Annotated in this window: 36 protein-coding genes, 1 pseudogene and 1 riboswitch (1 of these 38 running past the window's edge); of the genes and pseudogenes, 23 read left to right on the top strand and 14 right to left on the bottom strand. The window is 61.7% G+C overall.

Going from position 1 to position 44,438, the window contains the following annotated elements:
• The 12 genes from atpB to glmS form a co-directional block, all read left to right on the top strand.
• A protein-coding gene (gene atpB, locus EA796_RS17935; RefSeq protein WP_122109589.1) for a F0F1 ATP synthase subunit A crosses the window boundary here: on the top strand, window positions 1-198 show its 3' portion. 669 nt of this gene lie to the left of the window's left edge; only the last 198 of its 867 coding nucleotides appear in the window; the start codon falls outside the window, past its left edge; the stop codon is at window positions 196-198.
• Between the two features lie 148 nt (window positions 199-346).
• On the top strand, window positions 347-604 hold the full coding sequence (gene atpE, locus EA796_RS17940; RefSeq protein ID WP_003097235.1) for a F0F1 ATP synthase subunit C: 258 nt from the start codon (window positions 347-349) through the stop codon (window positions 602-604).
• Between the two features lie 56 nt (window positions 605-660).
• Window positions 661-1,131: a F0F1 ATP synthase subunit B gene (locus EA796_RS17945; protein WP_021442428.1), complete on the top strand. Its 471-nt coding sequence runs from the start codon at window positions 661-663 to the stop codon at window positions 1,129-1,131.
• A gap of 14 nt (window positions 1,132-1,145) precedes the next feature.
• Window positions 1,146-1,682, top strand: a complete 537-nt coding sequence (locus EA796_RS17950; RefSeq protein ID WP_021442427.1) for a F0F1 ATP synthase subunit delta — start codon at window positions 1,146-1,148, stop codon at window positions 1,680-1,682.
• 21 nt (window positions 1,683-1,703) lie between these two features.
• Window positions 1,704-3,248 (top strand): F0F1 ATP synthase subunit alpha, encoded by a 1,545-nt coding sequence (gene atpA, locus EA796_RS17955; protein WP_021442426.1) that lies wholly within the window; start codon window positions 1,704-1,706, stop codon window positions 3,246-3,248.
• 50 nt (window positions 3,249-3,298) lie between these two features.
• Window positions 3,299-4,159 (top strand): F0F1 ATP synthase subunit gamma, encoded by an 861-nt coding sequence (gene atpG, locus EA796_RS17960; protein ID WP_021442425.1) that lies wholly within the window; start codon window positions 3,299-3,301, stop codon window positions 4,157-4,159.
• Between the two features lie 30 nt (window positions 4,160-4,189).
• Window positions 4,190-5,566 carry a F0F1 ATP synthase subunit beta gene (gene atpD / locus EA796_RS17965; RefSeq protein WP_021442424.1) on the top strand — a complete coding sequence of 459 codons (1,377 nt, stop codon included), beginning with the start codon at window positions 4,190-4,192 and terminating at the stop codon, window positions 5,564-5,566.
• A gap of 76 nt (window positions 5,567-5,642) precedes the next feature.
• Window positions 5,643-6,068 (top strand): F0F1 ATP synthase subunit epsilon, encoded by a 426-nt coding sequence (locus EA796_RS17970; protein ID WP_031302723.1) that lies wholly within the window; start codon window positions 5,643-5,645, stop codon window positions 6,066-6,068.
• 152 nt (window positions 6,069-6,220) lie between these two features.
• Complete coding sequence (glmU, locus tag EA796_RS17975) at window positions 6,221-7,582, top strand: bifunctional UDP-N-acetylglucosamine diphosphorylase/glucosamine-1-phosphate N-acetyltransferase GlmU (protein ID WP_122109590.1); 1,362 nt, start codon at window positions 6,221-6,223, stop codon at window positions 7,580-7,582.
• A 14-nt stretch (window positions 7,583-7,596) separates the two neighbouring features.
• Window positions 7,597-8,106, top strand: coding sequence for a M23 family metallopeptidase (locus tag EA796_RS17980; protein WP_122109591.1), 510 nt, complete (start codon window positions 7,597-7,599; stop codon window positions 8,104-8,106).
• Window positions 8,107-8,251: 145 nt separating this feature from the next.
• Entirely contained in the window at window positions 8,252-9,022 is a 771-nt protein-coding gene (locus tag EA796_RS17985) for a DeoR/GlpR family DNA-binding transcription regulator (protein ID WP_122109592.1), read from the top strand.
• A gap of 10 nt (window positions 9,023-9,032) precedes the next feature.
• Window positions 9,033-10,883 carry a glutamine--fructose-6-phosphate transaminase (isomerizing) gene (gene glmS / locus EA796_RS17990; protein WP_122109593.1) on the top strand — a complete coding sequence of 617 codons (1,851 nt, stop codon included), beginning with the start codon at window positions 9,033-9,035 and terminating at the stop codon, window positions 10,881-10,883.
• Between the two features lie 51 nt (window positions 10,884-10,934).
• Here the strand turns inward: glmS and map are convergent, their stop codons facing one another.
• Complete coding sequence (map, locus tag EA796_RS17995; protein WP_122109594.1) at window positions 10,935-11,714, bottom strand: type I methionyl aminopeptidase; 780 nt, start codon at window positions 11,712-11,714, stop codon at window positions 10,935-10,937.
• The gene (locus EA796_RS18000; RefSeq protein ID WP_090431653.1) at window positions 11,711-11,923 is read right to left on the bottom strand and encodes a ParD-like family protein; all 213 of its coding nucleotides are present in this window, start codon (window positions 11,921-11,923) and stop codon (window positions 11,711-11,713) included. Before EA796_RS18000 ends, map begins: the two co-directional genes overlap by 4 nt.
• 164 nt (window positions 11,924-12,087) lie before the next feature.
• Between EA796_RS18000 and EA796_RS18005 the strand changes: the two genes are divergently transcribed.
• Complete coding sequence (locus EA796_RS18005; protein WP_122109595.1) at window positions 12,088-12,318, top strand: hypothetical protein; 231 nt, start codon at window positions 12,088-12,090, stop codon at window positions 12,316-12,318.
• A gap of 221 nt (window positions 12,319-12,539) precedes the next feature.
• Here the strand turns inward: EA796_RS18005 and cobM are convergent, their stop codons facing one another.
• A complete protein-coding gene (cobM, locus tag EA796_RS18010; RefSeq protein ID WP_122109596.1) occupies window positions 12,540-13,295 on the bottom strand; it encodes a precorrin-4 C(11)-methyltransferase in 756 nt (251 codons plus the stop codon).
• A complete protein-coding gene (locus EA796_RS18015) occupies window positions 13,292-13,684 on the bottom strand; it encodes a cobalamin biosynthesis protein (RefSeq protein WP_256679223.1) in 393 nt (130 codons plus the stop codon). Before EA796_RS18015 ends, cobM begins: the two co-directional genes overlap by 4 nt.
• Before the next feature lie 134 nt (window positions 13,685-13,818).
• Window positions 13,819-14,015: riboswitch (cobalamin riboswitch) on the top strand.
• A 94-nt stretch (window positions 14,016-14,109) separates the two neighbouring features.
• Between EA796_RS18015 and cobW the strand changes: the two genes are divergently transcribed.
• The 5 genes from cobW to cobF all read left to right on the top strand — a co-directional run bounded on the left by cobW (window position 14,110) and on the right by cobF (window position 21,711).
• On the top strand, window positions 14,110-15,159 hold the full coding sequence (gene cobW / locus EA796_RS18020; RefSeq protein WP_021442413.1) for a cobalamin biosynthesis protein CobW: 1,050 nt from the start codon (window positions 14,110-14,112) through the stop codon (window positions 15,157-15,159).
• Between the two features lie 73 nt (window positions 15,160-15,232).
• The gene (cobN, locus tag EA796_RS18025; protein WP_122109598.1) at window positions 15,233-18,979 is read left to right on the top strand and encodes a cobaltochelatase subunit CobN; all 3,747 of its coding nucleotides are present in this window, start codon (window positions 15,233-15,235) and stop codon (window positions 18,977-18,979) included.
• A 277-nt stretch (window positions 18,980-19,256) separates the two neighbouring features.
• Complete coding sequence (locus EA796_RS18030) at window positions 19,257-20,258, top strand: ATP-binding protein (protein WP_122109599.1); 1,002 nt, start codon at window positions 19,257-19,259, stop codon at window positions 20,256-20,258.
• The gene (locus tag EA796_RS18035; protein ID WP_122109600.1) at window positions 20,240-20,950 is read left to right on the top strand and encodes a VWA domain-containing protein; all 711 of its coding nucleotides are present in this window, start codon (window positions 20,240-20,242) and stop codon (window positions 20,948-20,950) included. Before EA796_RS18030 ends, EA796_RS18035 begins: the two co-directional genes overlap by 19 nt.
• The gene (gene cobF / locus EA796_RS18040) at window positions 20,947-21,711 is read left to right on the top strand and encodes a precorrin-6A synthase (deacetylating) (protein WP_122109601.1); all 765 of its coding nucleotides are present in this window, start codon (window positions 20,947-20,949) and stop codon (window positions 21,709-21,711) included. The genes EA796_RS18035 and cobF overlap by 4 nt, the downstream gene beginning before the upstream one ends.
• Window positions 21,712-21,879: 168 nt before the next feature.
• On the opposite strand, the gene EA796_RS18045 is transcribed toward cobF, so the two are convergent.
• Entirely contained in the window at window positions 21,880-22,800 is a 921-nt protein-coding gene (locus EA796_RS18045; protein ID WP_122109602.1) for a LysR family transcriptional regulator, read from the bottom strand.
• 140 nt (window positions 22,801-22,940) lie between these two features.
• Between EA796_RS18045 and EA796_RS18050 the strand changes: the two are divergent.
• Window positions 22,941-23,216, top strand: a pseudogene (locus EA796_RS18050) (SDR family oxidoreductase); the annotation flags it as partial.
• A gap of 351 nt (window positions 23,217-23,567) precedes the next feature.
• On the opposite strand, the gene EA796_RS18055 reads toward EA796_RS18050, so the two are convergent.
• From EA796_RS18055 to EA796_RS18090, 7 genes are read right to left on the bottom strand one after another with little or no spacing between them, the layout of a single operon-like run.
• Window positions 23,568-26,807: an SNF2-related protein gene (locus EA796_RS18055; protein ID WP_256679224.1), complete on the bottom strand. Its 3,240-nt coding sequence runs from the start codon at window positions 26,805-26,807 to the stop codon at window positions 23,568-23,570.
• Window positions 26,808-26,818: 11 nt separating this feature from the next.
• Window positions 26,819-29,935 (bottom strand): type I restriction endonuclease subunit R, encoded by a 3,117-nt coding sequence (locus tag EA796_RS18060; RefSeq protein WP_122109603.1) that lies wholly within the window; start codon window positions 29,933-29,935, stop codon window positions 26,819-26,821.
• 25 nt (window positions 29,936-29,960) lie between these two features.
• Entirely contained in the window at window positions 29,961-30,950 is a 990-nt protein-coding gene (locus tag EA796_RS18065; RefSeq protein ID WP_122109604.1) for a Fic family protein, read from the bottom strand.
• Window positions 30,947-32,260, bottom strand: a complete 1,314-nt coding sequence (locus EA796_RS18070; protein ID WP_122109605.1) for an McrC family protein — start codon at window positions 32,258-32,260, stop codon at window positions 30,947-30,949. The genes EA796_RS18065 and EA796_RS18070 overlap by 4 nt, the downstream gene beginning before the upstream one ends.
• Window positions 32,257-34,794 (bottom strand): AAA family ATPase, encoded by a 2,538-nt coding sequence (locus EA796_RS18075; protein ID WP_371921477.1) that lies wholly within the window; start codon window positions 34,792-34,794, stop codon window positions 32,257-32,259. The genes EA796_RS18070 and EA796_RS18075 overlap by 4 nt, the downstream gene beginning before the upstream one ends.
• Window positions 34,794-36,122: a restriction endonuclease subunit S gene (locus EA796_RS18085; protein WP_218567640.1), complete on the bottom strand. Its 1,329-nt coding sequence runs from the start codon at window positions 36,120-36,122 to the stop codon at window positions 34,794-34,796. The genes EA796_RS18075 and EA796_RS18085 overlap by 1 nt, the downstream gene beginning before the upstream one ends.
• A complete protein-coding gene (locus EA796_RS18090) occupies window positions 36,112-38,058 on the bottom strand; it encodes a class I SAM-dependent DNA methyltransferase (RefSeq protein ID WP_122109608.1) in 1,947 nt (648 codons plus the stop codon). The genes EA796_RS18085 and EA796_RS18090 overlap by 11 nt, the downstream gene beginning before the upstream one ends.
• A gap of 707 nt (window positions 38,059-38,765) precedes the next feature.
• Here EA796_RS18090 and EA796_RS18095 point away from each other — a divergent pair.
• From EA796_RS18095 to EA796_RS18105, 3 genes are all read left to right on the top strand, one after another.
• Entirely contained in the window at window positions 38,766-39,035 is a 270-nt protein-coding gene (locus tag EA796_RS18095) for a hypothetical protein (protein ID WP_122109609.1), read from the top strand.
• The gene (locus EA796_RS18100) at window positions 39,032-39,328 is read left to right on the top strand and encodes a LasR-specific antiactivator QslA (RefSeq protein ID WP_122109610.1); all 297 of its coding nucleotides are present in this window, start codon (window positions 39,032-39,034) and stop codon (window positions 39,326-39,328) included. The genes EA796_RS18095 and EA796_RS18100 overlap by 4 nt, the downstream gene beginning before the upstream one ends.
• A gap of 277 nt (window positions 39,329-39,605) precedes the next feature.
• Window positions 39,606-41,156 (top strand): TIGR04141 family sporadically distributed protein, encoded by a 1,551-nt coding sequence (locus EA796_RS18105; protein ID WP_122109611.1) that lies wholly within the window; start codon window positions 39,606-39,608, stop codon window positions 41,154-41,156.
• Between the two features lie 93 nt (window positions 41,157-41,249).
• Here the strand turns inward: EA796_RS18105 and EA796_RS18110 are convergent, their stop codons facing one another.
• Entirely contained in the window at window positions 41,250-42,587 is a 1,338-nt protein-coding gene (locus EA796_RS18110; protein ID WP_122109612.1) for an AAA family ATPase, read from the bottom strand.
• On the bottom strand, window positions 42,584-43,540 hold the full coding sequence (locus EA796_RS18115) for a reverse transcriptase domain-containing protein (RefSeq protein ID WP_122109613.1): 957 nt from the start codon (window positions 43,538-43,540) through the stop codon (window positions 42,584-42,586). Before EA796_RS18115 ends, EA796_RS18110 begins: the two co-directional genes overlap by 4 nt.
• Window positions 43,541-44,244: 704 nt before the next feature.
• On the opposite strand from EA796_RS18115, the gene EA796_RS18120 reads away from it, so the two are divergent.
• Window positions 44,245-44,438 (top strand): antirestriction protein ArdA (locus EA796_RS18120; RefSeq protein ID WP_147459060.1); only part of this gene is annotated, 194 nt, incomplete at its 3' end.

Consider the following 44,438-nt stretch of genomic DNA (forward strand, 5'->3'; position numbering starts at 1 on the left):
GGCAACCTGTATGCCGGCGAACTGATCTTCATCCTGATCGCCATCATGTACAGCGGCGGCCTGCTGCTCGGCGGTCTGGGCGGTGTGCTGCAGCTGGCCTGGGCCATCTTCCACATCCTGATCATCGTGCTGCAAGCGTTCATCTTCATGATGCTGACCATCGTCTACCTGTCGATGGCGCACGAAGATAACCACTAAGCCGTAACAAGTTCCGCGGCGTCGCCCCAGGCGGCGCCTGCCAGGACAAACCCCGCGGCCACGGCCTCGGGGCAGCTGTAAACAAACGATTTCGCTTTACCGCTTCAACAAAAACCTTAACCAATACGACTGTAAGTCGGGAGGAAAAATGGAAACTGTAGTTGGTTTGACCGCTATCGCCGTTGCACTGCTGATCGGCCTGGGTGCCCTGGGTACCGCCATCGGTTTCGGTCTGCTGGGTGGCAAGTTCCTGGAAGGCGCTGCGCGTCAGCCGGAAATGGTTCCGATGCTGCAAGTGAAAATGTTCATCGTCGCCGGTCTGCTCGACGCCGTGACCATGATCGGTGTTGGTATCGCACTGTTCTTCACCTTCGCGAACCCCTTCGTTGGTCAAATCGCAGGCTGATTCACTCGCTTCCGAGTGAATTGGTGTGACGGACAACGAACGAGCGAGGTGTTGGCGTGAACATTAATGCAACCCTGATTGGCCAGTCCGTTGCCTTCTTCATCTTCGTGCTGTTCTGCATGAAGTTCGTATGGCCTCCGGTCATTACGGCTCTGCAGGAACGCCAGAAGAAGATCGCAGACGGCTTGGACGCTGCCAACCGCGCGGCTCGTGATCTGGAGCTGGCCCACGAGAAAGTGGCCCAGCAACTGCGCGACGCCAAAGGTCAGGCTGCCGAAATCATCGAGCAGGCCAAGAAGCGCGCGGCGCAGATCGTCGACGAAGCCCGTGATCAGGCCCGTGGCGAAGCTGACCGTGTGAAGGCTCAGGCTCAGGCCGAGATCGAACAGGAAATCAACGGCATCAAAGACGCCCTGCGCGCCCAAGTGGGCAGCCTGGCGGTCAGCGGTGCAGAGAAGATCCTGGGCGCATCCATCGACCAAAGCGCGCATGCGGAGCTGGTTAACAAACTGGCAGCCGAAATTTAAGCGAGGGCGCGATCATGGCAGAACTGACCACGCTGGCCCGACCTTACGCTAAGGCTGCCTTCGAGCACGCCCAGGCCCACCAGCAACTGGCCAATTGGTCAGCCATGCTCGGCCTGGCTGCAGCGGTGTCGCTCGACGACACCATGCAGCGCGTGCTCAAGGCCCCGCGTCTGACGAGTACAGAAAAGGCCACCGCCTTCATCGAGGTGTGTGGCGACAAGTTCGACGCCCAGGCACAGAACTTCATCCATGTCGTCGCCGAGAACGACCGTCTGGCCCTGTTGCCGGACATCTTCGCCCAGTTCGAGCTGTACAAGGCCGAGCAGGAGAAGTCGATCGACGTGGATGTCACCAGTGCCTTCGCATTGAGCGATGAACAGCAAGACAAACTCGCCAAGGTTCTCAGTGCACGGCTCGGCCGAGAAGTGCGTCTGCACGCCGCGGAAGATGCCACCTTGATCGGTGGTGTACTGATCCGCGCCGGCGACCTGGTTATCGATGGCTCAGTTCGCGGCAAACTCGCGAAGCTGGCCGAAGCATTGAAATCTTGAGTTTGAAGGGGCAGCAGAGCTATGCAGCAACTCAATCCTTCCGAAATTAGTGAAATCATCAAGGGGCGCATCGAGAAACTCGACGTCGCCTCCCAAGCCCGCAACGAAGGCACCATCGTTTCCGTCTCCGACGGCATCGTGCGCATTCACGGTCTCGCCGACGTCATGTACGGCGAAATGATCGAGTTCCCGGGCGGCGTCTACGGTATGGCGCTGAACCTGGAGCAAGACTCCGTCGGCGCCGTCGTGCTGGGTGCTTACACCAGCCTGGCCGAAGGCATGAGCGCCAAGTGCACCGGCCGCATCCTGGAAGTCCCGGTTGGTCCGGAGCTGCTGGGCCGCGTGGTCGATGCCCTGGGCAACCCGATCGACGGCAAAGGCCCGATCAACGCTCAAGCCACCGACGCCGTCGAGAAAGTCGCTCCGGGCGTGATCTGGCGTAAGTCGGTCGACCAGCCGGTGCAGACCGGCTACAAGTCGGTCGACGCCATGATCCCGGTCGGCCGTGGCCAGCGCGAGCTGATCATCGGCGACCGTCAGATCGGCAAGACCGCCCTGGCCGTCGACGCCATCATCAACCAGAAGAACAGCGGCATCCGCTGCGTCTACGTGGCCATCGGTCAGAAGCAATCGACCATCGCCAACGTGGTGCGCAAGCTGGAAGAAGCCGGCGCCCTGGCCAACACCATCGTGGTGGCGGCTTCGGCTTCGGAATCGGCGGCCCTGCAGTTCCTCGCGCCGTACGCCGGCTGCACCATGGGCGAATACTTCCGCGACCGCGGTGAAGACGCCCTGATCGTGTACGACGACCTGTCCAAGCAGGCCGTGGCCTACCGTCAGATCTCCCTGCTGCTGCGCCGTCCGCCGGGCCGCGAAGCCTACCCGGGCGACGTGTTCTATCTCCACAGCCGTCTGCTGGAGCGCGCTTCCCGCGTTTCCGAAGAGTACGTCGAGAAGTTCACCAATGGCGCCGTGACTGGCAAGACCGGTTCGCTGACCGCTCTGCCGATCATCGAAACCCAGGCTGGCGACGTTTCCGCGTTCGTTCCGACCAACGTGATCTCCATCACCGACGGTCAGATCTTCCTGGAATCGGCCATGTTCAACTCGGGTATCCGTCCGGCGGTCAACGCCGGTATCTCGGTATCCCGTGTGGGTGGTGCCGCGCAGACCAAGATCATCAAGAAGCTCTCCGGTGGTATCCGTACCGCCCTGGCTCAGTACCGTGAACTGGCGGCCTTCGCCCAGTTCGCCTCTGACCTGGACGAAGCCACCCGCAAGCAGCTCGAGCACGGTCAGCGTGTCACCGAACTGATGAAGCAGAAGCAGTACGCGCCCATGTCGATCGCCGACATGTCCGTATCGCTGTACGCTGCCGAGCGCGGCTTCCTGACCGACGTGGAAGTGAACAAAGTTGGCGCCTTCGAAGCGGCCCTGCTGGGCTACTTCAATCGTGAGCTGGCCGATCTGATGGCCAAGATCAACGTGAAAGGTGACTTCAACGACGAAATCGACGCCGGCATCAAGGCTGGTATCGAGAAGTTCAAGGCCACCCAAACCTGGTAAGCCGCAGCGGGCGTCGCGAGACGCCCGCCTGCTAACCCGATAGGTGTCAAATGGCAGGCGCAAAAGAGATTCGCAGCAAGATTGCGAGCATCAAAAGCACGCAGAAGATCACCAGCGCCATGGAAAAGGTGGCGGTCAGCAAGATGCGCAAGGCACAACAGCGCATGGCAGCTAGCCGTCCCTACGCGGAGCGTATCCGCCAGGTGATTGGTCATCTGGCCAACGCCAACCCGGAGTACCGCCATCCCTTCATGGTCGAGCGCGAAGTAAAACGTGCCGGTTATGTGGTGGTGAGCAGTGACCGCGGTCTGTGCGGTGGTCTGAACACCAACCTGTTCAAGGCCCTGGTCAGGGACATGGCGAAAGATCGCGAGCAAGGCGTGGAGATCGATCTCTGCGTGATTGGCTCCAAGGGCGCGGCATTCTTCCGCAACTTTGGTGGCAATGTGGTTGCTGCGATCAGCCACCTCGGCGAGGAGCCGTCGATCAACGACCTGATCGGTAGCGTCAAGGTCATGCTCGATGCCTACCTCGAAGGGCGTATCGACCGTCTGTCCGTGGTCTCGAACAAGTTCATCAACACCATGACGCAGAAGCCGACGGTGGAACAGTTAATTCCGCTGGTGGCCGATCCGGATCAAGAGCTCAAGCATCACTGGGACTATCTGTACGAGCCCGATGCCAAGGAGCTGCTCGACGGTCTGATGGTTCGCTACGTCGAATCGCAGGTGTACCAGGCGGTGGTCGAGAACAACGCGGCCGAGCAGGCTGCGCGGATGATCGCGATGAAGAACGCCACCGACAACGCCGGTGAACTGATCAGCGATTTGCAGCTGATCTACAACAAGGCGCGTCAGGCAGCGATCACCCAAGAGATTTCGGAAATCGTCGGCGGCGCTGCCGCGGTTTAAGAACGGTTCAAATATTCAGAGGAACCAAAGATGAGTAGCGGACGTATCGTTCAAATCATCGGCGCCGTTATCGACGTGGAATTCCCGCGTGATCAGGTGCCAGCCGTATACGAGGCGCTGAAAGTAGTCGGCGCCGAAACCACCCTGGAAGTCCAGCAGCAGCTGGGCGACGGCGTGGTGCGTTCCATTGCGATGGGTTCGACCGAAGGCCTCAAGCGTGGCCTGGACGTCACCCGCACCCACAAGGCCATCTCGGTACCGGTCGGTAAAGCGACCCTGGGCCGAATTATGGACGTGCTGGGCAACCCGATCGACGAAGCCGGCCCGATTGGCGAAGAAGAGCAGTGGGAAATCCACCGCGCTGCGCCGAGCTATGCCGAGCAAGCCGGCGGCAACGAGCTGCTGGAAACCGGCATCAAGGTGATCGACCTGGTCTGCCCGTTCGCCAAGGGCGGTAAGGTCGGTCTGTTCGGTGGCGCCGGTGTGGGCAAGACCGTGAACATGATGGAACTGATCCGTAACATCGCCATCGAGCACAGCGGTTATTCCGTGTTCGCTGGTGTGGGCGAGCGTACCCGTGAGGGTAACGACTTCTACCACGAGATGAAGGACTCCAACGTTCTCGACAAGGTAGCCCTGGTCTACGGTCAGATGAACGAGCCGCCAGGCAACCGTCTGCGCGTGGCGCTGACCGGCCTGACCATGGCCGAGAAGTTCCGTGACGAGGGTCGCGACGTACTGCTGTTCGTCGACAACATCTACCGTTACACCCTGGCCGGTACCGAAGTATCCGCACTGCTCGGCCGTATGCCGTCGGCAGTAGGTTACCAGCCGACCCTGGCCGAAGAGATGGGCGTTCTGCAGGAGCGCATCACCTCCACCAAGAAAGGCTCGATCACCTCGATCCAGGCCGTCTACGTACCTGCGGACGACCTGACCGACCCGAGCCCGGCGACCACCTTCGCCCACTTGGACGCCACCGTCGTACTGTCCCGTGACATCGCTTCCCTGGGTATCTACCCGGCCGTTGACCCGCTGGACTCCACCAGCCGTCAGCTGGACCCGAACGTCATCGGCAACGAACACTACGAGACCGCTCGTGGCGTTCAGTACGTGCTGCAGCGTTACAAGGAACTGAAGGACATCATCGCCATCCTCGGTATGGACGAGCTGTCCGAGTCGGACAAGCAGCTGGTATCGCGCGCTCGTAAGATCCAGCGTTTCCTGTCCCAGCCGTTCTTCGTGGCCGAAGTCTTCACCGGTTCGCCGGGCAAGTACGTGTCCCTCAAGGACACCATCGCCGGCTTCAGCGGCATTCTCAAGGGCGACTACGACCACCTGCCGGAACAAGCGTTCTACATGGTTGGCGGCATCGAAGAAGCCATCGAGAAGGCGAAGAAACTGTAATCACCCTATGCGCCCGGCGACGGGCGCATCAGGTTGTGGATAAACTTGTCCACAGCCTGTCACGTGAGGCAAGCGTATGGCTATGACAGTCCATTGCGATATCGTCAGCGCGGAAGCGGAGATCTTCTCCGGCCTGGTCGAGATGGTGATTGCGCACGGCAACCTGGGTGATCTGGGTATCGCTCCGGGCCACGCGCCGCTGATCACCGACCTCAAGCCGGGTCCGATCCGCCTGATCAAGCAGGGCGGCGAAGCCGAGGTGTACTACATCTCCGGTGGCTTCCTCGAAGTGCAGCCGAACATGGTCAAGGTTCTCGCCGACACCGTGCAGCGTGCTGCCGATATCGACGAAGCCGCTGCCCAGGAGGCCCTCAAGGCCGCCGAGAAGGCCCTGCACCAGCAGGGCGCGGAATTCGACTACGGTTCCGCGGCTTCTCACCTGGCGGAGGTCGCGGCCCAGCTGCGTACCGTCCAGCAGCTGCGCAAGAAGTTCGGCGGCTAACGCCGGCGGCTTCAACCGCGTTGGGAGAAAGGGTAGCCTTGGCTACCCTTTTTCTTTGTCCGCCGTTTTTACCTTTGTCAGTCAGTAGCCCGGATGCAATCCGGGACGATCACCCCCGGACCTGATCCGGGCTACAGATAGGATCTGCTTCCATGTCGCTCGATATCGTTATCCTCGCCGCCGGTCAGGGCACGCGCATGCGTTCCGCCCTGCCCAAGGTCCTGCACCCGGTCGCCGGCCAGTCCATGCTCGGCCATGTGATCGCCACCGCCCGTCAGCTGCAGCCGCAAGGCATCCACGTGGTGATTGGCCATGGCGCCGAGCGGGTACGCGAGCGCCTGGCTGCCGACGACCTCAACTTCGTCCTGCAGGCCGAGCAGCTCGGCACCGGCCATGCCGTGGCCCAGGCGCTGCCGGCCTTGAGTGCCGAGCGCGTGCTGATCCTCTACGGCGACGTGCCGCTGATCGAAGCCGAGACCCTGCAGCGCCTGCTGGCCAAGGTGGCCGACGAGCAACTGGCCCTGCTCACCGTCGACCTGGTCGACCCCACCGGCTACGGCCGTATCGTCCGCGACGCGGCAGGCGTGGTCCAGGCCATAGTCGAGCACAAGGACGCCACCCCTGAGCAGCGGCAGATCTGCGAGGGCAACACCGGCATCCTCGCCGTGCCCGGCAAGCGCCTGGGCGACTGGCTCGGCCGCCTGTCCAACAGCAACGCCCAGGGCGAGTACTACCTCACCGACGTGATCGCCATGGCCGTGGCCGACGGCCTGCTGGTGGCCACCGAGCAGCCTCAGGACGCCATGGAAGTGCAGGGCGCCAACGACCGCATCCAGCTCGCCGAGCTGGAGCGTCACTACCAGCAGCGCGCCGCGCGGCGCTTGATGGCCCAGGGCGTGACCCTGCGCGACCCGGCACGTTTCGACCTGCGTGGCGAGGTGACGGTGGGCCGCGACGTGCTGATCGACGTCAACGTGATTCTCGAAGGCAGGGTGCTGATCGAGGATTTTGTGTCGATCGGCCCGAACTGCGTGATCAAGGACTCGACCCTGCGCAAGGGCGCCATCGTCAAGGCCAACAGCCACCTGGAAGGCGCCGAGCTGGGCGAGGGCGCCGACTGCGGTCCGTTCGCCCGCCTGCGCCCTGGCGCCAGACTGGGGGCCAGGGCCCATGTCGGCAACTTCGTCGAGCTGAAGAACGCGGTGCTCGGCGAGGGCGCCAAGGCCGGTCACCTGAGCTACCTGGGCGACGCCGAGATCGGCGCGCGGACCAATATCGGCGCCGGCACCATCACCTGCAACTACGACGGCGCCAACAAGTTCCGCACGGTGATGGGCGAGGACGTGTTTATCGGCTCCAACAGCGCGCTGGTAGCGCCGGTGACCCTCGGCGACCGCGCCACCACCGGTGCCGGCTCGACCATCACCGCCGACGTGCCGGCCGACACCCTGGCCGTCGGCCGCGCCAAGCAGCGCAATATCGAAGGCTGGAAGCGGCCGACCAAGAAGACCTGACGGAGCCGGCAAGGATGCCAGCAGGCAAACGCTGGATACTGCCCGGGCTGCTGCTGCTCTGGGCCTTGCTGCCGGAATGGCCGCGGATTCCGGTGGACGGCGCCAGCGCCCGGGACTGGAATCCGCAGACCTTCTGGTTCGAGCCCTGGGGACGCTCCGGCGTGCACAAGGGCATCGACATCTTCGCCAGGCTCGGCACGCCGGTGCGCTCCAGCAGCTACGGCCTGGTGCTGTTTCGCGGCGAGATCGAGCAGGGCGGCAAGGTGGTCGTCGCCCTGGGGCCGAAGTGGCGCATTCATTACTACGCCCACCTGTACAGCGTCGAGGTCTTTCCGGGCCAGCCGCTGCTGACCGGCAGCGTGCTGGGCTCGGTCGGCGACAGTGGCAACGCCCGCGGCAAACCGGCGCATCTGCACTACTCGATCGTCAGCCTGCTGCCGCTGCCCTGGCGCGCGGACGACTCGACCCAGGGCTGGAAGAAGATGTTCTACCTCGACCCCAACGCGATCCTGCCGGCTCGTTGAGCGAGCGGGCCGGGCAGGGCGCTGCCTCGTTCGGCGCCCCGGCGGACCAGTCCGCGACCTGCTCGCCCTACGTCGATTCGCGCTTGACTCGAAAGCTTCGTTAGGTTTTGATTCGCGCCATTATCTTTCGAATCGAAACTTACGCATGTCGAAGCGCAATACGCCGCAACGTCGCCACACCATTCTCGCCTTGCTCGCCGAGCAGGGCGAGGTGAGCGTGGACGCCCTGGCGCAGCACTTCGCCACCAGCGAAGTGACCATCCGCAAGGACCTCGCTGCGCTGGAGAAGAACGGCCTGCTGCTGCGCCGCTACGGCGGCGCGGTGCCGGTGCCGCAGGAGCTGATCGGCGAGCCGACGCAACCGCTTTCCCCGCACAAGCAGGCCATCGCCCGTGCCGGCGTGGCGCGCATCCGCGAGCACGCGCGAATCATCATCGACAGCGGCACCACCACCGCGGCGATGATCCCCCAGCTCGGCCACCGGCCCGGCCTGGTGGTGATGACCAACTCGCTGAATGTGGCCAACGCCCTGCGTGAGCTGGAACACGAGCCGGTGCTGCTGATGACCGGCGGCACCTGGGACCCGCACTCGGAGTCCTTCCAGGGCCAGGTGGCCGAGCAGGTGCTGCGTTCCTACGATTTCGACCAGTTGTTTATCGGCGCCGACGGCATCGACCTGGAGCGCGGCACCACCACCTTCAACGAGCTGCTCGGTCTGTCGCGGGTGATGGCCGAGGTCGCCCGCGAGGTCATCGTCATGGTCGAGAGCGACAAGATCGGCCGGCGTATCCCCAATCTCGAGCTGCCCTGGGGCAGCGTGCATACCCTGATCACCGATTCGCGCCTGGATGCCCAGGCGGCCGAACAAATACGCGCGCGCGGCATCCAGCTAATTCTCGCGCCGCTGGAAACTTGAGGAGACAAGCATGTGTGGAATCGTCGGCGCCATCGCGGAGCGCAATATCACCCCTGTTCTGGTGGAAGGCCTCAAGCGCCTGGAATACCGCGGCTATGACAGCGCCGGGGTGGCGCTGCTGACCGAGAAGGGCGCACTGGATCGCCGCCGCCGCGTGGGCAAGGTCAGCGAACTGCAGGCCGCCCTGCAGGCCGAGCCGCTGGCCGGGCGTCTGGGCATCGCCCACACCCGCTGGGCCACCCACGGCGCGCCGAGCGAGCGCAACGCCCACCCGCACTTTTCGGGTCATGAGTTGGCCGTGGTGCACAACGGCATCATCGAGAACCACGAAGAGCTGCGCGAGCGCCTCACGGGCCTGGGCTACCTGTTCAGCTCCGATACCGACACCGAAACCATCGTCCACCTGCTCGAGCACAAGCTGCAGCAGCTCGGCGACCTCACCGCCGCGCTCAAGGCCGCCATCCCCGAACTGCACGGCGCCTACGGCCTGGCGGTGATCAGTGCCAAGCAGCCCGACCGTCTGCTCGCCGCCCGCAGCGGCAGCCCGCTGGTGATCGGCCTGGGCCACGGCGAGAACTTCCTCGCCTCCGATCAACTGGCGCTGCGTCAGGTCACCGACCGCTTTATCTACCTGGAAGAGGGCGACATCGCCGAGATTCGCCGCGAAAGCGTGCAGCTGTGGGACGCCGCCGGTCAGCCGGTGCAGCGCGAGGCGGTGCAGTACCACGAAGGCGCCGAGGCCGCCGACAAGGGCGAATACCGCCACTTCATGCTCAAGGAAATCCACGAGCAGCCCAAGGTGGTGCAACGCACCCTGGAAGGCCGTCTGGGCAGCGACCACGTGCTGGTGCAGGCCTTCGGCCCGCAGGCCGCCGAGCTGTTCGCCAAGGTGAAGAACGTGCAGATCGTCGCCTGTGGCACCAGCTACCACGCCGGCATGGTCGCCCGTTACTGGCTGGAAGAGCTGGCCGGCATCCCCTGTCAGGTCGAAGTGGCCAGCGAGTTCCGCTACCGCAAGGTGGTGGTGCAGCCGGACACCCTGTTCGTCAGCGTGTCGCAGTCCGGCGAGACCGCCGACACCCTGGCCGCGCTGCGCAACGCCAAGGAGAGGGCGCCGGGCCAGGGCGGCTACCTGGCCAGCCTGGTGATCTGCAACGTCGGCACCAGCTCGCTGGTGCGCGAGTCCGACCTGTGCCTGCTGACCCAGGCCGGCCCGGAAATCGGCGTGGCCTCGACCAAGGCCTTCACCACCCAGCTGGTGGGCCTGATGCTGCTGACCCTGGCCCTCGGCCAGGTGCACGGCAACCTGGACAAGGCGCTGACCGCCGAGCTGGTGGAAGAGCTGCGCCGCCTGCCGACCCGCCTGGGCGAAGCGCTGGCGATGGACAAGACGGTCGAGAAGATCTCCGAGCTGTTCGCCGAGAAGCACCACAGCCTGTTCCTCGGCCGCGGCGCGCAGTACCCGGTGGCCATGGAAGGGGCGCTCAAGCTCAAGGAAATCTCCTATATCCACGCCGAGGCCTACCCGGCTGGCGAGCTCAAGCACGGGCCGCTGGCGCTGGTCGACGCCGACATGCCGGTGGTCACGGTGGCGCCGAACAACGAGCTGCTGGAAAAACTCAAGTCCAACCTGCAGGAAGTGCGCGCCCGCGGCGGTGAGCTGATCGTCTTCGCCGACCAGCAGGCCGGCATGCGCAACGGCGAGGGCACCCACGTGGTGGCCATGCCGCATATCCACGACCTGCTCGCGCCTATCCTCTATACCGTGCCGCTGCAGCTGCTGTCCTACTACGTCGCCGTGCTCAAGGGCACCGACGTCGACCAGCCGCGCAACCTGGCCAAGAGCGTCACGGTCGAATAAGGCCGCTGGCGAAGAAAAGCCCGTCCATCTGGACGGGCTTTTGCGTTTCTATCACGCCGAAATCTTGCTCAGGTGCAGCTCTTCGGGGCGCAGCGTAAGCACGCGAACGCCGTCTCGGGTGACCGCCACGGTGTGTTCGAATTGTGCCGAAAGTTGGCCTTCGCAGGTCACCACCGTCCAGCCGTCGCGCAGGGTGCGTACGTCCGCCTTGCCCTGGTTGAGCATGGGTTCGATGGTGAAGGTCATGCCTTCGCGCAGCGTCAGGCCGGTGCCGGCTTTGCCCCAGTGCAGCACTTCGGGTGGCTCGTGCATTTCCCGGCCAATGCCGTGGCCGCAGTAGTCGCGAACCACCGAATAGCCGTGGGCGCGAGCGTGCCGTTCGATGGCGTGGCCGATATCCCCGAGCCGGGCGCCTGGCCTCACGGCTTCGATGCCCTTGCACATCGCTTCATAGGTAATCCGGGTGAGCTGACGAGCCTGGTCCGACACCTCACCGATCAGGTAGGTCTTGCTCGAATCGGCGATGTAGCCGTTCTTTTCCAGGGTGATGTCGAAATTCACCAGATCGCCGCTGCGCAGAATCTCGTCAGCGCTGGGTACGCCATGGCACACCACCTCGTTGCGCGACGTGTTCATGGCGTAGGCGAAACCATACTGTCCCTTGCTTGCCGGGCGCGCCTTGAGTTCGCCGACGATGTAGTTATCCACAAGGTCGTTGACCTGCAGGGTGGACATGCCGAGCAGATCCAGGCGATCCAGATAGCCGAACACGGACGCGAGCAATCTGCCGGACTCCGCCATCAGGGCTATCTGCTGCGGCGTCTTGCTCATGAGGCGTCCGCCATGCGCGGCGGTACCGCCACGCCGGCCGCGCGCATCTCGGCGGCCATCACCTCGTTGAAGCTCAGCGTCGGGTTCATCTCGCAGAGCATGCCGATGCGAATCCAGAACCCTGCCTGGGCATTGATGGAACGGCCCGACACGCTGCTCGCCCGGCGAATCTGGTCGTGCAGCTCATCATCGATATTGACGATACCCATGCTGATTTTCCTTTATATGGTTCGTATATTAAACATATATAAACACGAATAGGTTTAGTCCACCAGCGCCAGTAGCAGGGCAAAGGAGGCTCACTCATCCCTTACACTGGTGCCAGGCATGCAGGCAGGCTGGGCCCTTGACTCAGGCAGGAACAGGAGAGCGGATGAAGCGCGCAGATGTGAAACGCAGAACGGCCGAGGGCGTTCTGTTCGATACCCAGATCATGGTCAACCCGGCCAATACCAGGCAGTGGATCGTGTTGTTCAAGAAAGACGCGGGCCGCAGCTTCTTTCTGGTGGATGAAGACGAGCAGGTGCAGACCTTTGCCAGCCTGGATGCACTAATGCCGGAGCTGCGGGCTCTGGGTATCAAGCGGGTCGAGGTGCAGCTGTGAGCAGTTGCTCACAGTTGCCGGGGATCAACTTGTGGATATCCTCGTGATACCTGGCTAAAGCCCTGATAGATAGGGTCTTTCAGCGACTTGTACAGAAACTGCACGCCTGCATGCCCACTATCCACAGAGCACCTGGATAACAGGCTTTCTATCCTGTTGATAAGGCTCTGAAATCCAGAGATAGCAAGGCTTCCAGCGCTTTGTTCGGTTTTTCGCCAAGCTCAATCGGTGCCGGGACGGTAGAGATGACGATGCGCCGCGTCGTACAGCGCCGATTCGGCGAAGGCGCCCGGATCTAGCACGCGGCCGACCAGGATCAGCGCAGTGCGGCGAAAGTCCTTGGCGGCGACCTTGGCCTCGATATCGGCCAAGGTGCCCTGTACCCAGTCCTGATCGGGCCAGCTCGCCCTGTGGATAACCGCGATGGGGCAGTCGGCGCCATAGTGCGGCAGCAGCTCGCCGACTATGGCCGGCAGCTGACGCACGCCGAGGTGGATGGCCAGGGTCGCGCGGTGCCTGGCCAGGTCATGCAACTGCTCGCCCTCGGGCATCGGCGAGGTGGTGCCGTAGCGGGTAAGGATCAGGGTCTGCGACACGCCGGGCAGGGTCAGCTCGCTTTCCAGCAGGGCCGCGCAAGCGGCGGTGGCGGTGACGCCGGGGACTATCTCGAAGGGGATGCCGAGGGCGCGCAGCTCGCGAATCTGCTCGCCGATAGCACCGTACAGCGAAGGGTCGCCGGAATGCACGCGGGCCACGTCCTGGCCGCGCTTATGGGCCTGATGCAGCAGGTTGACGATTTCTGCGAGATTAAGCTTGGCGGTATTCACCACCCGTTCGGCGCTATGGCCCTGCAGCACCGCTTCGGGCACCAGCGAGCCGGCGTAGAGGATCACCGGGCACGAACGGATCAGGCGCTGGCCCTTGACGGTGATCAGCTCGGGGTCGCCGGGGCCGGCGCCGATAAAGTAGACGGTCATGCTGCGGGCTCTCTCTCGAAAGTGGCCAGCGCACAGGTGGCGTTGGCCGTGCGGTTTTTCTCGCCGAGCAGACGAGGCGTGGCGCCCAGGCGGGCGGCCAGGGCCAGGGCACAGGGCTGGGCCACCGCGGGGCTGCCGGTGACGGACTGGACCAGGGCGCTGCCGCCGGTGGCCGACTGCTGAGGCGCGAGTTCTTCGCTGCTGAAGAACTGCAGCCTCAGCTTCAGCTGCTCGGCCAGTTCCTGCAGTGCCGTTTCCTCGCGCTTGTGGGCGATGCTGGCCAATCCGGCCAGGTTATCCACCGTCAGCTCATGCTGGCTCAGGCTGTGGATAAGCAGGGCTTGCAGCTCGTCCAGGCTGCAGCCACGGCGGCAGCCCAGTCCGGCCACGACCTGCGGCGGCGATGCTGAGCGGCATGTGGAAGAGGCGGGCAGCATAAGCGGTATTCGGGCTGAGTGGCGGCGTAGCTCAACATGGCGCCCCCCACCGGTCAACCGCGATTGACCGAGCGCCGCGGCCTGCGTAGCCTTCTCGCGTTCGAGGTTCTTCCCGGCAGTGCCGCCGGGAAGCTAAGAGGGAACAGGGTCGATGCCCTGGCTGCCCCCGCAACTGTAAACGGTTATGCCCTTCGTTAGACCACTGCCAACCGGCGGGAAGGTGAAGGGATGCGCGCCGCGCAAGCCGTGAGCCAGGAGACCTGCCTCGTTTCGTCAGCCAACTGTTCGGACGGGGTGATCCGACGCGGCCAGCACGCTCGCGCCTGCCTGTCTGCCCGTCCCCGTCCGCCGAATTTATCGTCGCCACGGGGCCATCCATGAAAACCCTCGCCAAACTGCCCGTCACCATCGTCACCGGTTTTCTCGGTGCCGGCAAAACCACCTTGTTGCGCCATCTGCTGGCTCACGCCGAGGGGCGCCGTATCGCGGTGATCGTCAACGAGTTCGGCGAGCTGGGCATCGACGGCGAGATCCTCAAGCAGTGCGCCATCGGCTGCAGCGAGGAAGAGGCCATGGGCCGCGTCTTCGAGCTGGCCAATGGCTGCCTGTGCTGCACCGTGCAGGAAGAGTTCTTCCCGGTGATGCGCGAGCTGGTGGCGCGGCGCGGCGATCTCGACCATATCCTGATCGAGACCAGCGGCCTGGCCCTGCCCAAGCCGTTGGTGCAGGCCTTCAACTGGCCGGAAATCCGCAACGCCTGCACCGTCGATGCGGTGATCACCGTGGTCGACAGCCCGGCGGTGCTCGCCGGCACCTTCGCCGCCTTCCCCGAGCAGGTGGACGCGCAGCGCCAGCTCGATCCCAACCTGGACCACGAGTCGCCGCTGCACGAGCTGTTCGCCGATCAGCTGGCCAGCGCCGACCTGGTGATCCTCAACAAGGCCGACCTGCTCGACGCCGAGGCGCTGGCCGCGGTACGCGCGGAGGTGGCCGAGGAGCTGCCGGCGGCGGTCAAGGTGATCGAGGCGCATGGCGGCGAGTTGCCGCTGGACGTGCTGCTGGGCCTGAACAGCGAAACCGAGCTGCATATCGACAGCCGCCGCACCCATCACGACGATGAAGACGACGACCACGATCACGAAGAATTCGCTTCGTTCCACGTGGAACTACCCGAAGCCGAGGAGGCGCGCCTGCTGGCCGCGCTGAAGGACGCGGTGGGCAAACACGGCATCCTGCGGGTCAAGGGCTTCGCCGCCATCCCTGGCAAACCGATGCGTCTGTTGGTCCAGGGTGTCGGCCAGCGCTTCGACCGCCACTTCGACCGCGCCTGGCAGGCCGACGAGCCGCGCCTGAGCCGCCTGGTGCTGATTGGCCAGCAGCTCGACCGCGCGGCCATCGAAGCCGAGCTGCAAGCGGCGCTGGTTTGATGGTGATCGCCGGCAAGCCGGCTCCTACACATCCCGCAGGAGCCGGTTTGCCGGCGATTTATCGGGACCTCTGATGCACCTTCTACGCACCCAGCCCGGCGCCCAGCTACCGGCCGACAGCATCGCCGACCTCGGCCAGACCCCGGCCGAGCTGGTGATCCTGTGCACCGGCGATTCGCACCTGTCCTTGCTGGCCGAGGCCGCGCGGCAGCTGCCGGACGATTACCCCAGCCTGCGCCTGGCCAGCCCGGCGCAGCTGAGCAACCACGCCTCGGTGGACTACTACGTCGAGCAGGTGCTGCAGCACGCCAAGGTCATCCTGATCTCGGTGCATGGTGGGGTGAGCTACTGGCGCTACGGCATCGAGCGCCTGGTGGAGCTGGGGACGCGCGGCGCCAGGGTGATCATGGTGCCGGGCGACGACAAGCCCGACCCTGAGCTGAGTGCGCTCGGCAACGTCGCCGAGGAAGATAGCCAGCGCCTCTGGCAATACCTGCGCCAGGGCGGGCTGGACAACGCGCGCCAGCTGTTTCGCTGCATCGGCAGCCGCTGGCTGGGGCGCGCCGACAGTTGGCGGGAGCCGCAAGCGCTGCCGCGTGTCGGCCTCTATCACCCGCAGCACAGTCCGGCCACGCTGGCCGCCTGGCGTGCGCAGTGGCAGCCCGGTGCGCCCGTGGTGGCGCTGCTGTTCTACCGCAACCACGTGCAGTCGGCGAACACCGACTTCGTCGATACCTTCTGCCAGCACCTGTTCAACCAGGGCCTCAGCCCGCTGCCGATTGCCGTGGCCAGCCTCAAGGAACCGGCCTGCCTGGAGCAGGTACAGGCCTGGCTGGATGAGACGGATACCGCGCTGATCATCAACACCACCGGCTTTGCCCTGTCCAACCCCGAGGCGCCGCAGGCGCGGGTGTTCCGCCGCGATATCCCGGTGCTGCAGGCCATCTGCGCACTGGACAACCAGGCGCAGTGGCAGGCCAGCGCCCAGGGCCTGGGCTCGCGCGACCTGGCCATGCACGTGGTGCTGCCGGAGCTGGATGGCCGGCTGATTGGCACCGCCATCAGCTTCAAGGGCCTGGCCTGGCGCAGCGAGCGAAGCCAGAGCGATGTGCTGTGCTACCAGCCACACGAGCCGGGGATGGCCTTTGTCGCCGAGCTGGCACGTAACTGGTGCAAGTTGGCGCTTAAAAGCAACAATCAGAAGCGAATCGCGCTGATCCTGGCCAATTACCCGACCCGTGACGGCCGCATCGGCAACGGCGTCGGCCTGGATACCCCGGCCGCCGCGCTGAATGTCCTCCGCGCGCTGCAACAGCAGGGCTACCCGGTGGATAAGCTGCCGGACAGCGGCACCGCACTTGTCCACAGCCTGCTCGGCGGCGTCACCAACGATCTGGATGGCCTGGATACAAGGCCCTGCGCGCAGAGCCTGGCGCTGGATGACTATCTGAAGTTTTTCCACAGCCTGCCGGCGGCCAACCAGCAGGCCGTGCGCGCGCGCTGGGGCGAGCCGCAGAACGATCCGATGTTCCGCGGCGGGCGGCTGATGGTCGCCGGCCTGCGCTTCGGCCTGTGCTTTGTCGGCATCCAACCGGCGCGCGGCTACCAGCTCGACCCGGCGGCGGTGTATCACGACCCCGATCTGGTGCCGCCGCACGGATATATCGCCTTCTACGCCTGGCTGCGCACGGCCTTCGCCGCCGATGCGCTGATCCACGTCGGCAAGCACGGCAACCTGGAATGGCTGCCGGGCAAGAGCGTCGGCCTCTCCGAGGGCTGCTGGCCGCAGGCGCTGCTCGGCCCGCTGCCGAATATCTATCCCTTTATCGTCAACGACCCGGGCGAGGGTGCGCAGGCCAAGCGCCGCACCCAGGCGGTGATCATCGACCACCTGATGCCGCCGCTGACCCGTGCCGAGAGCTACGGCCCGCTGCGCGACCTGGAGCGCCTGGCCGACGAGTATTTCGAGGCCAGCCAGCTCGACCAACGCCGCGCCGTGGAGCTGCGCGGCGAGATCCTGGCCAAGGTGCGCGAGGCCAGCCTCGACCGCGAGCTGGGCCTGCAACTGAGCGACGATGCCGACAGCTGGCTGCCGCAGCTCGATGCCTACCTGTGCGACCTCAAGGAATCGCAGATCCGCGATGGCCTGCATGTGTTCGGCGAGTCGCCGGCCGGCCAGCTGCGCCGCGACACCCTGCTGGCGCTGCTGCGCATCCCCCGTGGCGATGGCCAGGGCGCCAACGCCAGCCTGCTGCGCGCGCTGGCCTGTGGCCTGGCACTGGGCCTCGACCCGCTCGATTGCGATATGGGCCAGCCTTGGAATGGGCCGCGTCCACCGGCGTTGCAGGCTGTGGATAACAGCCTGTGGCGTAGCGTCGGCGACACCCGCGAACGCCTGGAGCTGCTGGCGCTCGCATTGATCGAGCGACGCCTGAATAGTGAGCGCATCGGCGATTTCGGTGCCGAGGTGGCGCTGATCCTCGATGGTCTGGCCCAGCACGTTGCGCCCCTGCTGGATGCCTGCGGCGACGCCGAGATGGGTGGCCTGCTGGCGGCGCTGGAAGGGCGTTTCGTGCCCGCCGGGCCGAGTGGCGCACCGAGCCGTGGGCGCCTGGACGTGCTGCCCACCGGGCGCAACTTCTTCACCCTCGACGTGCGCCACCTGCCCACGCCGACCGCCTGGCGCTTGGGCGTGCAGGCGGCGGATCGCCTGCTGGAGCGTCACCTGCAGGACGAGGGCGACCACCTGCGTCAGCTCGGCCTGTCGGTGTGGGGCACGGCGACCATGCGCACCGGTGGCGACGATATCGCCCAGGCGCTGGCGTTGATGGGCGTGCGCCCGCTGTGGCAGCCCGGCAGCCAGCGCGTCGAGCGCTTCGAGGTATTGCCGCTGGAACAGCTTGGTCGACCCCGGGTGGACGTGACCCTGCGCGTATCGGGCTTCTTCCGCGATGCCTTCAGCAACCTGATCCGCCTGTTCGACGAGGCCGTGCAGGCGGTGATCGAGCTGGACGAGCCGGAGGAGATGAACCCGCTGTCGGCGCGGGTCTGGCGCGAGTCGCTGGCATTGAAGGACAGCGGCCTGGACGAGGTCGAAGCGCGGCGTCAGGCCGGCTGGCGGGTGTTCGGCGCCAAGCCGGGGGCCTATGGTGCCGGGGTGCAGAACGCCATCGAGGAGCGCCTGTGGCAGAGCCGCGCGGATCTCGCCGAGGTCTACCTCAACTGGGGCGGCTACGCCTACGGCAGCGGCGCCGAGGGCACGCCGGCGCGGGCGCAGTTCGCCGAACGGCTTGAGCAGCTGCAGGCGGTGCTGCACAACCAGGATAACCGCGAGCACGACATCCTCGATTCCAACGACTACTACCAGTTCCAGGGCGGCATGCTGGCGGCGGTGGAAACCCTGCGCGGGCTCAAGGTGGCCAGTTACCTGGGCGACAACAGCCAGCCGGACACCCCGCGCATCCGCACCTTGAAGGAAGAACTGGGGCGCGTGGTGCGCGCCCGCGCCGCCAATCCCAAGTGGATCGCGGGCATGAAGCGCCACGGCTACAAGGGCGCCTTCGAGCTGGCCGCGACCGTCGACTACCTGTTCGCCTTCGACGCCACCAGCGAGCTGGTCGATGACCATCAGTACGCGCTGCTCACCGATGCCTACCTGCTCGACAAAGACACCCGCGACTTTATCCAGCAGCACAACCCCGGCGCCCTCAACGACATCCTCGAACGCCTGCTGGAAGCCCAGCAGCGTGGCCTGTGGCAGAACCCCGGCGAGTACCGCGAGGCGCTGGAAAACCTGCTCCTCGATAGCGAGGAGTCATGACGCGACGCATTCCCTTAGGGTGGGTTAGCCGCCTGTCGCGGTTGCCGGCCAACTCGTTGAAGCCGATGCGGCGTAACCCACCATCGGCGCCACCCGCAACATCGCCTGGTGGGTTACGCGACGCGCTGCTCTCCTGCGCGGCTGCAAGACCTGGGTTCTGCGCCGCTAACCCACCCTACGGGTGCATGCAGCCCGTAGCCCGGATGCCATCCGGGCACTGCGCGCACAACGGCCCCGGATTGCATCCGGGCTACATCCATACCCACGGATCATGTCCATGACCGAATACCACTTCCCCCTCGCCGCCGTGGTCGGCGCCGACTCGCTGAAGCTGGCGCTGTGCCTGGCGGCCATCGATCCGGCCATCGGCGGCGTGCTGATCGAAGGCCCGCGCGGCATGGCCAAGTCGACCCTGGCCCGTGGCCTGGCCGATCTGCTGGACGGCGGGCGCTTCGTCACCCTGCCGCTGGGGGCGAGCGAGGAGCGCATCGTCGGCACCCTGGATCTGGATGCGGCCCTCGGCGAAGGCCGCACGCAGTTCTCGCCCGGCCTGCTGGCCCGCGCCGACGGCGGCGTGCTCTATGTCGATGAGGTCAACCTGCTGCCGGATCACTTGGTCGACCTGCTGCTCGATGCCGCCGCCAGCGGGGTCAATCACGTCGAGCGTGACGGCATCTCCCACCGCCATGCCGCGCGCTTCGTGCTGATCGGCACCATGAACGCCGAGGAGGGCGAACTGCGCCCGCAACTGCTTGACCGCTTCGGCCTCAATCTGGCGCTGGATGGCCAGCCGCAACCGGCCGAACGGGCCGAGATCGTGCGTCGCCGTCTGGCGTTCGATGCCAATCCTGAAGCTTTCCTGCAACGCTGGCAGGACGAGCAGGATGCCCTGGCGATGCGTTGCCAGAATGCCCGCCAGCGCCTGGCGGATATTCCGCTGGATGACACCGCCCTGGGTGAGATCAGCCAGCGCTGCTTCGCTGCCGGCGTCGATGGTATGCGCGCCGATCTGGTCTGGCTGCGCGCCGCCCGTGCCCATGCTGTCTGGCGCGGCGCGATAGGCATCGAGCCTGTGGATATCGAGGCGGTGGAGGACTTCGTTCTACGCCATCGCCGTCGTCGGCAACAGCCGCAGGCTACCACGCCGCCCGAGCAGAGCCAGGCGCCGCAGCAGGCGCAGGAACAGAGCCAGGGTGAAGGTCAGTGGGGCGAGTTGCCTGCGCAGCCGCAGGCCATGGGTGAGCGACGGGTGCCACCGCGCTGGGCAAAAAAGCTCTGAGCATCCGCCCACGCATAGCCACTGGCGCGGATGCCCGTAACCGGCCCGGACGACTCGGCGGCGGCCTGCGTGGCGCCGCCCGCAGCGGCGTGGCCGGACGTATCGACTGGCCGGCGACCCTGCTTAAGGGCCGTCCGCAACGCCGCGAGCAACTGGTGCTGCGCCCGCGCAGCCGGCAGGCCGAGCAGCTGTGGCTGGTGCTGGTCGATGCCTCCGCCTCCACCCGCCGCCATGGCGCCCTGAGTCTGGCCAAGGGTGTGCTAGCCGAGCTGTTCGACAGCGCCTATCGCCAGCGCGCGCGCCTGGCCGTGCTGCAGGCCGGTGGTCGTGAGGCGCAGTGGCTGTGGCAGGGGCGCAAGGCCGGCGCCGAACTGCATCGCTGGTTGCAGGAACTCGGCGCCGGTGGCGGCACGCCGCTGCTCGATGCGCTGCAGCAGGCCGGCGACTGGCTGCAGCGTCGCCAGCGCCTGAAACCCAGTGAACGCCAGCGCCTGCTGATCCTCACCGACGGCCGTCTGCGCGATTGGCCGGCGCTGGCGCCGCTGCCGTGTCCGAGCCTGCTGCTCGACACCGAACGCGCGCCCATCCGTCTGGGCCGCGCGCGCCAGCTGGCGCAGCAGCTGGGCGCCGACTACCACCATATCGACGACCTGGCGCCCGGCGTGCCGGGGCGCACCTGGAGAACCCCATGAAAACCCTGCTGCTGGTCGGCATCGGCGCCGGCGACCCGGACTACATCACCGTCCAGGCGATCAAGGCGCTGCGCCGCAGCGACCTGATCTTGCTGATGGACAAGGGCCCGGCCAAGCACAAGCTCAACGCCCTGCGCCGGGAGATCTGCGCGCGCTTTCTCGACGGCCACACGCCGCGTTTCGCCGAAGGCCTGCAGCCGGAGCGCGAGCGCGACGCCGCCGACTACCGCGCCAGCGTCGACGAGCTCAACCGCGACAAGCAGGCGGTGTTCGAGCAACTGATCGACCAGCAGCTGGCCGATGGCGAAACGGCCGCCTTGATGGTCTGGGGCGACCCCTCGCTGTACGACAGCAGCATCCGCATCGCCGAGGCCATCGCCGCCAGTCGCAGCGATTTCGCCTTTGAGGTGATCCCCGGCATCACCAGCCTGCAGGCGCTGACCGCGCGCCACCGCATCCCGCTCAACAGCATCGGCCGCGCCGTGGAAATCACCACCGGCCGCCTGCTCGCCGACGGCTGGCCGCCGGGGGTGGACAGCGTGGCGGTGATGCTCGACGCCAAGGACAGCTACCGCCGTTTCGTCGGCCAGGGCCTTGCCATCTACTGGGGCGCCTACGTCGGCACCAGCGATGAAATCCTCATCGCCGGCCCGCTGGACGAGCTGGCCGAGCGCATCGCCAGCACCCGCGCCGCGGCGCGCGAGCGCAATGGCTGGATCATGGACAGTTATCTGCTGCGCAAAGAGGGGGCGCAGGAGTGAATTGGAGACGGTACAAGCAGCGCCTTATCCCCCTGCGCATGGTCCATGTTTAGGGTGGAAAACCGCGAAGCCTTCTCCACCATCATCCGGTCGGCTGCGTCACCCCGTCTTGCAACCCAGCAGGGTGGTCGGTCAGCCCCCAGGCACCGCTGGCCGCAGCCAGGCGGTTCAGTGGCGAGCGCCCTGTGGAAAACGCGCCGGATCGGCAAAGCAGGCGTGCAGGTGATCGAACACCAGGCGCACGCGGGGTGATACAGGGCCTTGCTGCGGGCGGTAGATGAACAGCTGCCAGGGATCGGGCGCCTGTTCTTCCAGCACCGCCTGCAGGCGGCCGCTTTCCAGGTACGGCTGGGCCAGGTAGGCGGGCAACTGGCCGTAGGCCAGGCCGGCGAGCACGGCTTCCAGCTCGGCTTCGGGGTCGTCGCACACCAGCGCCGGTGAGGGCGGATGCAGGCTGGGCCCCTGGGCGAAGGTCCAGGGCCAGGGGCGACCGTTCTTGCGGTCGATCAGCACCGACAGCGGCCGCTGTTGCAGGTCGTCGAGGGTGCGCGGCGCGCCGCCGGCGGCGATCAGCTCCGGCGTGGCCACCACCTGCAACGGCACCGGCGCCAGGGCGCGGGCGACGTAGCGGCTGTCGCGCAGGAAGCCGACGCGGATGCCGATGTCGATCTGCGCCTCCACCGCGTCGGTGATCTCGTCCTCCAGGCGCAGGTTCAGCACCAGTTGCGGGTGCTGTTTGAGCAAGGGTTGCAGAAAGCCGACCAGAAAGCGCTTGCCGATGGCCTGCGGCGCGGTGATGCCGATGCGCCCGCTGATGGCCGATTCGGCCTCGGCGCGGTGGCCGCGAAACAGCGCGTCGAAATCTTCCAGCATCTGCCGGGCGCGCACCGCGTAGGCCTCGCCGAAGGCGGTGATATGCACCTGGCGGGTGTTGCGATGAAAGAGAATCTCGCCGAGCTCCTCCTCCAGCGCCTTGATCGCGCGGGTCACTGCCTGTGGGGAAACCCCCAGGCGAGTCGCTGCCTCGCGGAAATTGCTGCAGTCGGCCGCGCTGCAGAAGATGCGGATCATCTCCATGCGGTTGAGCATGTCGGGGCGCCTTTGTGTTCCAGAATGTGGAATAGCCTAATCCAAACTCTTCCATTCATTGAAACTGAAATCGCCCCTAACCTGAGCCCATGTCCGGCGTATGGCGCGGACACTCCAACGAATCGAGAGAGGGCATCACCATGAGCAACAACATTTCCGGCAAGGTCGTGGTCATCACCGGCGCCAGCAGCGGCCTGGGCGAAGCCACCGCGCGTCACCTCAGCCAACTGGGCGCCAAGCTGGTGCTGGCCGCGCGGCGCCAGGAGCGTCTCGAGCAGCTGGTCAGCGAGCTGGTCGCCGCCGGTGGCGAGGCCGTGGCCTACCCGACCGACGTGACCCGTGCCGATGAGGTCAAGGCGCTGATCCAGGGCGCACTGGACACCTTCGGCCGCGTCGATGTGCTGGTCAACAACGCCCACTCGATCATCAACAAGCCGCCCGAGCCCGCTTGGCTAAAGGGATTCGTTGTGATTGCAATGGAGCCATACCGTCGCCTCTACCGTCATTCGAGCAAAGCTGTAGCAGCAAGATAACAGAGCGCTTCTGGAGCAATGCTGATGGCGCCATCGCCAGTTAGAATCCTACCTGAGTCAGCAGCTTTCGGCTCACATCAACCCCGACTTAGTACAAACAGATTTCTCTTAGCCCGTGTCGCAGCCACGTGCAGCAGGCAACGTTCCGCAAGCTCAGTATCCTTGGCCACCCCCGCATCCTCATCACGACTAAGCTGCTCGGCATGGGCCAGGCCCCTGCCGAAGCAATTGGCCTCAAGACGCCCCGTACCCAAAGATGCAGGCAACTATCCGCTCCTCCCAGCGCTGTCGAAGGTCAATTCCCGACACCCGGCCAAACAACTGACTAGCTGCAATCGGTTTCGCCTTCAAACTGGTCTGGAGGTCGCGTAAACGCATTACTCCTGCCTTTCGCCCTCGCTCATGCAAGTACTCCGCCCAACGAGGGCGAACCAGATCGAGCCAACAGTCTGCCAGTTGCCCCCAATCTGGGCATTCGTGCAGGCGAACCCCCTGCATTAAATCAAGCAACTCTTTGCACTGATCTGCTTCTTCAACACTCGTGATCCATTGACGGTCACGTGCCCATAAAGCAATAGCCCAGCTCATCTGCTCCAACGCGCGCTGCTTACGCTTCGGCAGCAATAATTTTTCCATCTCGGTTAAACGGCTTAAGAATTGTTCGAGAGCAGACATTGCGCCCCTGGTGGGCTTAAGGCTTTCTACATCCTCGGAGAGCCGAAGACGAAGCTGTTGTGCGATTTCGCGCAAATTGGTCAGTGGCTTTGCGTCTTGCTCCGTCATCATGACCCAGCGAGGTGTTCTGGACTCTTCACCTGCCAAGCACAGAAACAGCCACGGCTCGCTTGCACGTACCAGGCTTACCCGCGAAAGCACCTTGGCCTGCTCCGTTCGGTACGCTCGATACAGATCAACATCCACCAGTGATGCCTGCCCCTCAATCAATTCTCTGACAGGCGTAAAAGCATCTTCGATTCCATCCCACGAACGGCGCTCTCGTTCACGTAATTCCTTGTCGATATCCTCCGGCGTAACCACAGCAGGCTCGCTCGTGGCACGCATCTCATCAGGTAGCTGCAAGTTGCCACCGATGAGCGTATCGACTTCTTCAACTCTGGCTACAAAACGCTCGTCTGATTTCAACGCGAAGGCCACAGCATCCTTTGGCCACCAGCACTCAATTTGATCGTGCGGGCTATCCATGCGATCGATACGCCCTACTCGTTGCTCGGCAAAGCGAACCACGCTAGGCATGTCCAAATGCACCAAAGTTGATGCTCGCTGAAGATTCACCCCCTCAGATAAGGCATCGCTGCATAGAGCAATCAAGCGCCCTCCTCCTAAATCGGGATCCAGCCGCTTTTGTAGTCGCTCGTTATTTTTTTTGTCACCACCAATCCCCAGCATCACCTCGATGCCTGCCGGACGGGCAGAGTTCTGCAGTAGGTACTTGATGTAACGCAAAGTCAGCGGGTAGTGATCAAATGCAATCACCTGATCGTGACGCTCTACTAGGTCGAGCAAATGCTGTGCTTTGCGCTCCTCCCGACCACCACTGAGCTTCATCAGGCGCTTCAGAATGAGCTTATAGATTGTAATTTCAGCCTCGCATGCCTGGCGGTGTGCCGTCTCATCACTGAGCCATGACGGCAGCTCTATTCCGAGCCGGTTCTCGGGAATGCGCCCCATCAATTGAGCGATACGCTGCAGCATGTCACCGGTGGCGTCATCCGCAGAACTCTCGAACTTGCCCGGCAGGCCCATCTGCTCAAGTGCCGCTTTCTCACCCAGGATGTGCCGGTACAGAGCAAGTCGTGATGAGCGCAAACTGGCCATCACATGGTGGGCGGCCAACGAACTAGCTGCGTTCAATCGCATCTGCAGATAGCTATCTGCAGTCATCCCGTAACGGGCCAAGCTTTCGGGCAGGACCAGAGGCTTTTCAAAATGGCCTATGCCTTTTAGGTTGCGAGCCAATACTCGGATCTGCTCAGCCAGCGCCTGATCCTGCTCAGACTCGCCCAATTCATACGTCAGGGATACATGCTTCGGATAGCGGCATACACGCCCACTCGGCAAGCGATAGGACTCCTCGTCCCTGTCGACCATCGCATTCAACTGCGCTTTGGTACGCCTCAGGGTGAAGCTGGCAATAGCCGCCTGCAGTGCGGCCAAATCTTGAGGGTGTACATCCGAGAGCGCTGTACTGCCACGGCTTAACCTCTCAAAAATCCCCAGGACCTCATCCTCGAAATTATCGGCGCCCAGAATATCAATTAGCCTGAGCAGATCCGCACATGAGCGATTGATTGGAGTGGCCGTGAACAGCACCACCTGGTCTGCCAAGTTGTGCAGCAAATGACGTGTGCGCTTGGAAGTTTGGCTGAGAAAGTTGTGTGCCTCGTCGACTGCCAAAGTCTGGGCGGAGGCGAGCTGTGTTGCCAGCGCAGAGCCCTCTCGATCGTCCAAACGGCTCAGTAACCCTTGGGACGCTATCGCGAGGTTAAACCCGCACTTAGCCACCTCCCGCTCCCAGTTGTTGCTCACCAACGGTGGGCAGACCATGAGCATGGAGCTCTTGTGGCTCCGTACAGATGACCAATTTCGATCATGCACGGCACGTAGCAAGTGAGCCCCCATGCGGGTTTTACCAGAGCCCGTAGCGTCTGCGACAAGCGCCCCGCCAACCGTATCGAGCAAATAAAGAGCTTGGCCAATACCATGCTGCTGCGACGGCCAGAGACTGACTTGTTGAAATCCAGCCAAGGACCGCAGGTAGTGAGCAGCCCAGTCGCTCTCTAAAAGCTCTGCACAAGCTCGCGCCAACGCCTCCTGCCAAGTCACAAATTTGAGAAGCTGATCCAGCAAAGCCAATAACTCACCGCTGGCATCTTCGCCCAAATTCCAGAAGTACTCCGCTAGCCTCCAACCCTCATCGAAGCGAGCCTTCTCCTTACTAGTGAAGCGAACATTAGCCTCGTGCTGGAAGAACAATCCAGGCTCCGTGAAGTTGCTCGAGCCCAGGGTGATAGCCTCTTCGCTGCAGTACAGTTTCGCATGCAATCGGTAGGTGCCCGTGGGGTAACGGACTTGGACATATCCGCCTCGAATCAACTCGATGCAGTGGATGATCGAACCGCTGAGTGATAACGAAATGCCACGTTTGAGCCAGTACTCTCTCACCTCTGCGGGGAAGTCGTAACGCTTAAGACTGAGCCCCGCGCGCTTCGCTGAAACGGGCTCAGACCCCAAGATTAGACGCAGAGGCTTTTCGCAGGCGCCACGCTGATTAATTAGCTGAATCAGCTGATCTAAACCGCTGTAGCCGGTAATGACCAGCGCATCGCCAGGTCTGCACAAATCCGGCATCAACACGGAATAGACTTTACGAGCCGAGAGATTGATCGGCATCCGTGCCTGCGATGGCAGATCAGTACAGCTCAGTGCTATTTCACCAAACAGCGACCCCTGCATGCTGACTCCTACTACATCCACGCCTCACACAGCGCCTCGGCCTGCGCCAGCACCAACTGTGCGGCCTCTTCTTGCTGATCTGGTGGATATTTGTATTTACGCAGGATGCGCTTGACCAAAAGCCGCAGCTTGGCCCGCACGCTATCGCGGTTGCTCCAATCGACCGTCACGTTCTGTCGCAGGCTTTCAGTCAACTCGTGGGCAATCTTGGCCAGCGTTTCGTCACCCAGCTCGCGTACCGAAGACTCGTTGTTGGCCAAGGCATCGTAGAAGGCCAGCTCATCGTCATTGAGCCCAAGCTGATCTCCGCGCTTGCTGGCAGCACTGAACCTCTTGGCCATCTCGATTAGCTCTTCGATGACCTGGGCGGTTTCGATGGAGCGGTTCTGGTAGCGCTTGATCACGCTATCGAGCAGCTCGGAGAACTTCTTCTCCTGGGCCAGGTTGCTGGCGAACTTGCTCTTGATCTCGCCCTCCAGCAGCCGCTCCAGCAGCTCGACGGCGAGGTTCTTCTCCGGCAGGTTGCGCACCTCAGCGAGGAATTCGTCATCGAGCAGGCCGATGTTGGGCTTGTCAAGGCCGACCGCCTCGAACACATCAACCACCTCGCCCGAGACAACGGCATTGCCGATGATCTGGCGGATCGCCAGCTCACGTTCTTCGTCGGTTTTCTTTTGGGCGCTGATGTCACGCTTGGTCAGCAGTACCTTGATCGCCTGCAGGAAGGCCACTTCCTCGCGCACCGCCTTGGCCTCGTCCAGGGTGCAGCACAGGGTAAAAGCCTTGCTCATGGCCAGCGCATTGTCAGCAAAGCGCTTCTTGCCACCCTCCAGCCCCAGCACGTGGTTGGCGGCACCGGCCAGCAGCTTGTGTCCGCCAGTCAGGAAATCGCTGTAATCGAAGCCATGCAGCAGACTGCGCAGCACATCGAGCTTTTCCTCCAGCACCGCGTAGGCTTCGTGCGCATCGACGGTGGGCCGCCCCCTGCCCTTGCTGGCGGTGTATTCCTTGAGCGCCGCCTTCAGTTCGTTGGCAATGCCGATGTAATCCACCACCAGGCCGCCCTGCTTGTCCTTGAACACCCGGTTCACCCGGGCGATGGCCTGCATCAGGTTGTGGCCCTTCATCGGTTTGTCGATATACAGGGTATGCACGCAAGGCGCATCGAAGCCAGTCAGCCACATGTCGCGGACGATCACCAGTTGCAGCGGATCGGCAGGATCCTTGAAACGCTTCTCCAGGCGCTTCTTCACCTGGCCGGGATAAATATGCGGGCGCAGCAGTGCCTTGTCCGAGGCACTGCCGGTCATGACGATCTTCACCGCGCCCTTCTCCGGATCCTCGTCGTGCCATTCGGGGCGCAGGGCGATGATCTCGTTATACAGGTGCACGCAGATCTCGCGACTCATGGCCACCACCATGGCCTTGCCGCTTTGCGCCTGGTTGCGCTCCTCGAAGTGCGCGACCAGGTCGGCCGCCACGCTCTTGATACGCGGCTCGGCGCCCACCACCTTTTCCAGCGCGGCCCAGCGCGACTTCAAGCGTGATTGCTGATCCTCCTCCTCATCCTCGGCCAGCTCGTCGACCTCGTCGTCGATATGCGCCAGCTCCGAGTCTTTGAGCGACAGCTTGGCCAGCCGCGACTCGTAGTAGATGGCCACGGTGGCACCATCTTCCTTGGCCTGCTGCATGTCATAGACATGGATGTAGTCGCCGAACACCGCACGGGTATCACGGTCTTCGCTGGACACCGGCGTGCCGGTAAAGGCCACGAAGGTAGCGTTGGGCAGAGCGTCGCGTAGATGCTGGGCATAACCCACCTGGTAGCGGGCACTGGCCTCAGCCACCTTCAAGTCCGGCACCTTCAAGTCCGGCACCTTCAGCGAAGCACTGAAGCCATATTGGGTGCGGTGCGCCTCGTCGGCCACCACCACGATATTCGAGCGCGTGGACAACACCGGGAAGCTGTCTTCATCCTCGCCCGGCATGAACTTCTGGATGGTGGCGAAGACAATGCCGCCACTGGGGCGGTTGTCCAGTTTCTCGCGCAGATCGCCGCGGGTAGCCACCTGCACCGGCTGTTCACGCAGCAAGTCCTGCGACAGCGAGAACACTCCGAACAACTGGCCGTCCAGGTCGTTGCGGTCGGTGATCACTACGATGGTCGGGTTCTCCATCGCTGCCTCCTGCATCACCCGGGCGGCGAAGCAGGTCATGGTGATGCTCTTGCCTGAGCCCTGGGTATGCCAGACCACCCCGCCCTTGTGCGTGCCGCCAGGGCGCGAGGCGCTAACCACCTGCTGGATCGCCGCACGCACGGCATGGAACTGGTGATAGCCGGCAATCTTCTTCACCAACCGGCCGTCATCCTCGAACAGCACGAAGTAGCGTAAGTAATCCAGCAGCATCGCCGGCTGCAGCACGCCACGCACCAGCGTCTCCAGCTCGTTGAACTCACCCAGCGGATCCACCGTGACCCCATCGATGGTGCGCCAGCGGGCGAAGCGCTCGGTATCTGCAGACAGCGAGCCCATGCGCGCCTCGCTGCCATCGCTGATCACCAGAATCTCGTTGTAGTGAAAGACGTCCGGAATCTGCTCCTTGTAGGTCTGGAGCTGGTCGAACGCCTTTACCAAATCGGCATTCACATCCGCCGGGTTCTTCAGTTCCAGCAGCACCAGCGGCAGGCCGTTGACGAACAGGATGATGTCCGGCCGGCGCGTATGTTTCGGCCCCTGGATGCTGAACTGGTTGATCGCCAGCCACTCGTTGGCCCGCACATCGGCCCAGTCGATCAAGCGTACGAAGTCACCGCGGGTCTCGCCGTCCTTCTGGTATTGCACCGGCACACCGCCGACCAGCAGACGATGAAACAGGCGGTTGGCGGACAGCTGCACCGGCATGCCCAGCTCCAACACCTGGCGCAAGGCGTCCTCACGCGCCGCCAGCGGGATCTGCGGGTTGAGCCGGGCGATGGCCGTGCGCAGGCGCATGGTCAACAGCACATCGCGATAGCTCGCGCGCTCGGGATTGTCGCCGTCGTGGGCGATATCCGGTCCATAGAGGTGCGTGTAGCCCAGCTCACCGAGCCATTCGAGTGCTTCTTTTTCCAGCTGGTCTTCGGTCATTTCACTGCCTTACCTGGCGAGGGCATCACGAGGATTTGCGCCGGTACTGCTGTGCCGGGCTGCGCGGTGATGCGGGATCGGTCATTTCGATCAAGCCAGCCGCCAGGGCCGGCTTGAGATAGTTCTGGGTAAAGGTCGGCCTGTGAGACAAGCCTAGCCGCTGCATCAGCTCGCTGGACTTGAGCGCCATCCCGGCTGGCAGTGCCTGCAGCAGGCGGGCTACTTGATCGGTGACTTGATCGGTTACTTGATCGCTCTGACCGGCCTCCACCAGTGCCTGGCGCAACGCAGCTAGCATGAACTCCACGAACGGTGTCGCTTCAGCGGCCTGATCGGCCGCCGCAAGCGCCGCGTAATACGCCTCTTGCTGGTCACGAATCACCGTTTCGACCGGCAAGTACGCAAGCACCGGCCGCCACTGGCTGAGGATCAAGGTCTGCCACAAACGTCCCATACGCCCGTTACCGTCGGCGAAGGGGTGGATAAATTCGAACTCGTAATGGAACACACAGCTGGCGATCAGCGGATGCCAGTCACTGGCGCCAAGCCAGCGCAGCAGATCCTGCATCAAAGAGGCGACCCGGCTGGCCGGTGGCGCCATGTGCAGCAAGCGCCCCTCGCGGTAGATGCCCACGCCGCCCTGACGATAGCGCCCGGCATCGTCGATCAGGCCCTGCATCAACAACCCATGGGCCGCCAGCAGATCGGCCTGGCTATGGGGTTGCCAGCCCGGCATCGCCTCATAAGCGGCAAAGGCATTGCGCACTTCCTGAATTTCCCGCGGCAGCCCCAGCACCCGCTTGCCATCAAGCACCGCAGTCACCTGCTCGACACTCAGGGTGTTGTTCTCGATGGCCAGCGAAGCCTGGATGGTGCGGATGCGATTACCTCGGCGCAGTTGCGGCGTCAGTGCCGCCTCCCGCTGCGCCGTCAGCAGGCCCACCTGCTCGCTGATCTCGGCGGCCAGCGCCAGCATCTGCGGGGTTAGGGTTAGCGGTGGCTGATACTGGCTCATGCGCTCAGATCCATCGGGGTGTGGCAGTTAGCTGGATAGCGCAGAGGAATACCGACGGCCGCTGCGTCCAACAAGCGATCAGCATCCAGGTCAAAGGGCAACACCCACAGGTTCATGTCATCGCCGTAATCGAAAACCGGCAGTGCCCGCTGCAATCCCGACCAATATGGATAGATCAGCACCAGTCTCGGCACGCCTTCGCTGCTGCGGTACTTATGACCATAGGCAAACAGTTGATAGAAGTCCGCCTGGCTGAGGTCGTAGTTCTTCTCGGGCCTGCGGGCATCCACCCGCTTCCACTTGGTATCCAGAATCCAGCGCTGTTCTGCAGTATCAATCAGCAGGTCCGGCTTCAAGCAGAACATCCGCTCCTTGTCATGCTCACAGAGATATTCGCGACTGGCCTGGCTCGTCAACTGCGCAGCAGGCAGCAACTGCTGGCGCAACCAGCCCTCCACATAGCACTCGAACAGTTTCTCCATGGGGAACAGCAGGCTCATGCCGCACCACTCACCACTCACGGCTATCGGCATCTGCTGATTGAGGATCAGCTCGCACCAGGGCTTGATCGCCTGGTAATGCGCCATCAGCCGGTCGCGGCTCCAGGCGCGCAAATCCTGACTCACCTGGCGGCTGGCGGGCACCTCCGCCAGCATCGCCCGCAGCTCGTTGGCCAGGCGCCAGTTGGCGGCGTCCTGCGTGCTCTTGGCCACAAGCTCCAAAGCCAGCTTGAGCAAGCGGTTCTCGGCACGATCTGGCAAGAACACATCGTGGCGAATCTGAAAGTGATGCTGGCGCCCCGGCGGCTGGCGCATCTGCGCCACCACATTGAGCTGGCCACGCAAAAAACGCTGCTCTTCCTCGATGCGCTGGTAGTCGAAGCGTACGCCACGCTTAACCAGCAGATCCAACTCTGCCAGAAACTGCGCCATCACCCACTCGCTGAGTGGCGCATCGAACAACTCCAGGCTGGCCACCGAAGCCTCGCGGGGTTTGAGCTGCAAGGCGCTTTGAATCAGCTTTCGCAGCAACTGGCGACTCTTGGCCAGGCAATCGTCCTGCTCATGGTGCTTGGGCAGAATCTCCAGCCGCGTGCCACAGGGCGTTTCCAGCACGCCCACGTAGCTGTCCCACTTGAGCGCACGCCGCCCATCCACCTGCAACAGCGTGGCGCCGTTGCGGTTGAAACTGGCGCTCAACTCGCAGAGCCATTCGAACGCACTGGCCGACACCTGAGCCAGATCCAGCGAGGGATCGACCTCAGCCGTGGTCAGCCGCGCGTACTCGCGGATGGTGACTGTGGTGATCACGCCGCGCCCTGGCTCAGCCGATCAATCAGCTGGCGTCCCAGACCGCGGGTGGTCAGCAGGCTGCCACTGGCACTTTCCAGAGCGAGGCCCAGCTGCTCGGCCAGCTCACGCAAAACCGGCTTGGTCGGTTGCTGCAAGGCACCCGCGCGCCACACTTCAATAGAGCCACTGGCCAGCTCTCGCAGCGTGATCTCGCCCTGCACCACCTCGCGCTTCACGGCTTGATTACCGCCTACAAGCGAAGCATCAAGAATGCTGAGATAGGCCTCCATTCGCTCGAACGCCTCATCATTAAGCGTCCAGTAGCTACCCGCCAAACCTTGCCCCACGTCCCGACCGAACAGTCCTTCAGCAAGACTGGTTCGCTCCTGAATGAACTGATCGTTCGGCGCCTTGCGCTGGTCATTCAACACCCAGGCGATGCGCTGCCAATCCTCGAAGAAATATTCCTGCAGGAGCGGCAGAATCTGGTTGCGGAAGATCAGCTCCAGCCGAGCCTGTGAGCCATCCTTTTTCAGCGGCATAAAGTACGCATGCCCCAGGCAATGATCCCGATCCAGCAGCACCTCGATGCGCTGGTTCATCACCCTCAGCAGCTGACCGATATTCAGCCCTGCCACCTCGATATCATCCAGCAGTTCGGGCCGCGGCGGCATCTCGCGGAACACGAAGCGCCGGCGCAAGGCAATATCCAGCCCGGCCAGTGAGCGGTCGGCGGTGTTCATGGTGCCGATCAGGTAAACGTTTTTCGGCACGCTGAAAGGCTTTTTCGAATAGGGCAGTTTCACGCTCAGCGCCTCATCGGCGCTCTCGCGCTTGGACTCCTCGATCAGGGTGATCAACTCACCGAAGATGCGCGACACATTGCCCCGGTTGATCTCATCGATGATCAGCACATAGGGCTCATCGACTGCCCCGGCCACGGTCACCGACTCAACCGGCTTCACGCCCTGCTGCTGCAGGTATGACAGCAGATCTGCCCAGGTGAAGCGGCTCATCGCATACACGGTTTTCAGCGTGAATTGGCGCTCGTCATTGAGCGGCAGAATGGACAGGTTGATATCCCGATACAACCAGCGCACCGAGCGCACATGCTGATAGTCGCCGATAACCCCGGCCGGCACCTGCGCCTCATAACGATAGTCGCCGGTCACCACGCCAATCGAGCCGATCTGCTCGGCCGAGTGGATACACAGCAGGATGTCACCCACCACCATCTGCTCGGCGAAGTAACTGAGCGTGCCTTTATCGCCAGCGCCAAGCGACTGGTAATAAGCGTTCTGCTCATAGTCCCCACGCAGATCACCGGTTTCACCCCAGCCGATTCGCGCTTCGCCATTGTCCAGACAGTAACTCTTGGTCGGTGAACTGCCGGTGCCATTAATGGAGATTTTCCAGATCGCTGGATTGCCCCGCACCCCCAGGTCAGACGCCGGTCGCGTGCGGGCATCATCACAAATGCGCTTGAACACACCCGACTCAACGGAATACTTGACCTGCCCGGTTTCCGCATCGGAATCCGCCCGCAGCCCTTCGACAAAGTCTTCGTAGCTGAAGCTCTGGTGGAAGGTCACAAAGCGCACCCGCTCGGCGCTCACGAAACGGTCGAACTCCGCTTTAAGACGCTTGCGCGTCTCCGGGTCATTACCACTGTTCTGCACCAGGAGGTCCGGCGCCAGAATCGCCAGCGCCTGGTTGATGGTGTGGTAGGTTTTGCCGGTGCCCGGTGGGCCGAACAGAATCTGATTTAGTGGGGTTTCGTTCATTCGATCATCCATCCCTGAAGGGCTGGCAGGGAAAGCCTCCGTATCAGCAACCTGCCCCGCACGCTTGAAAGAGAGTTGGTAGTCATAGTCGGCAAGGCGCGCAATCACGGCCTGATCACCCGGTTTCAGCTGCTCGCGAGAAAACAGGCTTTGCAACCGGGCCTGAATGCGCTGGTACTGCGTCAGCACCTGGGTTTGCTGGCTGCTGCCATCGGGCAGGCGCAGGGTGAACAGTTGCCGGGCGGGACGCTCACTCTCGCCCCAGCAATCATCCGGAAACAGCTGCTGCAGCTTGGGTACCTTCAGATACCCATTGCGAATAGCACCATCCGTCAGCGTAACCACCAGCCGCCCAGCCATGGCGTCGTAGTCATCCGGCCAGTAGCCCTGACGGGTGGTCGCAGGGGCGAGGTCTGACCGGCTCGCTACAGCCGCAATCAACGAGCCGACCAAGGCATCATCAAGGCGTTGCCAGTTCAGTTCTCCGGCTCCGGATAAAGCGACCCGAGTGACCTCTGCCCCAACATCCACCCGCAGCGCCAGCGCCACCTGCCAAACACGGAAATCCTCACTACATCCGGCATGAATTGCTCCCGCCTCGGTGATCCACCAGTCCAGCCCACGCTGATGCAAAGCCAAAACCAGATTGCAAAAGGCCTGAGTCGCACCCGCCAACTCCAGACGTACCGACAAGTCCTTGATGGCGTTGAAATGCCCTAGCACTTCCAACCTTTGCTCAGGCGTTGCCTTGATAGCTTCTAGAGGCATCACGAGGCCACCTCGGCCATCAGTGCCTCCGCTTCCGGCAGGCGCAGCTGGCCGGAGATCAGCCGGGGTAGGAGGGTGTCACGGAGTTGGGTGAGGGTTTGGGCTTGCACTTGGTTCTCGTGAATGGCAGCCCAGAGCGGAGCCACCGAATCAACGAATGCCGACTTTAAAGGTTCGGGCGGATTGAGCACCGGGTAGCTTGGGAAAGCCTTGAGAGCAATCCGATTGACCGTTGCGCCGTGGATCGTGTGCTTATCAAGCAATTGTTGAAATGGTGCTGAGATGAACTGGTGAAACCAGAACATCCCGGCACCGTTTTCTGCATGCGGACGCACCAACGCGAGCCGCCGTCCCAAGCAACAACGTACACCTGGCGGAATCAAAGCAAAGAAACCAAGTGTCGCCTCGTAGCTGAACACAATATCTCCGCGCCTCGGCTCAACACGGCGTGTCCATTGCTTCCAATCGCTCTCGCTGATATGGCGAATATCAGACAGATCAAGGCTGGTGCCAGTTAGATTCTTGATGCCAAGAAAGACAGGGCCATCTGCCGACTCAGCCGGCGTGGCATGTGGACCGTCGTAAATCCCCTCAACAAGTTCACCGATTGGCCTAACTGTCCACCCCTTCGGCACCAAGCCCAGTTCGGACTCTTCGAAGCTATCGGGGAACAGGGCGGCGGTGGTGGCGTCCATGCCTTCCGGCTGGCGGAATTCGGCCTTGGCGCGTACGGGGTCGAAATCGACGAACCAGGATTTGAACAGCGCCTGGGCGATGGCTTCCAGGGTGGCGTTGGTTTCGCGTAACAGGGTGATGCGCTTCTCTACACCCTCTAAAAGCTCAATCAGCAACTCATCTGCAGGTGCAGGAGAAGGTACAGGGAAATCTAGAAAATCGTCGCGGGATAGGCCTAGCGTAGTGGTGCCTGTCGCACACCCACGGCAATACTCACGATAAGCCGGAGTTCTGAGCAGCCAGTAGATGTAATCCCTTGAGACGGGATCACCGTCGAAAACAAGCTTAACTGTGTCCTGAGTTAAGCGACCAGATGCGATATCCGAAGGCACCCTAGCGATTGAGCCGAGCAAGTCACCTGACTGCGTGACGTCTTTCAGGGAGACGTAAAGATCGCCTGATTTCAGCGAGATCTTCTCAGGGCAGTCACCGCCATATGTCTTGAATCCGCCGTAGCGGAAGCCACCATTGGGCTCAATTGAGGCCAAGCCAAGCAGCACAGGACCGGGCAAACCTACAAGAGCGCCCTTGTAAGTGGTGCCTCGCTGCAAGCTTACAAAATCTCGTAAGGCACGACGAGTATCAGAACTCATACCCCAGCCCCCGCAGCTTCTGCCGGATCAACTGATCGAGCTCTGCGCCCTTCTGCATCTGCTCATCCAGCTGCTTAGTCAGCCGCTGCATCTTCTCGGCAAAGGCTTCGTCGTCGTCCTCCACCTCTTCGGCACCGACATAACGGCCGGGGGTCAGCACATGGCCGTGCTCGGCAATTTCCGCGAGGGTGACGCTGCGGCAGAAACCGGGAATATCGGCGTACTTGCCGACCTGCCCGCCTTCATCCAGCGCCTCGCCGCGCCAGGCTGCCACGGTGCTGGCAATGCGTTCGATATCGGTATCGGTCAGCTCGATCTGCACCCGGCTGACGCTGGTGCCCAGCTTGCGCGCATCGATAAACAGCACCTGGCCGCTGCGGTCGATGCCGCCCGTGCTGAGGGCATGGCGCTTGTCCTTGGCGAGGAACCACAGGCAGGCGGGAATCTGGGTGTTGAAGAACAGCTGGCCAGGCAAGGCTACCATCACTTCCACCACATCGGCCTCGACCATGGCTTTGCGGATATCGCCTTCGCTGTTCTGGCTGGAGCTCATCGAGCCGTTGGCCAGCACGATACCGGCGCGGCCGTTGGGTTTCAGGTGGTAGAGCATGTGTTGCAGCCAGGCGTAGTTGGCGTTGCCTTGCGGCGGCGTGCCATACACCCAGCGGGGGTCGCCCTCCAGGCTGCCGTGCCACCAGTCACTGATATTGAACGGCGGGTTGGCCAGCACAAAGTCGGCACGCAGGTCTGAGTGCTGGTTGCGGATAAAGGTGTCCGCCGGCTCCTTGCCCAGGTTGAAATCAATGCCGCGAATGGCCAGGTTCATCGCCGCTAGGCGCCAGGTGGTGGGGTTGGACTCCTGGCCATAGATGGACACATCGCCCCGCTTGCCGCCGTGGGCTTCGATGAACTTTTCCGACTGCACGAACATGCCGCCCGAGCCGCAGCAGGGATCGTAGACCTTGCCGTGATGCGGGTTGAGTACCGCCACCAGGGTTTTGACGATGCTGGCCGGCGTATAGAACTGCCCGCCCTTCTTGCCTTCGGCGCTGGCGAACTGGCCGAGGAAGTATTCGTAGACCTGACCGAGCAGGTCGCGCGCCTTGCCGGCGTCGTCGCCGAAGCCGATGGTGGAGATCAGGTCCACCAGCTCGCCGAGCTTGCCGTCCGGCAACTGGGCGCGGGCGTAGCGCTTATCGAGGATGTTCTTCAGCTTGGGGTTCTCCGCCTCGATGGCAGCCAGGGCCTCGTCGATACGCTTGCCGATATCCACCTGTTTGGCGGCGGCGCGAATCGACTCCCAGCGCGCCACTTCCGGCACCCAAAACACGTTGACCTCGCGGTAGTAGTCGCGGTCTTCCAGCTCGGCGTTGAGCGCCTCGGGATCGTCGTCACCCAAGTAGTAGTCGTCGTTCTCGTCGGTGAGCTTGCGCTCCAACTCGGCACGGCGACCGGCGAAACTGTCGGAGATGTACTTGAGGAAGATCAGCCCGAGCACGATGTGCTTGTACTCGGCGGCATCCATATTGGCGCGCAGCTTGTCGGCAGTAGCCCAGAGGGTTTTCTCCATGGCCTCGATGCTGGTGGCTTGTTGCTTGGCCGCTTTGGCCTTTTTCACCGCGGCAGCGGCTTGCACCACATAACTGGCTGACACTTCCGCAGTGGCTGTCGGCTCTAAACGCTCACGCGCTTTATTCAGCGCCTGGTCGGCCAAACTGCCACCTGCTGCCTGCGTGCGCAGCACCGAGCCACCACGGCCACGGCCTTTAACCAGTACACCCTGCTCGATCAGCGCATCGCGGGCGGCCCAGAACTGCTCCTCGGTCAACTCGACAAACTGCCCACGCAGTTGCTCAAACAACGATTGATTGCCGATGCTGCCGTTGGCAGGCACGGCGGCGAACAAGGCCTGAGGTAGCGTGGCCAAATCTGTCATGCATAACTCCTCATGCGAGCCCTATGCGATGGGCTCACAGATACTCAAACGGTGGTGGCCTAAAAGGCTTGAGGGAACAGGGGACGGTTTTGTAGCGCGTACTTGCCTGGCGGGAAGTACAGGTGGTGGGCCGTCCCTGGAATACCGCGGCCTGCCATGCTGTGTGCTCGCCACCTTATCCACTGGCCGAGCATGGGTAAAGCCATGCCCAGCGTTTTTCGCCCCCCACTCAGTGGGTCGGCACGCAGCCCTTGGACATGGGCGTTTTCGCCACATCACCACGCCCCGTACATAATGCGCTAGCAAAGCCGTGGCTGCTCCACTCCGCAACTACGCCACAGTAGGTTGCCATCCCGAAACCCTCGGGCTAGAGTGCGCCCGTCGTGGTCAATCCCACGGCCGGGTGTGGTAGCCCGATTCACACGAAGGCGCGGTTGCGTCATAAACGAGAGCAGGCCCTTCTCAGGATCTGCTGTTTCTCGTGCATTTATGGCGGGCCGTGTGAGGCAGGCTTCGGCCTGGCCGGCCTTCCTTCGTGGGTCGGTCTACCACCCTTGCACGGTCCGCCTCCATTCGTGTGGTAGCGAATGGCTGCGGCTCCTTAATCTCACGAAGGAGCATAAGGAAAATGCGCTACCCCCTTTTTACCCAAGAGCTCCGCCTTGGGCTGCTGGTCTGGCTGTCCACCTCTGATCTGGAGGTGCGCCATGGCTGAGCTCGAATCCTGTGTTGTACCTTCTCCGCTGCAGCGAAGCCCGCTGCATGAATCCGAACGCTCTCCCCGACCCTCTGAAGCTGCAGCTGAATTACGTGGCGTCATGCTCGGCAATCTGCTGGATCAACTGGCTGAACCTGATGGGCTGCCGCCAGCAGACCTGCGCGTACGGATCGCTGCTTACTCTGCCCTAGATCTGCTCGACGAGATGGTCGTGCTTTATCGCCGAGCCCTCTCAGAAGTACGAGGAGGTGCCAGATGAGCAAGGGCGTTATGACGTGCCTGCCACCTCACGATGGCCACCCAGGTGTCGAGATCATCTGGGCTGCTGACTGCAGGGAAGCGTTCAACCAGGGCGTGAAGCTGGCCCAGACCTGGCTCGACAACGCCCGCAGCGGCTGGCTCTGGGCAGTCATGATCGCCGAGCGCGATTTACTGCCATGTGCGATAGAACGGAGAGCCTTCGAAGTGGGCTTCCTCAGCCGCGTCCACCAGCGCATATGCTCAGCCAGGTGCTGTGGCCAGTCGGCTAACCCCCTTTCCTTGGAGCGGTAAAGCTGATGTGCGCGAGCCGGCCTGCCGGCTCGGGCTAACCGTCACGTGTCGTCAAATTTTTGGAACGTCCCCCCGCACAACACGGGCGCCCTAGAACAGGCCGAGAACGGCCAGGAGCGGACTATCGAGTCATGGCAACCATCTACCTCTTGGCTGCTCCTATCTGACTCCCGCTATACGAGGAAACCACTGTGCGGCAGGCTTTACGTCGTATCGTCTTGACGCGCGCACGAGTGAATGTCAGTTTGACATCATTTCGGCTAGTCATGGAGGGCGTGTGAAGATCACTATCAACGTGTTCTTGCTCAAGGAAGGACGTTCTATCTTCGATGCTCTTTCTGATGAGGTCAGGCTGCAGCCTATTCAGTTTTCACTGCGGGACGTGGATTGCCTTTTTTATCATCAAACAAACCCATCCCATCCTAAATGGACTCAACTGTTCAAGGATGTCCCAGAGGTTGCACAGCTTGATCTGACAGGACGCTCACTCAAAGCTCTACTCGTCATGGCGATTCAAAATCGCGTATTCTGCTTTACTTTCGGCCATGCTCGGCATCTGATCGACGGGCTAGGAATCGAGCGCTATTTTGGGCTGAGAACCGCACTTAGCCTGACTGACCCACTGCTCATCAAATCAGTTGAGAAGTCGAACATTGATCGAACCCCACTGCGCTCTAAGGCGCAGTCCGCCAAGCATTTATCCATTTCAGAATTCGATTTCAAGTTTGATTCGGAGATACTCAAGTCGCTTACTGGTGTGGTAGAGAGCGACCAAGATGAGGGCGATTATGTGAGTGGTTCGGACTCACTAGCTTTGCACTCCGACGTCCAGTTGGAAGAGTTTCCAGAGATCGCAGCCCGATTATTGGTTGCCTATGAGGATGAGCGTTGCAAGGAAAAGTATCCGTGGATGGATTTCATCGTCCCGGTTCGAGATTCCGCGCTTGTGGAACGGCTTGATGACTTGCTTGTAGTTACGATCAACGCACAAGAGTTTGATCAAGTCCGCGCGGCAGCTCCGATGTTGCTGCCAGACGATATCAGTGGTTTTGGGTATGTGAGGCATCGTGCTCGAACACTGAACGGTCCTGTAATTTCCTTCGATCTGGATCTCCGACAAGCCCTTCTGGCAAAGCAAATTCTCGGAACAGTTTCGCTACAATCACTAAACTCCGAGTATGTTTATCTGTACGGTGCTGACGAGCAGCAATGCGCAAAATGGCCTCTCTACGATTGTCTTGAAGCAGAGGTCAAGTTCGAAGAAAAGATCTACCTACTTAGTGAAGGGGATTGGTATCAGATTGATCGTGACTACACCGATCAAGTCAACCGATACTTCGATGCGACTACGATATCCGATCTTGAGTTTCCTCGGTACGGCACCGATCACGAAGGGCCGTACTTAAGGCGGATCGCAGACAACACAAATTTTTATCTCCTTGATCAAAAGCTTGTTCGCTTGAGCGGTGCTTCGAGTTCATTCGAGTTCTGCGACCTTCTTACGCCAGATCACCACATCATCCACGTAAAAAAATATTCTTCATCCAGTGTGCTGAGCCACTTGTTCTCACAGGCATACGTATCCGCCGAAGCACTTATCAATGCACCTGAGGTAGTCGTTCAGGTTAACGAACATTTAGCCCAAGAAGGTGATTTTCAATTCGCATTCGATTCTGCTAGGCAGCCAAGAAATAAGATCGTATTCGCCATTATGCAAACCAATGAGCGCCTCCATATGCCTTTTTTCTCGAAGGTTAACTTCCGGCAGTTCGCTCAGCGCTTGATTGCTATGGGGTATCAGGTCGAGCTGTGCAGGATCGCAAATTAAAAACAAAAGACTGAAGCGCCATTTGATATTCTTGGCTTATCGATAACCTAACCCCTCGTTCCTGACGACCGCCCTCGACCAGGCGGCTCTCACTCAGGCAGGAGGAGCAAGGAAATTGCGAAGCACGCCGCCTATGGTTTGAAGTGTCTCTTCGTTTTTGCTTATCAAATATTCGAAGATCTGTTTCTGTGTTGCCAACTTCTTTTGCTGAAGATAGTTGTGAAAGTCCTTGGCGCTTGTGAAATTTTTCCTACCCGTCACAAATGGGAAATCGTCGTCCGCCTGGCTATATGCGTAGATGGCTTTCTCAACGCTCTCAATGGGCACCATGTGAACACCGGGATGACCGAAGAATTTTTCGTTTTTCTGGTCCCCATCCAAGATAGCAATTACCTCTTTTGGTGAAGATAGGAACTGCTCATGCTCGTTGTGCCCCATTAGCGTGGTTACCTGCGCTCCCCCACCAATGGGGATGATTTTGTAGCGAAAAAAAGTTTGAGGGCAGTATTTTTCTATTACGGCTTGAATAAAGCCAAGCAGCACCTGATCTTCCGTCAGAATGTATTTGTCCCATCCTAAGAATCCGAAAAGACGCGCTTTCGCGAAGCTGTAGGACGTTGGGCTTATGGAAATATGCCCGCTGCTGCCCTCAATGTAAAAGAGCTCTTTCGACCAAAGCTGCCGCATCAGGGCAAGAGAATGTGTTGTAAATAGAATCTTGCGCCCGTACTGAGCACAAAAAGTTCTTAGCCACGCTGCTAGGTTTGCTTGAGCCGCCGTATCCAGAGAAATATCTATTTCATCAATAACAATGAGCCTTGCAGGCCCTTTAATGGTTCGGTAAAGATTTATCAGGAAATATTCACCAGAACTCAAGTAGTCTTCTCGGATGTAGGTTCCGTCGGCCCTGACGACGGCGTAGTAGCTCTTTCCTTTAACGTTCACCTCTACCATGCTCGAGTAGCGTGTAGAGCCATATATTGCGGCAAGGAACGAAACGAGCTCCTCGGGATGGGCATGATTGCCAAGTGCAACTGCCCTGCGAATGTCCCGGTCAGCCTCGCTAGCACTTTTGAAGTAGTTGAAGCGTGTACCGTGGGGCATCGGCAGTTCGGCTGCGATGAGATCACGCAGTTCGGGTGGGATAGATCCTCTGCAGTTTAATGATCGAATTTTATCGTCATACGCGAACACTATCTCAACACCGTCTACGGCATAGGTGATACGGCTATTAGGGGAGAACGCGTAGGGTGTTGCAGTCCTGACAAAAGTATCGGCACTAGCTAGGTTGCGCAACGCCCGAACCAAGGTCGTTTTACCAGCGCCATTTCGCCCTACCAAGCAAACCAGTCCAGGGGTTGATAGATCCAAATCCAATGTGAGACTAGTGACGTGTTGAATCGACTCGAGACTCACTTGGAGGCGATTCATTGAGCAGACCTGTGCAGGAAGCTATCAATGACGGTATTTCCAAACTTCGTCCTGAGTTTTTCTAGATAAGCCGGATCGGCTGCGTAGGCGTAACTGATAAATCCACTGAGCCTTTGCAGACCCTCTTCCATTCCCTCGCTTCGCTCCTCTCGAAATATCTTCGCCAATCGGGAGCGGTCTTTTACATAGAAGTAGAGCCAAGATTCCATCTTATTTCTAACGTCGCGATCAATAGCAATAGTGCCAGTGGGTAAAATTACAAGCCCCAGTAGCTTCACCTTTCGACCGATTGTAGTTAGCTTGCTTTTGCTCTGATTGAGAACAAAACCATCACCGAGCTCAACATTAAGGCAGCTCTCAATTACGTGACTAGCGTCTTCAATCGCTAGGCGATCTTCCGCAGAGATTATGATGTCATCAGCGTAGCGTGTGTATATCCATTGACGTTCGTTGCTAATTGCGGCCAATCGCTTATCGAATCCGAATAAGCAAGCATTACTCAATATGGGGGACGTCGAGTAGCCAATCGGCAGTTTGCCGTTGATGGTGAGAAGTCCAAGAATGTGCTCAATGTGCTCGGGTAGGTCCGAGACAGGGGTTGCGGCTCGATTAAGGACTGACCGTATTAGATCCGAAGTAATACTGTCGAAGAACCGTTCCAGATCGGTCTGAAAGAAGGCTCGGCTGTGTGCGTGGGGCGCGACAGCTTGTAGAAGCGTTGCTCCTTTACGATAGGCAAACGAGACCGATTGATCGACTGGAAGATAGTCAAGGAGGAAGCCACTGAGAAAGTGGTGAAACTCCTTTAGCGTTGGGGATGGCTTGTAAATGGTTCGCCTGTTCCAACGGACGGAGCTGTAGTGTTCTTCGGGCTTCAGCGCCAAGAACTCTTCGAACCGATACTTCTCGTGATACATGGCATCGAACAGCTGGCGTAGCGGTCGTGGGTTCATGGATCACTTACCTTGAGCTTCTCTTCGCGATTGAGGCGAATCGTAGCTGATTACATCCTGTAAATGGCACATACGAAATGCCCGGTCGGGCGTGAGCCTGCGACCGGGCATGCGTAAGTTGGATAAAACGCCCTACGTACCAGACATTAGACTGGAGCTACTCCTAGTCGCTGGCGTGAAAAAAGCGTAGCACGGCTAGATGTTGATAGGCAAACGACACCTGAGGATGAAATGCAGCCGGTTAGCTACATGCCTTAGAGATGGCCAGGATCGTCGGCGCAGTGGATCACAACCATTGGAATGGCTAGGCAGCCCCCCAGCACAGACGGGTCACAATCACTGGAACCGGTGGGCGGCATTACTGGAGTACACAGGGGGCCAAGGCAAATTCTTGGTTTCCGCGTTCTCAGGCTCAAAGAGCACTTTGTGGTCCATCTAGCGGATGCCCACTTTTGGCCGGCTCCAGCCAGTTACCGACAAACGAAACGCTAGGTTGCCACCGCTGGTGACACTCTCCCCTTTCCAGAGCAGGGGTTCTAGCCCCCTCAAAATCAAGAAAAATAGATGGTTTCCACCCGGCCGCTGCGCTGGGTGGAGCCTCCGCGATTTTTCCTGATTTTTTCACGACCGCCTTAGTCGCCCTAGTCGGCAGGGGTTCATGCGCAGCGCAAGCGCAGAACCCTGAAGACGAAGGAGCGAAAGCCATGAGCGAACACATCAGGATCTACGTTGCCGACCTGGCCGCCTACAACGCCGGTCACCTGCATGGCGTCTGGATCGACGCCACCCTGGAGCTGGACGACATCCAGGAACAGGTCAGTGCCATGCTGGCAGCCTCACCGGTCGAGAGTGCAGAGGAATACGCCATTCACGACTTCGAGGGCTTCGACGGCTACCG

Source organism: Pseudomonas sp. AOB-7, from assembly GCF_003696305.1.
Taxonomy (GTDB): domain Bacteria; phylum Pseudomonadota; class Gammaproteobacteria; order Pseudomonadales; family Pseudomonadaceae; genus Aquipseudomonas.

What these genes read in the sequence shown, in the direction of transcription:
- cobM (WP_122109596.1), bottom strand. Translation starts at nt 13,295, where the DNA reads ATGACCGTCTACTTTATCGGCGCCGGCCCCGGCGACCCCGAGCTGATC.
- EA796_RS18060 (WP_122109603.1), bottom strand. Translation starts at nt 29,935, where the DNA reads ATGACCGAAGACCAGCTGGAAAAAGAAGCACTCGAATGGCTCGGTGAG.
- atpA (WP_021442426.1), top strand. Translation starts at nt 1,704, where the DNA reads ATGCAGCAACTCAATCCTTCCGAAATTAGTGAAATCATCAAGGGGCGC.
- glmS (WP_122109593.1), top strand. Translation starts at nt 9,033, where the DNA reads ATGTGTGGAATCGTCGGCGCCATCGCGGAGCGCAATATCACCCCTGTT.
- atpG (WP_021442425.1), top strand. Translation starts at nt 3,299, where the DNA reads ATGGCAGGCGCAAAAGAGATTCGCAGCAAGATTGCGAGCATCAAAAGC.
- EA796_RS18045 (WP_122109602.1), bottom strand. Translation starts at nt 22,800, where the DNA reads ATGCTCAACCGCATGGAGATGATCCGCATCTTCTGCAGCGCGGCCGAC.
- map (WP_122109594.1), bottom strand. Translation starts at nt 11,714, where the DNA reads ATGAGCAAGACGCCGCAGCAGATAGCCCTGATGGCGGAGTCCGGCAGA.
- glmU (WP_122109590.1), top strand. Translation starts at nt 6,221, where the DNA reads ATGTCGCTCGATATCGTTATCCTCGCCGCCGGTCAGGGCACGCGCATG.
- EA796_RS18055 (WP_256679224.1), bottom strand. Translation starts at nt 26,807, where the DNA reads ATGCAGGGGTCGCTGTTTGGTGAAATAGCACTGAGCTGTACTGATCTG.
- EA796_RS18095 (WP_122109609.1), top strand. Translation starts at nt 38,766, where the DNA reads ATGGCTGAGCTCGAATCCTGTGTTGTACCTTCTCCGCTGCAGCGAAGC.
- EA796_RS18000 (WP_090431653.1), bottom strand. Translation starts at nt 11,923, where the DNA reads ATGGGTATCGTCAATATCGATGATGAGCTGCACGACCAGATTCGCCGG.
- EA796_RS18030 (WP_122109599.1), top strand. Translation starts at nt 19,257, where the DNA reads ATGACCGAATACCACTTCCCCCTCGCCGCCGTGGTCGGCGCCGACTCG.
- EA796_RS18110 (WP_122109612.1), bottom strand. Translation starts at nt 42,587, where the DNA reads ATGAATCGCCTCCAAGTGAGTCTCGAGTCGATTCAACACGTCACTAGT.
- atpE (WP_003097235.1), top strand. Translation starts at nt 347, where the DNA reads ATGGAAACTGTAGTTGGTTTGACCGCTATCGCCGTTGCACTGCTGATC.
- cobF (WP_122109601.1), top strand. Translation starts at nt 20,947, where the DNA reads ATGAAAACCCTGCTGCTGGTCGGCATCGGCGCCGGCGACCCGGACTAC.
- EA796_RS17970 (WP_031302723.1), top strand. Translation starts at nt 5,643, where the DNA reads ATGGCTATGACAGTCCATTGCGATATCGTCAGCGCGGAAGCGGAGATC.
- EA796_RS18075 (WP_371921477.1), bottom strand. Translation starts at nt 34,794, where the DNA reads ATGCCTCTAGAAGCTATCAAGGCAACGCCTGAGCAAAGGTTGGAAGTG.
- EA796_RS18005 (WP_122109595.1), top strand. Translation starts at nt 12,088, where the DNA reads ATGAAGCGCGCAGATGTGAAACGCAGAACGGCCGAGGGCGTTCTGTTC.
- atpD (WP_021442424.1), top strand. Translation starts at nt 4,190, where the DNA reads ATGAGTAGCGGACGTATCGTTCAAATCATCGGCGCCGTTATCGACGTG.
- EA796_RS17980 (WP_122109591.1), top strand. Translation starts at nt 7,597, where the DNA reads ATGCCAGCAGGCAAACGCTGGATACTGCCCGGGCTGCTGCTGCTCTGG.
- EA796_RS17985 (WP_122109592.1), top strand. Translation starts at nt 8,252, where the DNA reads ATGTCGAAGCGCAATACGCCGCAACGTCGCCACACCATTCTCGCCTTG.
- EA796_RS18100 (WP_122109610.1), top strand. Translation starts at nt 39,032, where the DNA reads ATGAGCAAGGGCGTTATGACGTGCCTGCCACCTCACGATGGCCACCCA.
- EA796_RS18065 (WP_122109604.1), bottom strand. Translation starts at nt 30,950, where the DNA reads ATGAGCCAGTATCAGCCACCGCTAACCCTAACCCCGCAGATGCTGGCG.
- EA796_RS18115 (WP_122109613.1), bottom strand. Translation starts at nt 43,540, where the DNA reads ATGAACCCACGACCGCTACGCCAGCTGTTCGATGCCATGTATCACGAG.
- EA796_RS18085 (WP_218567640.1), bottom strand. Translation starts at nt 36,122, where the DNA reads ATGAGTTCTGATACTCGTCGTGCCTTACGAGATTTTGTAAGCTTGCAG.
- EA796_RS17950 (WP_021442427.1), top strand. Translation starts at nt 1,146, where the DNA reads ATGGCAGAACTGACCACGCTGGCCCGACCTTACGCTAAGGCTGCCTTC.
- EA796_RS18090 (WP_122109608.1), bottom strand. Translation starts at nt 38,058, where the DNA reads ATGACAGATTTGGCCACGCTACCTCAGGCCTTGTTCGCCGCCGTGCCT.
- cobW (WP_021442413.1), top strand. Translation starts at nt 14,110, where the DNA reads ATGAAAACCCTCGCCAAACTGCCCGTCACCATCGTCACCGGTTTTCTC.
- cobN (WP_122109598.1), top strand. Translation starts at nt 15,233, where the DNA reads ATGCACCTTCTACGCACCCAGCCCGGCGCCCAGCTACCGGCCGACAGC.